The sequence below is a fragment of the Microbacterium sp. p3-SID336 genome (assembly GCF_025143365.1).
Classification (GTDB): domain Bacteria; phylum Actinomycetota; class Actinomycetes; order Actinomycetales; family Microbacteriaceae; genus Microbacterium.
Window position 1 is genome coordinate 1 of the sequence record NZ_JALXPE010000036.1, and the last position, 43,046, is coordinate 43,046.

General features: G+C 70.2%; 38 protein-coding genes and 2 pseudogenes. 9 read left to right on the plus strand and 31 right to left on the minus strand.

All coding sequences use genetic code 11. The features are described from left to right. The 27 genes from M3C17_RS11875 to M3C17_RS12005 all read right to left on the minus strand — a co-directional run. Window positions 1–1,306: conjugal transfer protein TrbL (locus tag M3C17_RS11875; protein WP_259977969.1), on the minus strand; the 1,306-nt coding region annotated here is incomplete at its 3' end. Window positions 1,307–1,340: 34 nt separating this feature from the next. Next, window positions 1,341–1,610 (minus strand): DUF6112 family protein, encoded by a 270-nt coding sequence (locus M3C17_RS11880; RefSeq protein ID WP_045249057.1) that lies wholly within the window; start codon window positions 1,608–1,610, stop codon window positions 1,341–1,343. A 71-nt stretch (window positions 1,611–1,681) separates the two neighbouring features. Further along, a complete protein-coding gene (locus M3C17_RS11885; protein ID WP_259977970.1) occupies window positions 1,682–1,948 on the minus strand; it encodes a DUF6112 family protein in 267 nt (88 codons plus the stop codon). Beyond that, window positions 1,948–3,120, minus strand: coding sequence for a M23 family metallopeptidase (locus M3C17_RS11890; protein ID WP_283284325.1), 1,173 nt, complete (start codon window positions 3,118–3,120; stop codon window positions 1,948–1,950). The genes M3C17_RS11885 and M3C17_RS11890 overlap by 1 nt, the downstream gene beginning before the upstream one ends. A gap of 4 nt (window positions 3,121–3,124) precedes the next feature. Continuing rightward, window positions 3,125–3,817 (minus strand): hypothetical protein, encoded by a 693-nt coding sequence (locus tag M3C17_RS11895; RefSeq protein ID WP_259977971.1) that lies wholly within the window; start codon window positions 3,815–3,817, stop codon window positions 3,125–3,127. A gap of 34 nt (window positions 3,818–3,851) precedes the next feature. Continuing rightward, window positions 3,852–4,931: a ParB N-terminal domain-containing protein gene (locus M3C17_RS11900; RefSeq protein WP_259977972.1), complete on the minus strand. Its 1,080-nt coding sequence runs from the start codon at window positions 4,929–4,931 to the stop codon at window positions 3,852–3,854. Further along, the gene (locus tag M3C17_RS11905; RefSeq protein WP_259977973.1) at window positions 4,928–5,764 is read right to left on the minus strand and encodes a hypothetical protein; all 837 of its coding nucleotides are present in this window, start codon (window positions 5,762–5,764) and stop codon (window positions 4,928–4,930) included. Before M3C17_RS11905 ends, M3C17_RS11900 begins: the two co-directional genes overlap by 4 nt. A 92-nt stretch (window positions 5,765–5,856) precedes the next feature. Continuing rightward, window positions 5,857–6,273: a hypothetical protein gene (locus tag M3C17_RS11910; RefSeq protein WP_259977974.1), complete on the minus strand. Its 417-nt coding sequence runs from the start codon at window positions 6,271–6,273 to the stop codon at window positions 5,857–5,859. Then, window positions 6,270–6,890, minus strand: coding sequence for a DUF2637 domain-containing protein (locus M3C17_RS11915; protein ID WP_259977975.1), 621 nt, complete (start codon window positions 6,888–6,890; stop codon window positions 6,270–6,272). Before M3C17_RS11915 ends, M3C17_RS11910 begins: the two co-directional genes overlap by 4 nt. A gap of 29 nt (window positions 6,891–6,919) precedes the next feature. After that, a complete protein-coding gene (locus M3C17_RS11920; RefSeq protein WP_259977976.1) occupies window positions 6,920–7,816 on the minus strand; it encodes a bifunctional DNA primase/polymerase in 897 nt (298 codons plus the stop codon). Between the two features lie 173 nt (window positions 7,817–7,989). Next, the gene (locus M3C17_RS11925) at window positions 7,990–9,120 is read right to left on the minus strand and encodes an AraC family transcriptional regulator (RefSeq protein WP_259977977.1); all 1,131 of its coding nucleotides are present in this window, start codon (window positions 9,118–9,120) and stop codon (window positions 7,990–7,992) included. Further along, window positions 9,117–10,640 carry a multicopper oxidase family protein gene (locus M3C17_RS11930; RefSeq protein ID WP_259977978.1) on the minus strand — a complete coding sequence of 508 codons (1,524 nt, stop codon included), beginning with the start codon at window positions 10,638–10,640 and terminating at the stop codon, window positions 9,117–9,119. The genes M3C17_RS11925 and M3C17_RS11930 overlap by 4 nt, the downstream gene beginning before the upstream one ends. Further along, the gene (locus M3C17_RS11935) at window positions 10,637–11,656 is read right to left on the minus strand and encodes a DMT family transporter (RefSeq protein WP_259977979.1); all 1,020 of its coding nucleotides are present in this window, start codon (window positions 11,654–11,656) and stop codon (window positions 10,637–10,639) included. Before M3C17_RS11935 ends, M3C17_RS11930 begins: the two co-directional genes overlap by 4 nt. After that, a complete protein-coding gene (locus tag M3C17_RS11940) occupies window positions 11,653–11,940 on the minus strand; it encodes a DUF2933 domain-containing protein (RefSeq protein ID WP_259977980.1) in 288 nt (95 codons plus the stop codon). The genes M3C17_RS11935 and M3C17_RS11940 overlap by 4 nt, the downstream gene beginning before the upstream one ends. Next, window positions 11,930–12,988 carry a type II glyceraldehyde-3-phosphate dehydrogenase gene (locus M3C17_RS11945; RefSeq protein WP_259977981.1) on the minus strand — a complete coding sequence of 353 codons (1,059 nt, stop codon included), beginning with the start codon at window positions 12,986–12,988 and terminating at the stop codon, window positions 11,930–11,932. The genes M3C17_RS11940 and M3C17_RS11945 overlap by 11 nt, the downstream gene beginning before the upstream one ends. A 38-nt stretch (window positions 12,989–13,026) precedes the next feature. Then, a complete protein-coding gene (locus M3C17_RS11950) occupies window positions 13,027–14,673 on the minus strand; it encodes an AarF/ABC1/UbiB kinase family protein (RefSeq protein WP_259977983.1) in 1,647 nt (548 codons plus the stop codon). Beyond that, window positions 14,673–17,879 (minus strand): HAD-IA family hydrolase, encoded by a 3,207-nt coding sequence (locus M3C17_RS11955; protein WP_259977984.1) that lies wholly within the window; start codon window positions 17,877–17,879, stop codon window positions 14,673–14,675. The genes M3C17_RS11950 and M3C17_RS11955 overlap by 1 nt, the downstream gene beginning before the upstream one ends. Before the next feature lie 19 nt (window positions 17,880–17,898). After that, complete coding sequence (locus tag M3C17_RS11960) at window positions 17,899–20,439, minus strand: cation-translocating P-type ATPase (protein WP_259977985.1); 2,541 nt, start codon at window positions 20,437–20,439, stop codon at window positions 17,899–17,901. Further along, a complete protein-coding gene (locus M3C17_RS11965; RefSeq protein ID WP_259977986.1) occupies window positions 20,436–22,889 on the minus strand; it encodes a phosphoketolase in 2,454 nt (817 codons plus the stop codon). The genes M3C17_RS11960 and M3C17_RS11965 overlap by 4 nt, the downstream gene beginning before the upstream one ends. A gap of 58 nt (window positions 22,890–22,947) precedes the next feature. Next, window positions 22,948–23,805, minus strand: a complete 858-nt coding sequence (locus tag M3C17_RS11970) for a F510_1955 family glycosylhydrolase (protein WP_259977987.1) — start codon at window positions 23,803–23,805, stop codon at window positions 22,948–22,950. Window positions 23,806–24,001: 196 nt separating this feature from the next. Continuing rightward, on the minus strand, window positions 24,002–24,628 hold the full coding sequence (locus M3C17_RS11975; RefSeq protein ID WP_259977989.1) for a DUF305 domain-containing protein: 627 nt from the start codon (window positions 24,626–24,628) through the stop codon (window positions 24,002–24,004). Window positions 24,629–24,733: 105 nt separating this feature from the next. After that, entirely contained in the window at window positions 24,734–25,225 is a 492-nt protein-coding gene (locus M3C17_RS11980) for a DUF6153 family protein (RefSeq protein ID WP_259977990.1), read from the minus strand. A 154-nt stretch (window positions 25,226–25,379) separates the two neighbouring features. Continuing rightward, on the minus strand, window positions 25,380–25,961 hold the full coding sequence (locus tag M3C17_RS11985) for a hypothetical protein (RefSeq protein ID WP_259977991.1): 582 nt from the start codon (window positions 25,959–25,961) through the stop codon (window positions 25,380–25,382). 29 nt (window positions 25,962–25,990) lie between these two features. Further along, a complete protein-coding gene (locus tag M3C17_RS11990) occupies window positions 25,991–26,257 on the minus strand; it encodes a hypothetical protein (protein ID WP_259977992.1) in 267 nt (88 codons plus the stop codon). Between the two features lie 20 nt (window positions 26,258–26,277). Next, complete coding sequence (locus M3C17_RS11995) at window positions 26,278–28,557, minus strand: cation-translocating P-type ATPase (protein WP_259977993.1); 2,280 nt, start codon at window positions 28,555–28,557, stop codon at window positions 26,278–26,280. Beyond that, complete coding sequence (locus M3C17_RS12000) at window positions 28,554–28,907, minus strand: heavy-metal-associated domain-containing protein (protein WP_259977994.1); 354 nt, start codon at window positions 28,905–28,907, stop codon at window positions 28,554–28,556. Before M3C17_RS12000 ends, M3C17_RS11995 begins: the two co-directional genes overlap by 4 nt. A 46-nt stretch (window positions 28,908–28,953) precedes the next feature. Further along, entirely contained in the window at window positions 28,954–29,238 is a 285-nt protein-coding gene (locus M3C17_RS12005) for a metal-sensitive transcriptional regulator (RefSeq protein WP_259977995.1), read from the minus strand. A gap of 95 nt (window positions 29,239–29,333) precedes the next feature. Between M3C17_RS12005 and M3C17_RS12010 the strand changes: the two genes are divergently transcribed. Continuing rightward, the gene (locus M3C17_RS12010) at window positions 29,334–29,855 is read left to right on the plus strand and encodes an ATP-binding protein (protein WP_259977996.1); all 522 of its coding nucleotides are present in this window, start codon (window positions 29,334–29,336) and stop codon (window positions 29,853–29,855) included. A 113-nt stretch (window positions 29,856–29,968) separates the two neighbouring features. Next, entirely contained in the window at window positions 29,969–30,457 is a 489-nt protein-coding gene (locus tag M3C17_RS12015) for a hypothetical protein (RefSeq protein ID WP_259977997.1), read from the plus strand. Here M3C17_RS12015 and M3C17_RS12020 read toward each other — a convergent pair. Beyond that, window positions 30,447–31,580, minus strand: coding sequence for an acetate/propionate family kinase (locus tag M3C17_RS12020; protein WP_396820112.1), 1,134 nt, complete (start codon window positions 31,578–31,580; stop codon window positions 30,447–30,449). The two genes, M3C17_RS12015 and M3C17_RS12020, sit on opposite strands and share 11 nt — an antisense overlap. 127 nt (window positions 31,581–31,707) lie before the next feature. Here M3C17_RS12020 and istA point away from each other — a divergent pair, with 127 nt between their 5' ends. Then, a complete protein-coding gene (gene istA, locus M3C17_RS12025; protein WP_259977998.1) occupies window positions 31,708–33,372 on the plus strand; it encodes an IS21 family transposase in 1,665 nt (554 codons plus the stop codon). After that, window positions 33,369–34,169: an IS21-like element helper ATPase IstB gene (gene istB, locus M3C17_RS12030; protein WP_259977999.1), complete on the plus strand. Its 801-nt coding sequence runs from the start codon at window positions 33,369–33,371 to the stop codon at window positions 34,167–34,169. Before istA ends, istB begins: the two co-directional genes overlap by 4 nt. Window positions 34,170–34,184: 15 nt before the next feature. On the opposite strand, the gene M3C17_RS12035 is transcribed toward istB, so the two are convergent. Beyond that, window positions 34,185–34,574: a heavy metal-responsive transcriptional regulator gene (locus M3C17_RS12035; protein ID WP_259978000.1), complete on the minus strand. Its 390-nt coding sequence runs from the start codon at window positions 34,572–34,574 to the stop codon at window positions 34,185–34,187. A gap of 101 nt (window positions 34,575–34,675) precedes the next feature. On the opposite strand from M3C17_RS12035, the gene merA reads away from it, so the two are divergent. Continuing rightward, complete coding sequence (gene merA, locus M3C17_RS12040) at window positions 34,676–36,052, plus strand: mercury(II) reductase (RefSeq protein ID WP_259978002.1); 1,377 nt, start codon at window positions 34,676–34,678, stop codon at window positions 36,050–36,052. 138 nt (window positions 36,053–36,190) lie between these two features. After that, window positions 36,191–36,619: pseudogene (locus M3C17_RS12045) on the plus strand (cytochrome c biogenesis CcdA family protein); the annotation flags it as partial. A gap of 588 nt (window positions 36,620–37,207) precedes the next feature. Here M3C17_RS12045 and M3C17_RS12050 read toward each other — a convergent pair. Further along, complete coding sequence (locus tag M3C17_RS12050) at window positions 37,208–37,711, minus strand: hypothetical protein (protein WP_259978009.1); 504 nt, start codon at window positions 37,709–37,711, stop codon at window positions 37,208–37,210. A gap of 40 nt (window positions 37,712–37,751) precedes the next feature. Further along, a pseudogene (locus M3C17_RS12055) lies at window positions 37,752–38,135 on the minus strand (DNA cytosine methyltransferase); the annotation flags it as partial. Window positions 38,136–38,406: 271 nt separating this feature from the next. On the opposite strand from M3C17_RS12055, the gene mobF reads away from it, so the two are divergent. The 3 genes from mobF to M3C17_RS12070 all read left to right on the plus strand — a co-directional run bounded on the left by mobF (window position 38,407) and on the right by M3C17_RS12070 (window position 42,897). Further along, window positions 38,407–41,970, plus strand: coding sequence for a MobF family relaxase (gene mobF, locus M3C17_RS12060; protein WP_259978003.1), 3,564 nt, complete (start codon window positions 38,407–38,409; stop codon window positions 41,968–41,970). A 213-nt stretch (window positions 41,971–42,183) separates the two neighbouring features. Next, window positions 42,184–42,465, plus strand: coding sequence for a sulfate permease (locus M3C17_RS12065; protein WP_311198445.1), 282 nt, complete (start codon window positions 42,184–42,186; stop codon window positions 42,463–42,465). Between the two features lie 111 nt (window positions 42,466–42,576). After that, on the plus strand, window positions 42,577–42,897 hold the full coding sequence (locus tag M3C17_RS12070; RefSeq protein WP_259978006.1) for a helix-turn-helix domain-containing protein: 321 nt from the start codon (window positions 42,577–42,579) through the stop codon (window positions 42,895–42,897). Window positions 42,898–43,046 lie beyond the last annotated feature (149 nt).

Consider the following 43,046-nt stretch of genomic DNA (forward strand, 5'->3'; position numbering starts at 1 on the left):
GGGGGGTGCTCGGCGGGGTCGTGGCCGGCTCGGCGGCGTCCGCGTGTCCTCCGGCTGCGGCGGCGACGGCGTTGCCGGCCTTGGGGCCTGCGGTCGCTGCGGCGCCGGCGACCTTGGCACCGACGACGACGGCCGCACCGACCGGCCCTGCGGCGGCGGCGCCGCCGGCTGCGGCTCCACCTCCCGCCGTGGCACCGGCCCCGGCGCCTGAGCTTGCGGCGGCACCGCCGCCCGCGGCGGGCGCCGCGCCTCCGGCCGCCGCTCCGGCTCCGCCTCCGGTCGACGGCTGCCCGGTGGGCGCAGGGGGCCGGCCGCCGCCGGAGGGGCCGTCGCCGCCGTCGAGGATCTTCTTCGGGGACGCCCCGTTACCACCTCCGGTCGGCACGGGCACGGGCCTGTTCATGGCCGATTTCGCCTCCTGCTCGGCCGACATCGCGTGGTACATGTCGAACCCGACGAAGGAGATGAACTTGTACGTCATGTACGGCGCGAACGCGGCCACCAGCATGAGGACGACGCCGGCGATCGGGTCGCTGATGGAGGCGAGGTCGAGGTCGATCGGCTGGGAGACCTGGGCGATGGCGACGAGGAACACGACGACCAGGACGAGCTTGGACAGGATCAGGGCGAGCACAAAGGTCGCCCACTTGCCGAACCAGCCACGGGTCGCATCCCACGATGCTCCGGCGAGGGCGACCGGGGCGAACACGATCGCGACCAGCAGGAGGGCTTTGCGCACGAGCAGGGAGAACCACACGATGGCGGCGGCGGAGATCGCCAGGCCCGCCAAGAAGATGGTGATGATCGCCCCGACACCGGGCGCGGCGATGTTGATGCCGGCGAGCGCGCCACCCAGAAGGGCGATCTTGTCGCCCATGTCCTGCATGGAGTTGCCGGTTGCCTGGACGATGCCGATGCACAGCTGATCGGTGATCTCCAGCAGCGTCCCGGTCAGGGTGAGGGCGACGAAGGAGCCGAGCACGGATTTCGCCAGCCCGAGGGCAGCGCGCGGGAGGGCGCCGGGGTCGCGGCGGATCAGGCCGGTGATGAGCTGGAGGCAGAAGAAGACGAGCATCACGAAGATCGCGACGCCGAACAGGAGGTTGTAGACGCCGACGTACTCGGCGCCGGTGACGTCGACGAGGGTGGTGGTGTCGAACACGCCCCACACGGCTTGGAATAGCCACCCGGCGGCGGCGCCCATCGCCTGGGCGAGCCAGTCGAATGGGGCCGCGACCAGGGAGGCGACGCCCTCGCCGACGGCATCGCAGACGCTGGAGATGACGGGGATGTCGCACACGCTCATGAGCGCCGCTCCCGGTGCGCGCTCGCGCGGCTCCTCATACGCTCTGGCCCACGTTCCAGAAGAAGTTGATGAGGGTGACGCTCGCGCCGCAGATGATCGCGGCACCGCAGCTGACCAGGACGCCGACCTTGCCGCGCGAGGCCAGGTGGGGGTTGCTGCTGTTCGCGCCGAAGCCCCAGATGATCGCGGAGACGATCAGGGCCAGGACGCTCAGGATGAGACCTACCGTCATGATCGCGCCGACGATGGTGCGCAGCTGCTCGATACCGGGCAGGCCGGTGCCGTTGGGGTCGATGTCGATCACGGTGGGACTCCTTGACGTTCGCGAGGGATGTGTTCTCGCGAGTCAGGTGCGCGGCACATCCCGCCGGGGCTTCAGAGCCCGGAGCCGAGGGTGATGAGCCAGTTCAGCCAGGCGACGCCGGCTCCGGCGAGCACGGCGGTGCCGATCGCGACGAGCAGCCCGGTTCGGGCGCGTGTGGCGGTTTGGTAGTTACCGTGCGAGGCGGCGAGCGCCCAGGTGATCGCGCAGACGACGAGCATCAGCACGGCGATGACGAGCACGAACATCAGCAGGGCGCCGATGACTTGGGGCAGGTCCGCCGCGCTGGCGGTGGCGCCGAAGTCGGGGAACACGTCCATCAGGCAGCCTCCGGGCTCGGCCTGCATGCGGAGGTGCTGGCGGCGTCCAGGTCGAGCGCGCCGCGCTCGGCCAGCCACGGCTCCGAGTCGACGGCGGTGCCGCCCCCGCCGCCTTCGCGGATCTCGAAGTGCAGGTGCGGGCCGGTGGACTGTCCGGAGGAGCCGACGTCGCCGATGTGCTGCCCGGCGCTGACCGTCTGCCCGTTGGCGACATAGATGCCGTTCTCCCACATGTGCGCATAGGCTGAGGCGACCCGCTGCCCGCCCACGGTGTGCTCGATGACGATGAGCCCGCCGTAACCACCGGAGTAGCCGGCGTGGGTGACAATGCCGTCGGCGATCGCGAATATCGGGGTGCCGTCGGCGGCGGCGAAGTCGGTGCCGGTGTGCATCGACCGCTCGCCGGTGATCGGGTGAACACGCATCCCGAATGGGTCGGTGCGCACCCATGTCCCGGTCGGAAGCGGGAACACGACCCTCGTGGTCTCGGGCACGATCGGCGTGGCCGAACCGCCTCCGCCTCCGCGCGGCAGCGCGGTCAGCACACGCAGGATCGTCTCGGCGACGGGTCGGTAGTTCTGATAGCGATCCGGGTAGGCGCTGACCTCGACTGCCTGCGCCGCCTCGCCGGGGTCCATCTGCTGCCAGCCGGGGATGTCGAGCAGACCCCTCGGGCTCGGGTAGTTGGGGCCGTCCGGCCCGCCGTAGAACGCGCGCGCCTGGTAGTCGGGGTCCATCAGCTCGGCGACGGTTCCCCACCCGGAGGCGGGCCGCATCTGGAACAGGCCGAGGCTGTCGTGGTCGGCCCCGTTGCCGTCGTTCGGGTAGTCGCCGGACTCGGGGTAGGCGCCGGTGTTGGCGAGCATCCGCAGCCGGGACTCGGTGAGCGCCGCCATCAGGGCGATGACGACGCCGGGCGCGCCCACGCCGCTGGTGCGCCCGCCGACCGTGATGATCGTGGCCGCATGGGTCAGTTGCGTGCGCGTCAGCGTGATCGAGGTGCCGTCGGCTGCGGTGGCAGTCAGCTCGTCGGGGATGGCCCCGACCGTCAGGGAGCCGGGCAGGCACGCTGCAGCCTGGGCGGCGGGGGTCATCAGCAGTCCGACCGCCAGCAGCGCCGGGGAGGGGCCGACGAAGATCAGCAGCGCGAGGGTGATGGCAAGCTTCTTCATGCCGTCACCGCAGCGGGTTGTCGAGCTGGGACAGGCGCAGCAGTCGGCACGGCCCGGTGGAGAACTCCGGCGCGGGCGGCGAACACACGATGAACGCGGTGAACGCGACCGGATGCTCGGAGGTGATCTGCTGCCCGTTCCAGATGCCGGTGCGGTGCCGGGTCGCGTCGATCGTGAACGCCGTGGTGCCCGGCAGCAGTTGGCCGGGGCGGGCCTGCGCGAGCGCGTCAGCCCAGCCGTCCGGGACGCCGATGCTGTCGATGGTGAGGCTCTGCCTCGTGGCGTAGCCGCGCAGCTGCGCCCACGCCGAAGTCGTCGGCAAGTAGCCGGCGATGTCGGAGGCGAGGCCGTTCTGCTCCCCGGTGGTCGTCTCGGCGGCCTCCAGCAGCACGTCGGCGATGTCCAGCGGTCCGTAGCTGGCGCCGGCGTCCCAGGTGAACAGGGTCGCCGCGACCGAGCGGGCGAACCGCTCGGGGTCGTGCGTGAGCCGCAGCGCGGCGGGCTCGTCCGCGGCGGGGAATGTCTCGACCGGGGCAGCCGTGGATGAGGTGCTCGGCGGCGGGTCGACTGGGGCGTCGCGGCGGGGACCGGCCAGCAGCCCGTACACGCCGACGCCGGCCAGGATCAGCAGCAGGCCGGCGGCGACCAGCGCAAGGATGACGCGTAGCCGGCGTCCGGGTCGAGGGGTCAGCTCCATGCTGTCCAGGTGCGCGGGGCGTCCCCGCGCACGGTCACAGCGCGATCAGGCGACGCGTGCGCGCCGAGCGCATCTGCTCGGCCAGCTCGTTCAGCGCGTCGAGGACGGCCTCGAACTCGGCCCACTGTTCGTCGTCGAGCGTGGCGGCGAGTTCAGCCGGATCGAAGTGCGACGTGAAGCCGGCCAAGTCATCGACCGTGGCGACGAACACCCGCACTGGATAACGCGCCGGCTCGTCCTGCCCCTGCCCTGGGACCGGGTGCGGCCGGCCCGGTCGGCGCTTGGTGGCGGCACGGACACGGGCCAGGGTGTCGGCAGCGACCCGCTCCAGCTCCGCTGCGCGCACGGTGGATTGCTGGCCGCGCAGCCGCGCCAGCGCACGGGCCGCCGCGTCACGCACGCCGCCGGGCTCGGTGTCGTCCTCGGCCAGGCGCTCCAGCTCGGCGAGGGACTGCTCGGCCTGCGCGCGCCGGTAGGCCGGGCTGACGGGTCCGCCCTGGCCGATCGCGTCCAAGCCGGCCTGGGCGCGCTCGCGCACGGACGCCGGCTGGGCGTCGTCGGCGGCCAGCTCCTCCAAGCGTCCGATCTGCTCCAGCTTCGTGTACCCCTTCTTGCCGGTGACCATCAGCGCCGCCCGCTCACGGACGTCCCCCGCCTCCCCGTGCGGTGCCGTCGATTCGACGGCACCGTCTGACCTGGGGTTTCTTCCTTCGGAGGTGAACCGGGTGGCCTCCTGGCGGCGTGCGGCGTCCGCGGCGAGCTCGGCGCGCAGCTCCCGGTACAGCGACGCTTTCTCCAGGTCGGTGTAGTCCAGGCGCAGCTGGTTCTCGTCCTGCTCGGCCAGCAGCAGAGAGAGCTTGTCGGAGATCCCGGTGCGCACCCACACGTTCACGGTCTTCAGCCCGAGGTACTGCGCTGCCAGGTAGCGGCGCCCGCCGCAAATCAGTAACCCGTCGGGGGTGATCGTCAGCGGGTGCAGGAACCCTTGCCGGCGGATCGACTCGGCCAGGCCGGGGATGTCGCCCTGCTCTTGCCGGTGCCGGTAGCCCATGCGGATCGCGTCGAGCGACCATTCCAGTTCGATGTGTCCCGCGGTCGGGTCGCTCGCGCTCATGTCAGCTCGCCACCGCGCACGGTGATCGGGTTGGCGAGGATGATCGTCAGCGCCAGGTCGTCGTCGGCGGCGATCTCGGCGACCGGATACCCGCGGGTCAGACGCAGCAGCACCCCGCGGCCGGTGTTCGTGGCCACCAGAGTCGGGTCAGGGCTACCAAGCACGACGCGTAGCAGCGTCGTCCACGACACCCGCGGCATATCCAGCAGCGCGCGGGCGTGCTTGTCCCGACGCAACGACTCGTAGGCAGCCCGCCGCGATCCGGTCTCGATGAGCCGTCCGCTGATGTACTCGATCGCCGCGCGGGTGACGTCCTCGGGCCAGTCCAACGCGACGAACAAGGCGATGGTCTCCTCGAGGGCGCGGCGGGCCTGCTCGGAGCGGTCGTCGCTCTCGTCGTCCGTGTCCTCGGGCGCCTCGACGCGGAACGCCGGGTGGTACTCGGTGATCGAGGTCTCCCGGTCGGAGAACCGCTCGGCCTCATGGAAGCCGGAGTATTCTGCGCGTCGCGCCTGATGGGTGGAGCACAGCATCCCGGCGGCCTGCTCGTCGGCCTTCAGGGTGATGTCCACGGCGCGGGTGACAACCGCCCAGGGGTCGTCGGCGCCGCGCACCGAGGACGTGCGCATCGCATCGAACGCGGCCGGGGCTGCGTCCTCGGGCTCCTGGCGGTGCTTGCGGGCCAGGCCCGCGTACTTGCGGATCGTGTACTGCATCAGCGCCGCCGCCTCCGGGTCGGTGCGCCAGGCGCCGGGGCCGGCGTCGTGCAGGCGGACGAGCAGGACGCGAAGTCCCTCGCTCGTGGCGAACGCGGGCTGAGTGGTTTGCAGCATGATCGGGCACCTCCTGTACGTCAGGCAGGTACACGGACGCTCCCCAGCGGCCGGCCGGACGCTGGGGAAGCGGTGCATGCTGGGGCTCCGGCCTACTTCAGCTCGAGGGGTTCGAGCGAGGTCTGTGCGGCCGGGGTGTTCACACCGAACGCGGTCACCGGGGCGAGCCGGTGCGAACGCCGCGCGATCCCGCGACGGGACACCGCGACTGCGTTCGACGGCAGCCGGCGGGTCCGGCGTGCCAACTCCGCCTGGAAGTCGATGCCCCGGCCCGAGGCGCGCCCGCTCAGGCTGACGAACAGATCGGTCGGCCGCACCCACGCGACCGTGCTGCGCCCCGTCGCCGCATCCGGAGCCGGTCCCGGAACGGCCTGACGGGATGGGTCGCCATGCACCGCGAACTCGGAGACGTCCGGCTCTGGCCGCTCGATGGGGGCGCGGGTCGGCTGCGAGCCGGCCTCACGCGATTTGTCGTGAGGCGGCTGCGCGTCTCGGATCGCGTCGCTCATGGTTGCGTTCCTTCCGTGTCGGCGGTCGCGGTGATGGCTATCGGAGAGGTACGCGCTCCGAGCCATCGTCCGACAGTCGAGGGATGCACGCCGATGTGCCGGGCGATCCGCTTGTTCGACCAGCCCTCATCCCGCAGCACCACCGCGAGCTCCCGCCCGGACGTCGGCGGGTCCGTCTCCGCGACCGGCTCGACCTCGACGGCGAGCGCGGGCTCGGCGACGCTCTGCTCGGACGGGCCGGCCGGGCGCGCGCGGGTGAGGACGACGGTGAGATGGGTGATCGCCAGCAGCACCAGCGGCGGCACGGCGGCCACGGAGGCGGCGAGCACCGCCGGCACGTCGGCATCGGCGGCGACAATCGCGTGGATCGCGTTCGCGGTGACCGACACGAGCGCCCCGGCCATCAGCAACAACCACGGATACCAGGCCGTTCGCTGCCCGGCCAGGGCGACGACCGCGACCGTGGCGACGACGATGATGCCGTCCACGATGAGCGGCCACGCCCACGCCTGCGCGTCGTCGATCCCGGAGCGGCGCGCCAGATCCGCCAGCGCCGTGAAGGACAGCCAGAACGCGCCGATCGCGATGAACACCGTGCCTGCGATGGCGGTGCCCACAACGAATCGCCGCACCTGGGGCTGACCGTTCACAAGGCCGCCCGGATCGAGGGCTGCACAGCGACCGGGGACATTCCGGCAGGCACGGGCCGGGCCGCGGCCTGCGGGTGTGCGATGCGATACGCGGAGCGGATCGTCGTAGTGATCTCGGGAACCGGCAAGCCGGCGCGTTCGGCGGCCGGCCCAAGGACGGCGTGGGCGTCGGCGGAGGGGACGCCGGCCTCGGCGGCGCGGCACGCGGCCCAGAACAGGGCACGGTTGCGTTCGCCCTCACCGCGCGCGGCAACCCAGCGTGCCAGCCGATCGGGGTCGAGGTCTCCGACGCGCTCCCGCGGCCCCGCCCACGGGACCGGCTCGGGGCGCGGGTCCAGCAGCTCCCGCAAGGCGCGCGCGTCGACCGGCGCGCCGTCGGAGGTCGCGGTGGCGACCACCGTATAGGAGCGCTTCCCAGCCCGCCCGATCACCGTTGAGGGCGGCACGACGATGTAGCCGCCGTCGCCACGGAAGTCGATGTGCGCGGCCGGCGCCTGCCAGGAACGGTGCGGATCGTCCGGGCTTGCCGGGTAGTAGGCGTGCAGCCCGCCGGACGGGGTGCGCACGAGCGCGGCCCATCCGTCGACCAGGCCCTCGCGCTGCGCTCGCCCGAACGCGACGTATCCGGTTCCGGCCGGGTGGACGTCGACGTCGACCACCTCGAAGCCCGAGACCGCGCCGGTCGGCACGCCGATGTTCGCGGTCGGCCAGCGCCGCCACCACGCGGCCACCTGTCGCAACTCGGCGCTCGCGTCATGGAACCCGTGCTCGGTGCGCGGCTCCTTCCCCAGACGCCGGCACGGGAAGACGGGGACGCCGGCCTGGGCGAACGACCTCGCCGCATCCGACAGCGGCATCGCCGCGGCGGCGCGTAGCACGACGCCGATGTCCATAGCCGGCCTCCTCCCTACGCCCCCGATACCAGGGCTCGCTTCATGGCTTGCGACCATGAGGTGCGCGAGGTTCACCACGCAGCAGGCAGACGGACGATCAGCGAGTACGCCCGTCAGGTGCAGCGGTGAACCTGACGTATCAACCCGGCCTACCGGGAGGGCGCAGAGATCGTCTAGGAAAGCCGCCGAATGTGCGCGTCGCGGCGCGAATCACGCGACACCGCACGAGTTACGGGCTCAAGGACCGGAGTGAGGGCGCACACACCACGGCACGACTCGCACGGCATGGCGCCGGTGCAAGAAGGGTGCGGATGCCGCCGGTACTGCGTGGGGGTGATTCCGAAGCGCTTGCGGAACCATACTGCCGCAACTCGCGCGTCGTTCCATCCGACTTGCCGGGATGCATCGGCGATCGGCAGGTCGGTTTCCTCGATCAGTCGCGTGAACTCCGTCAGGCGGGTCTCGATGAGGAACCGCATGGGGGCGACACCGACCTGCTGGGTGAAAACGCGTGTGAGATGGGCGCGGGAGACGGCCACCTCCGCGGCGAGCCTGCCGACCGTCCACGGCTCGGTCATGCGCGAGCGCAGCAGGACGACCGAGCGGCGCACGGGGCGAGCGATTGGCGGCTGCGCGAGCCGGCCGCGCACCGGGAGGACGAACCTCTCGGGCACGGCGCCGTCGTCGGCGAGCAGCGTCGGTAGGGCAATCTCGACGGCGCGGGAAAACAGAGAGATCAGTCGGGTGGTCGCGACCTCCGGTGGCGCGGTCTCGTTCACGAGGCTGATCTGGCGCCACAGCGGTTCGATGCGGTGCAGGATGTCCACGCCAGGCTGCAGCACGAGTGCCGAGCCGTCCCAGGCGTCAGGATGCACGCCCGGACGGACGCGCGTGGTGTCGGCGAGCACCCATCGCATGTGGGAGCGGAGGAAGGACTCGTCGAAGTAGAGCGTCCATAGCCGCACAGTCGGGTCTGGGCGCACTGAGCACCACATGCCGGCCCCGAGAGCCATCGCGTAGCCCGGTGTCAACTCGTGGATGCCTGTGGCTGTCTCAATATGTGCGGCGCCCTCGAGGACGTGGACGATCTTGGCGTGCCCAAACACGGCGCGGTGGATGCGTTCGGCGCGGACGCTCTCCACCGCCGACAACGGCGGACCGGCCGGCCGGCCAATAACGTAGCCGCGGCCGGTATCGTCACGATCCCGCAGGGGTGCGACCGCATCCCGTCCGATCAATGGCGCCGTCACGCGTTCATCGACACGACCAGTTCCGTGGCCTCCGGAAGGTTGCGCCGTGGTCACGCCCGATAGCCGATGACAGTGGTCATGCCGGTTTCGGCGTGGTAGATGTTGTGGCAGTGGGCGACCCAGAGACCTGGGTTGTCAGCGTCGAAGTCGACGGTGAGGGTCTGCTTGGGCAGGACGATCGAGGTGTCTTTCCGCGGGCCGCCACCTTCATGCTGGTAGGTGTGACCGTGTAGATGGAATGGGTGCCACATCTCGGTGTCATTAGTGATCGTGAACCGGACGCGTTCGCCTTCGCGGATCTCGTGCGCGCCGTCGAGGGGCTGATTCATATCGAACCGTCGCCCGTCGATGCCCCAGTCGTATTCGGCCATACCTCCGGTGAGAGTGATCGCCACGGTCCGATCGGGCTGCCGTGAGGACAGCGCAACGCTGCTATCTGACGTCAGCAGCTGTGCGGTCCCGATCCGGCTGCTAGTGAGCTCCGGGATGCTCACATCGGCCGTCGGTGCTGCCGCGGCGCTGCCGGTGCGGATGACGGCGAAACCGCGATCGCGTTTGCCCTCGGCCTGAGCGATGAGGGGGAACGCGCCGTCATCCAGGGTAATGATCGCGTCGTAGCGTTCGCCCATGCCGATGAGGATGCTGTCGACTTCGACCGGTTCCACGGGGAATCCGTCGGTATGGGTGATGGTGAGCGTGTGACCGCCGATGGCGATGCGGAACGCGGTGTCGCTGCCGGCGTTGATGATCCGCAGCCGCACCTTCTCGCCGGCCCGCCCGGTGAACTGGGTCGGGTCGGCGGGGGGCTTCCCGTTGACGAGGTAGAGGGGATAGTAGACGTCGCCGGCGTCGCCGCCGAGCAGGTCGGAGGTGGCGCCCATGAGGGTGTTGCCCATCCGCATGAACATGTCGCCCATCCCGCCCATGTCGCCCATCCCGGCGGACAGCTCGTCAAGGACGTCGTCGGGGGTGGCGGTGACGCCGTCGAGCCAGTCGTCGAGGATGATGACCCACTCGTCCTCGTACCCGCCGGGCTCGGCGGGGTCCTCGACGATCAGCGCCCCGTACAGGCCACGGTCCAGCTGCACCCCGACGTGGGGGTGAAACCAGTAGGTGCCGGGATCGGGCGCGATGAACTCGTAGTCGAAACTGGCCCCGGCCTTGATGGGCTGCTGGGTGACCGGCGGGACGCCGTCCATGTCGTTGCGCAGCGCGAGCCCGTGCCAGTGCACGGAGGTGTCCGCCTCGAGCTGGTTCCGGACGGTGGCCTTCAGAGTGTCTCCGGCGCCGAGACGGATCACGGGCGCCGGAACAGACCCGAACGCCCAGGTCGGCGCGGTCGCCCCGGCTAGGTCCAGCACGGTCGGGGCGGCGGTGAGGGTCGCGGTGGTGACCTTCCCGGTGCCGCCGCGGCGCCGCTCGGCGCCTTGGACCTGGGCGCCGTCGGGCTGCACCCAGTTCGCCGCCGGCGCGCAGGATGCCAGCGCGACCGTCGCGACGGCGCCAATGCTGACGCCGAGGAACCCTCGCCGAGTTAGGAGGAAGCGGGGGCGTGGGGCGGGCGACGGGTTCATCGTTGTTTCCTTTCCGGCCGGGAGCGCGGGCCGTGGTTTTCGTCAGGGAGGCCGTCCGGGTCGGACGTCGCATGATCGGCGGAGGCTCGTGGGGCACGATTGCCGGTTGCCGTGACGGCCGAGGGCTCTGAGCGCCTGGATCCGATGGCGAGCAACGCCATTGCGATAAGCACGATCACGGTCCCGATCCAGCCCCACAGGCCCGGGTCCTCGCGCAGGATCAGCAGCGACAGCAGGATCCCGAAGACCGGCACGAGCAGCGTCCACGCGGCGAGGAGGTCGAGCCGGGCACGTCCGATCTCGGTGAACCAGGCGACCGTGGTGGCGGCGGTGCCGACCAGTGATAGGAACAGCAGGGTGAGGATGAACCGGATGTTCCAGTCGATCGTGGGCGGCCCTTCTGTGACGGCTGCGGTGCCGGCGAGGATCGCACCTCCGATGAGCAGCTGAGCTGCCGCCACGATTCGGACGTCTGCGTGCACGATCCGGCCGATGAGGGTGCCTGCGGTGATCGCGGCGGCGGACGTCAGTGAGAGCCACGCTCCGGTGCCGAGCCCGGAGGGAAGGACGATGATGAGTAGGCCGGTGAAGCCCAGGCCGATCGCGGCGATCGCGGCCGGGGTGGGACGCTCGCGGTAGAGCCACCACGCGGGCAGCAGGATCAGGATCGGCTGCGCGTTGGCGAGCACCGTGGCGATCCCGGTCGACAGTCCGGTGGCGGCGACGAACATCGTCGCGAATGCCAGGGCGATGTTCACCAGTCCGAGGCAGCCGATCAGTGCCCATGTCTTCGGGTCGCGGGGAAGAGGTGCCCGCTGGATGCCGGCGACGGTTGCCAACGCGACCCCGGCGATGAGGGCTCTCAGTGCCGCGAGCCACAGCGGCGGGGCGTCTTGCAGGCCGACGGTGATCGCGACGAAGCACGACCCCCAGGCGAGCGTCACCCACAGCATCCGCAGCGGTCGGGGATGCCCGTGCCGGCTGGCGTGCGCGAGGGGGCGGACGACGGTGTTCACGACGAGTCTCGCGTGTCGATACCGCTGTCGCCCCCGTGGCGCCGATGATCCGAGTCGTGGCCGCCGGTGTGGTGGCGGTGGCCGAACAGGTGCATGGCGGCCATGCCGATGATCGCGACGTAGGGCAGCACTGCGACGACGTGGGGAAGGTGGTCGATGAACAGGTAGATCGCGATCCCGAGCACGGAGATCCCGATGATCAGCCACGCCGTCACAGGCATCCGTCGCCGCGGGCCGCCTTCGCCGGGATGGTCGGCGGAGTGCGGTTGGTGATCACCGGTCATGGCCTGGCTCCGCCGCCGCTGTGAGGAAGTCCTGGCGCATGCCGAGGCTCTCGTCGGTGAGGCGGATCGAGGTCGCGGCGTCGGGGACGGTGCCCGTCAGCGCGCGGATCGCGTCGATCGTCTCGGGCACGACGATGGCCTCGTTGTAGACCTGGTAGGCGAGGTAGGCCTCGCTGCCGTTCACGGTGACCAGGTCCTCCCACACCGCGACCTCCCACATGTCTCCCCGGGGGCGGCCGAGATCGCGCATCAGCTCGACGGTGGAGTTGAGGGCGACCAGGCCGTCGGACATCCGGATGAACGCGATGCGGGGCGCGGCGCGCAGAGCGTCCAGCACCTCGTCGCGGGTCGCCTCCCGGGTCAGCTGCAGCGTCCAGTAGTGGCTGTGGGTCTGCGTGTGGGCGCCTTTGGCGGCGATGGTGACGACATCGAGTCCGGGGAGCACGGTCTGTGCGTCGGGGCCCTGATGAGAGGGGATGGTCGGTTCCGGGACCATCGTGTTCATGACCCCGCCCAGGTGCGACTCCCACGGATCGGTGGCGCGGCGGATGAGCACCCCACGGGCGCGCAGCAGGAGTCCGGCCGCATCCAGCGCGCCGAGGATCCGCACGATGCTGGTGGTGTTGCAGGAGACCACCCGGGTGCTGTCCCTGCCGATGGCGCTGGCGTAGTTGGCTTGGGCGACGAAGGAGTGGCCGGTGGTGGAGTGGGACTCGCCGCCTTGGAGGACCACCTTGACGCCGAGGGCGCGGTAGCGCTCCAGGTTCCCCGCTGCCACATGCTTGGGGGTGGTGTCGACGACCACGTCGCACTGCGCGAGAAGGTCGTCGAGCACTCCCCGTGCGGTCACGTCGGCGGCCCGCATGGCCTGCTGCGCCTCGATGGTGGAGGCGAACACGGGCAGGCGGTTCGCTGCGGACTTGATCCGCCAATCGGTGGCGATGTCCGCGACGCCGACCAGGTCCATGTCCGACTGCAGCAGGACCGCGTCGGCGACGCGCTTGCCGATGACGCCGTAGCCGTTGACACCGACTCGAATGGTGTTCATGTGCGTGCCTTTCTGATGAGGGATGGGAACCGCGGCGGTCATCGCCGTCGCCGCGTGGTCCAGAGCAGGTAGCCGCCGAGTGCGGTGACCACGCTCGCGCCGGCGCCGATCATGACGCCTTCCCGCGAGCGCCATCTCGTGTTCCCGCTGACGAGTTCGCCGATGCCGTTGATCAGGGCGGCGGTGATCATGCCGGCGATCAGGCGATTGCCGATCCGTTCAGCCCGTCCCACGAGCGGTTCCAGTTCGGCCGCGCGCAGGTGCACCTCGAGGCCGCCGTTCTCCAGCACCCGCCGGAGCTGCTTGAGCGTTCCGGGCAGCTCGAGCAGCAGTGCTCCGGCATCCGCGGATGCCTGTGCCCAGCGTTTCGCCAGGGCGGGGAGGGAGAACTGTCGCTGCACGATCCGCTCCGAGAAGGGGGTGAGCGCCTGCAGCATCTCGAACTCGGGGTCGAGCCGTGCCGCCAGTGCCTCGCCCATCATCAGGACCTTGAACAGCAGAGCGGTCTGCTGCGGCAGCTGGAGGTGGTGGTGTCGCAGCAGGGCGAGCAGCTCTCCGAGCAGGTGGCTGAGGTGGATCTCGGACAGGGGACGTCCGAGATACCGCGACACGAAGACGTCCAGGGAGCGGCCTAGCTCGCCGCGGTCGGAGGTGTTCTTGGTGATCGAGAGCGCGAGCAGGGCGGTGGCGAGCGCGTTGGAGTCTCCGCGGGTGAAGGCGAGCAGCACGTCGGAGAGCTGCTCGGTGACCTCTTCGTCGAGTTGGCCGACCATGCCGAAGTCGATGAGGGCGATGGATCCGTCGGTTTGGATGAACAGGTTGCCCGGGTGCGGGTCGGCGTGGAAGAAGCGGTTCTCGAAAACCATGGTGAGGATGAGGTCTGCGCCTCGCCTGGCCAGCTGGTTCCGGTCGATGCCGGCCGCGTCCAGGGCGGGCAGGTCGTCGACTCGGATGCCGTGCATCCGTTCCAGGGTCAGCACGCGTGACGTGGTCGTCTCCCAGAACACCTGGGGGACGGCGACGTCGGGTGAGTCGGCGAAGTCGGCGGCGAACCGCTCCGCGTTCCGGCCCTCCTGCAGATAGTCGAGCTCGGCGCGCAGCGTGCGGGAGAACTCCTCGACGATGCCCGGCAGGTTGTACTGGCGGGCGGCATCCCACCGCTTGTCGGCGCGCTCGGCGAGGTTCTGCAGGATCTCCAGGTCTTCGTGGATCTGGGCGACCGCGCCGGGTCGGCGGACCTTCACGACGACCTGGGTGCCGTCGTGAAGGGTCGCAGCGTATGCCTGCCCGATCGACGCGGCGGCCAGCGGTTGCGGGTCGAACTGTGCGAAGAGCTGTTCGGGGTCCGCGCCGAGCTCCTCGCGGATCACCGCCTTCATCGGCTCCCAGGCCTCGGGCGGCGCGGCGTCCTGAAGCTTGACCAACTCGGCGAGGTAAGCGGCGGGCAGCAGGTCGTTGCGGGTGGACAGCAGCTGGCCGAGTTTGATGAAGGTCGGTCCGAGCTCCTCGAGGGCGAGTCGGAGGTGTTCCGGACTGGTGTAGGGCTCGTCCCGGCGCGCATGCCCGAGAACGCCTTTGTTGAAGGGAATCCACTTCTCCAGCCCGAGCAGCCCGAGGCCGAGCCCGAGTCCGTGGTGCTCGAGGATGGTGGCGATGCGCCGATACCGGCTCCGATGCGTGCTCATCAGTCGAGGCCTCCTTCGCGGTTGGTCGCGTCGCGGGCCGAGGTGCCCGGGCCGATCGCGAACGTCTTGGTCTGTCCGGCCGAGAGCGGCACGGCGACCGCGCCGACGCGCACGTGGATCGCGGGTGCTGAGCCGGCGTGCACGCGAAGCTCCAGGCTGCGGTCACGGAGCATCACGTCGACGAGGTGGCCGCGGTATCGGATCTGGAACCCGACCCGGGTGAGGTTCGGCGGCAGTCGGGGGGCGAAGACGAGCTCGTCGTCACCGAGGGCCATGCCGGCGAAGGAGCGGACGGGCAGGTCGATGGTGCCGGCCATCGCGCCGAGGTGGATCCCTTCGCGGGTGGTGCCGCCCTGGGAGTCGTCGAGATCGGCGATCAGCGCCTCGCGGAACGCGATCCAGGAGCGGGACGGGTCGATGCCGGCCAGGACGGAGGCGTTCACGACTCGGCTGAGCGTCGACCCGTTGGCGGTGCGCGCGAGGTAGTACTCGACCGTGCGGGTCAGGTCCTGCTCGGAGAACGGGTAGCCGAGCGTGGCGAGTTGCGCCCGGAGCCCGTCGTGACCGAGCAGGTAGACCAGCATGACGACGTCGGGCTGCTTGGCGAGCTTGTACCGGTTGGTGCTGTCGTTCTCGGACTCGAGGATGAGATCGAGCCGGCCGATGTTCCCGTACTCCTCGCGGTAGTGGTCCCAGTCCAGCTCCTGCAGGCTCTCGTAGCCGTCGAACTGGGTGAGGATGCCGTCGCGGTGGAACCCCACCGCCAGTCGTGTGCTGAGCCGGGCCCATCCCGCGATCTCCTCGTCGGTGACGCGGAGCCGGTCGCGGAGGCCCTCGCCGCGGTGCCCGTGGAGCAGGGCGAGTGTCCGGGCCGCTCGCGTGGCGACCCACGAGGCGAGGACGTTGGTGTACGTGTTGTCGCGCAGGCCGCTGCCGGGAGCGTCCGGGGCGCCGTCGTGGAACTCGTCGGGTCCCATCACCCCGGCGATGTGGAAGCGGTCGGTGGCAGTGTCGTGCTCGGCGAGCGAGGCGAACAGGCGGGCGACCTCGATGATGAGCTCGCCGCCGCGTTCGGCGAGCCACTCGAGGTCGCCGGTGGCCTGGTAGTGCTGCCAGGCGTTGTAGGCGATGGCGAGGCCGACGTGGCGTTGACGGTGGGAGTTGTCCGGCATCCACCGACCGGAGCGCGGGTTGTAGAGCGCCTCGGGCGTCTCCTCGCGACCGTCGCTGCCGCTCTGCCAGGGGAAGAGAGCTCCGCGGAGTCCGGCGGCGGTCGCCGCGGCGCGGGCGGCGTCCAGTCGCCGCCAGCGGTAGTCGATCAGCGCCCGGCTGATCTCGGGCGTGCGCAGAGCGATCACGGGCAGGACGAACACCTCGTCCCAGAAGACGTGCCCCCGATACCCCTCGCCATGCAGGCCGCGGGCGGGCACCCCGGCGTCGAGCTCGACGGTGTGCGGCGAGAGGGTCTGGAGCAGGTGGAAGACGTGCAGGTTCAGGATGAGTCGGCTGTGCGTGTCGGCGTCCAGGGTGACCGCGAAGCGTTCCCAGAGTCGCCGCCACGCCGCCGCGTGGCGTTCCCGCAGCGCCTCGACGTCGCCACCGCGCTCGGTGAGCAGGGTCAGGGCGGCACCACCCGGCTCGCTGATCGCCCGATCGTGGGAGGTGTAGATCGCGGCCGTCTTGGTGAGGGTGACCGGTCGACCCTGCTCCAGAGGGATGCGGAACTCCCGGGTGGGCTGCGATGGCGTGTCGATGCGGTGATCGGTCGCGCTGTCGGTTCCGGTGAGGGTCGTGCGGACGGCGGTGGCGATGTGGACCCGGCTCTGTCGGGTCCGCACCTCGCAGAGGGTGGTGTCGCCGACGTGGCGGAACGTCGGCTGCGTGAGGTGGGTGGCGTCCGATCCGAGGTACGCGGCCACGTTGCTGTTGCGCACCCCGGCGTCGATCCCGGCGCGGAGGGTGACCGTGCCGCTCCAGTCGGGGGCGGTGAGCGTGGTCTCCAGCACGGCCAGGTGAGGTTCGTCCAGGGAGGTGAACGTCGTCTGCACGAAGTCGAGTCGATCCCCGTTCCCAGCGGTGAGGACCGCGCGGCGGACGACCAGGCCGCGGCGCAGGTCGAGCTCGCGTTGTTCGCTGTGCGTCACGACCTGGCCGGTGGACAGCCACGGCCCGTCTCCGATGCGGAGGTCCACCGGAAGCCAGTTGGGCGTGTTGACGAGATGCTCCTCCTCGAGCTCGCGCCCGTGGATGGTGCTCGCCAGTCGGTTGTACACGGCGGCGAGGTAGGTGCCGGGATAGTGGATGCCGTCGTCGTGGTGCTCGGGCCGGGCGCCACGGGTGGCCAGGTAGCCGTTGCCCAGCGCGGTGAGCGCCTCCCGGTGCCCTTCGTGCGCGGGGTCGAAGCCGTCGTAGACCAGCTGCCACGGATCCGTGGTGGAGACGCCCAGGTCGAGCTCGGCGACATCGGCCAGGACGAGGTCGGCGCCCGCGGCCTCGAGCTGCTCCCGCGCTCCGGCGCGGTCGATGCCGACGACGAAGCCGAAGCCTCCGCGCCTCGCGGCCGCTACGCCGGCGACCGAGTCCTCGACGACCGCGGTGCGGGCCGCGGCGACACCCAGTCGCCGGGCCGCCTCCACGAACATGGCGGGATCCGGCTTGCCTTTCAGGTGGTGCGTGAGCGCGATCCGGCCGTCCACCACGGTGTCGAAGCAGCCGGCCAGTCCTGCGGCGGCGAGCATCTGCTGCGCGTTCCGGCTCGCGGTGACCAGCCCGACCGGCACGGCCGCGTCCCGCAGGCGATGCAGCAGCGCCGCCGTGCCCGGATAGACCCGCAGCCCACGGGTGTCCAGCTCCGCCAGGAACAGCTCGTTCTTGCGCGCCGCGAGCCCCGCGATCGTCCACGCCGTTGGTGGGTCGTCGGGATCTCCGGCGTCCAGGGCGATCCCACGGGCCGTCAGGTACGCCGATACCCCGTCCTCGCGGGTTCGCCCGTCCACATAGCGGCGGTAGTCGGCGACCGGGTCGAAGGTCGTCTCGGGGTCGTCCACCTGCACACGCGGGTCTCGCAGCACCTCGTCGAACAGCTGCTTCCACGCGGCGGCATGGATCGCGGCGGTGTTCGTGACCACCCCGTCCATGTCGAACAGCACCGCGTCGTAGACGGCATCGAGGTGGTGAGTCCCGTGCTCTGCGGGCCGCGGAGTCATCGCGGCGCCTCGCGTCCGGTCATGAGGCGCCGCCGGGCGTCGACGCCGGGGCGAGGCTGCTCGCCTCTGCCGGGGCCGCGGGGGCCTGCTGGGCGGGCAGCCGGAGCCGCTTGAGCAGGAGCGCGTTGACGGCGACGATCACGCTGGAGCCGGACATGCTGATGGCGGCGATCTCCGGGGAGAGCATGATCCCGAACGCGGGGTAGAACACGCCGGCGGCGATGGGCAGCGCGATCGCGTTGTAGCCGATGGCCCAGCCGAGGTTCTGCCGCATCTTCCGCAGCGTGCCCTTCCCGATCTTCAGCGCGATCGCGACATCGAGCGGGTCGGAGCGCATCAGGACGACGTCTGCGGTCTCGATGGCGACGTCGGTGCCGGCGCCGATCGCGATGCCGAGGTCCGCCTGGGCGAGGGCGGGGGCGTCGTTGACGCCGTCGCCGACCATCGCGACCTTCTTGCCGGATGCCTGGAGTTCGGCGATCTTGGCGGACTTGTCCTCGGGCAGCACGTCGGCGATCACGGTGTCGATGCCCAGCAGCGAGGCGATGCGCTCGGCGGTGGGCTTGTTGTCGCCGGTGAGCATCGCCACCTCGATGCCCTGCTCGTGGAGTGCGTCGATCGCGGCTTTCGCGGTGTCGCGGGGGGCGTCGGCGAGGGCGATCACGCCGGCGATCTGCCCGTCGACGGCGAACATGATCGCGGTGCGGCCGCCGTCTGCGAGGGCCTGCTGCTGCGAGACGACCGGGCCGGTGTCGATGCCCTGCGCGGCCATCAGCCGGGCGTTGCCGAGCACCACCTGCTTTCCGTCGACGGTGGCGATCGCGCCCTGCCCGGTGACGTTGCGGAACGCGGACGCGGTGCGGCGCGGGATGTTCCGGCTGTCGGCGTAGGTGACGATCGCCTTGGCCAGCGGGTGCTCCGACTCCCGCTCGAGCGCGGCGGCGAGGGCGAGCAGCTCGAGGTCGTCCATGCCGATGGGGATGTAGTCGGTGACCTCCGGCTCGCCCTTGGTGAGCGTGCCGGTCTTGTCCAGCACGACGGTGTCGATGTGCGCGGCGGTCTCGATGCCGGTCGCGTTCTTGAACAGCACGCCGCGCTTGGCGCCCAGGCCCGTGCCGACCATGATCGCGGTCGGCGTGGCGAGCCCGAGGGCGTCGGGGCAGGTGATGACGACGACGGTGATCGCGAACAGGATCGCCATCGGCACATCCGCCCCGGCGAGGAACCACACCAGGAAGGTCAGAGTGCCTCCGACGAGGGCGAGCAGGACGAGCCAGAACGCGGCCCGGTCGGCGAGACGCTGCCCAGGGGCCTTGGAGTTCTGCGCCTCCTGCACCAGCTTCACGATCTGCGCCAGCGCGGTGTCGGCGCCAACCTTCGTGGCGCGCACACGGAGTGTGCCGACGGTATTCACGGTCGCCCCGATCACCTCCGAGCCGGGCGCCTTCTCGACCGGCATGGACTCGCCGGTGACCATCGACTCGTCGATCTCGGACTCGCCGTCCTCCACCACGCCGTCGGTGGGGACCTTCGCGCCGGGGCGGATGAGCATGAGGTCACCGGGGACGACCTCGGAGGTGGGAATCTCGACCTCCTCGCCGTCGCGGAGGACGACCGCGCGGGCGGGCGCGAGCTCCAGCAGCCGACGGATGGCGTCGTTCGCGCCGCCCCGGGCGCGCATCTCGACCCAGTGCCCGAGCAGCACGAAGGTGGCCAGCACGGTCGCCGCCTCGTAGAAGACCTCGCCGCCGCCGGTGAGGGTGATGATCAGGCTGTAGATCCAGCCGGCGCCGACACCGACCGCGACCAGCACCATCATGTCCAGGGTGCGGGCCCGCAGAGCCCGGTAGGCGCCGTCGAAAAAGATCCAGGCCGAGTAGAAGATCACCGGCAGCGACACGATCAGCATGAACACGTCGTCGCGCAGCCCGAACGGGGCCGGCACTTCGAAGCCGAGCACCTCCCGGCCGATCGGGGACCACAGGGTGATCGGGATCGACAGGATCAACGCGACCAGGAACCGGTTGCGCATGTCCCGGATCATCGCCGCCATCGACATGCCGCCGTGATGCCCGCCGTGGCCCATCACATCCTGCGCGCTGCGGCCGGCCGGCTGAGCCCCGTGATCGTGCCCACCCTCGGTGGCCGGAGCGTGACCGGCATGCTCACCGGCGTCCATGGCGGAGTGGTCCGCGTGGTCCGCTGCCGGGTGCGGGTGCTCGTGCCCCGCCGGGGTGTCATGACCGGTGGAGACCGCGCGTCCCTCGTGCTCGGCGTGGTCGTGGTGGTCGGCGTGCTCGTGAGGTTCGTGGGCGGGGTCGCAGATGTGGTCCGGGACGGACTGCCCGGCGCAGTGGTAGCCACATTCGATCACCCACTTCTGCAGGTGCGCGACCGAGGTGGCCTGCGGGTCGTAGGTGACGGTCGCGGTCTGGGAGACCGGGTTCGCGTCGACGGACAGGACGCCCGGCTGGCGGGCGAGGTGGGCTTCGGTGACGTTCTTGGAGGTCGCGCGGATCATGCCGCTGACCTGCAGGGTCACGGTCTTGGTGTCGGTCATCGGATTTCCTTCGCGGTGGAGGGGCGGTTCAGGTCGGTGTCGGGGTGGGGCCAGCGCCAGTCGGCGACGGCGGGGATGTCGGTGCCGTGCTCGCGGGTGTGGGCGCGGGCGCACAGCCGGGCGTCGACGAGTTCCTGCCGCAGCTGCGCGTGGGTCGCAGCAAGGCCCGGGACGTGGTCGAGGACGTCGATCGCGAGCCGGTAGCGGTCGAGGTCGTTGAGCATGACCATGTCGAACGGCGTCGTGGTGGTGCCCTTCTCCACGAAGCCGCGCACGTGCAGGTTCTGGTGCCCGGCGCGCTTGTAGGTGAGCCGGTGGATCAGCCACGGGTAGCCGTGGTACGCGAAGATCACCGGCTTGTCGGGGGTGAAGATCGCGTCGAACTCCCCGTCCGGCAGCCCGTGCGGATGCTGGTCCTCGGACTGCAGCCGGGTCAGGTCGACCACGTTCACGACCCGCACCGACAGGCCCGGGATGTGCTCGCGCAGCAGCGCGGCCGCGGCGAGGACCTCCAGGGTGGGCACGTCGCCAGCGGCGGCGAGCACCACGTCCGGCTCGCTCCCCTCCGTCTCGGTGCCCGCCCACGGCAGGATGCCCAGGCCCCGGGTGCAGTGCTCGATCGCCTCATCCATCGTCAGCCACTGCGGGGCGGGCTGCTTCCCGGCGACGACGACGTTGATGTAGCCGGTGGAACGCAGGCAGTGATCGTACGTGGACAGCAGCGTGTTCGCGTCGAACGGGAGGTAGACCCGCACGACGTCGGGGCTCTTGTTCAGAGCGAGGTCGATGAACCCGGGATCCTGATGGCTGAACCCGTTGTGGTCCTGCCGCCAGACGTGGCTGGAGAGCAGGTAGTTGAAGCTCGGCACCGGTTCCCGCCAGGGCACCTCGCGGGCCGCTTCGAGCCATTTGGCGTGCTGGTTGAACATCGAGTCGACGATGTGCGTGAACGCCTCGTAGCAGTTGAACAGACCGTGCCGGCCGGTCAGGACGTACCCTTCCAGCCACCCCTGGCACTGGTGCTCGCTGAGCACCTCCATCACCCGCCCGGTCGGGGCCAGATGCTCGTCCACCGGCAGCACGGTCGCGTTCCACTGCTTGCCGGTGGCCTCGAACACGGGCGGGGCGAGCCGGTTGGAGGCGGTCTCGTCGGGGCCGAAGATGCGGAAGTTGTCCGGGTTGTGCCGGATCACGTCGGCGAGCCACTCGCCGAGCACCCGGGTCGCCTCCCCGGTTTCCGCGCCTCGCGCCTCGGGGTCGACCGGGTGGGCGTGGTCGCGGAAGTCGCCCAGGCGCAGCGGGACGGTCAGCTGCCCGCCGTTCGCGACCGGGTTCGCGCTCATCCGCCGCACTCCCGCCGGGGCGGCGGCGACCGTGGCGGGGAACGGGGCGCCGTCGGCGTCGAAGAGCTCGTCGGGCCGGTAGGAGGCCAGCCAGTCCTGGAGGATCTGCAGGTGCTCGGGGGTGTCGCGGACCTCGGCGAGCGGCACCTGGTGGGACCGCCAGGTGCCCTCCACGGGGAGCCCGTCGATCACCGGCGGGCAGGTCCAGCCCTTCGGGCTGCGCAGCACGATCGCTGGCCACGCAGGCCGGCCCTCCAGGGTGCCGGCCGCCGCGGCGGCCTTGATGTCCGCGATCCGGTCCAGCACCTCGTCCAGCACGCCGGCGAACCGGGCGTGGGACTCCCGCGGGTCCTCGCCGTCGAAGCCGACGGTGACCACAAACGGCTCGTGCCCGTAGCCGCGCAGCAGCGCGACCAGCTCGTCCTCGGGGATGCGGGACAGCACCGTCGGGTTGGCGATCTTGTACCCGTTCAGGTGCAGGATCGGCAGCACCACCCCGTCCGCGGCGGGGTTGAGGAACTTGTTGCCGTGCCACGCGGTCGCCAGCGGCCCGGTCTCGGCCTCCCCGTCGCCGATCACGCAGGCGACCAGCAGGTCCGGGTTGTCGAACGCGGCGCCGTAGGCGTGGACGAGGGAGTAGCCGAGCTCGCCGCCCTCGTTGATCGACCCGGGCGTGTCCGGGGAGGCGTGCGAGGGGATGCCGCCGGGGAAGGAGAACTGCCGGAACAGCGCCCGCAGCCCCTCCTCGGTGCGGTCGATCCGCGGGTACAGCTCCGTGTAGGTACCGTCCAGGTAGGCGTTGGCGACCATGCCCGGCCCGCCGTGCCCCGGACCGGTCACGTACAGCGTGTTCAGATCCCGGTCGGTGATCGCCCGGTTGAGGTGGGCGTACAGGAAGTTCAGGCCCGGGGTGGTGCCCCAGTGCCCCAGCAGCCGGGGCTTGATGTGCTCCGCGATGAGCGGGTCGCGCAGCAGCGGGTTGTCCAGCAGGTAGATCTGCCCGATGCTCAGGTAGTTCGCCGCCCGCCACCACGCATCCACCCCCTCCAATCGTTCCGGGGTGACGGCGGTGGTGCGGTGGGCCCAGCGGGCCGGTGCGGTGCTCATGGTCGGTCTCCTCGCGGTTCGCGGCCGGGGCCGCCGAATGTGGTCATGGTGATGGTGGTCATTGTGCGGTCCCTGTCGGGAGGACGACGGTGGTCTCGGTGCCGTGGATCCAGACGATGCCGCGGTCGTCGACGAGCACGACCGCCCCATCTGCGTTCCCGAGCGCCTGGACGGTGCCCGTGGCGGCGCCGACGCTGTCCCAGGATCCGGTGCCGGTGAGCCGCCAGAGGGTGCCGTCGGTGTCGACGCCGACCAGCCCGCCCGTGGAGTCCGCCTCCACCAGGTAGAGCGGGGGCGCATCCGCGACGAGGTCGAAGGTGGCGCCTGCATCCCGGCTCTCCTGCAGGCCCTGCCGCGTCGCGGCGTAGAGGGTGCCGTCGGTGGTGACGGTCAGGTCGGCGGCGGGGAGCTCGGCGCCGTCGATCCAGGTGGTCCCGCCGTCGGGGCTGGTGCGGATGGTGATCGAGCTGGACCCGATCCCGTGGATCGCACCGTCTCCGGCGGTGAGGACGTGGAAGTCCTCCTGCCCGGTGAACGCGACCGGCTCCCAGGTGGTCCCGGCGTCGGTGCTTCGGATGAGTCCCAGGTTGTGCTCGCCGAGCTCCGCCGGGGTGTTCGGTCCGGGGTGCCCGGAGGCGTAGAGGACGTCGCCGTCGGCGGTCAGGCCCATCGCGTCGAAGTCCGCGCCTCCCAGGGGGCCGGAGACGTCGCCGGTGTCGGTGAGGGTGTAGAGGCCGGTGTGGGTGCCCAGCAGCACGGTGCTCCCGCCGAGGTCGACGATGCCGTGCACATGACCGAGACCCGTGTCCGGGGCGGGTGCCGAGATGGCGGTCGGCGTGGGGGTGCAGCCGGTCAGCAGCAGGCCCGCGGCAGCGGCGACGGCAGCGGCCGTGATCGTGGTGGCGTTGCTGCTCATGCGATCGCCTGGATGAAGAGGATGGTCGCCGCGGAGAGGATGATCAGGGCGAGGATGATGCCCACGAAGCACGCGGCCAGAGTCCGGGAAGTCATGATGGGCCTTTCGACGGGCCGGCGCTGTCGGTCAGGACGGATGCGCCGGGCCTCGGGCGGGGCCAGGTCAGGGGTGGTCGGCCCCGCCCGAGGGGTTCGGGTCAGAGGGTGGCGAGGATGTCCTGCATGGTGGTGATCTCGGCGGTCTGTCCGTCGATGATCTGCTGGGCGAGCGCGGCCACGTCCGGGTTCTCGCCGTTGTTCAGCACCATCTGGGCCATGGTGACGGCGCCCTGGTGGTGGCCGACCATGCCCTCGAGGAACAGCCGGGTCGCCTCGACCCCGGTGGCGGCGTCCAGGGCGGCCATGTCGTCGTCGGACATCATCCCGTCGCCGTGGTCCATGCCGCCCATCCCGCCCATGTCGGACATGGAGTCGTCGTAGGGGATTCCCCAGTCCTCGAGCCAGCCCTTCATGGTCTGGATCTCGGGGCCTTGGGCGGCTTTGATCTGCTCGGCGAGGGTCACGACCCGCTCGTCGATGCCGTCCTTGGCCAGGATCTGATCGGCCATCTCGATGGCCTGTTCGTGGTGCGGGATCATCATCGTGACGAACATCTCGTCAGCGGAGTTGAACGATGCCTGCTCGGAGGGGGCGGGGGTGCTGCTGGTCATGCCGCCGGGGCCGTGGTCCATGCCGGGCATGGATCCGTCGGTGGGGGCGCAGCCGGCGAGCACGAGCGCAGCGGCGAGCGCGCCGGTGCTCAGCGCGAGAATGCGGAAACGCATGGGTGGGTGTCCTTGTCTAGTCGGTCGAATGGTGAGTTGATTCCCGTGCCGTATGCGGGCACGGCGCAGCATCTCCCGGCACAGCGGTGACGGGAGGGCGGGGAATCAGGTTCGACTGATCGACAGGACGATGAGGGAAGGTGGTCGGGGGTGCGGTAACGCGGTGAGCACATTCCGCCCGTGCAGGCGCAGCAGGGCGAGGGCGGTGCCCAGGCGGGCCAGCAGCGCCGGGGCGAGCAGCACGATAGTGGCGGCCAGCAGCGCCAGCACGCACGCCATCATCAGCATCGAATGGTCCGGCATTCCGCCCGAGCTGTCGCAGTCGCCCTCGCAGTGCCCGCCCGAAGCCTCGGGGCCTGTCCCGATGGTGTTCTCGAGCATGCTCCCGGTCGCGACGGTGCCGCCCAGGTCAGAGTCGGGCGCGGCATGGGCGGCTTCGGAGGCCGCTGCGGGGGTGTCGGCGTGCCCGCTGGTGAGCGTGCCGGTGAGGGTGTGCATGGCCAGCAGGCCGGCGATCAGCAGGAGCGCGGTCGCGAAGGTCAGCAGCAGCCGGTGCAGCCCGGATGGGGCGTGCACCAGGGTTCGGATGTGGTTCACCGCCGACCTCCTTCCCGCGTCCAGCGTACCCCGGTGTGCCTGGATCCCCGCCGGCGCCGATCGGGCGCACGGCGGTCCTGCCCAGCCTGGTCGCCCGACCGATGCCTGGCCAGGGGCGATGGTCCCGGATGGGGACCGGTGCGCGGCAGCCGGCTCATCGGCGGCCCGTTCCGGCGCGGTGGGCCTTCTCCATCAGAGCCAGCAGCCCGAGGGCGTCGTCCTTGATCTGGGTGCGGCCGACGACGGCCCAGTTGCGGGCGAGGTGATCGCGGAGATAGTCGAGGATGTGCTCGAGGGGGACGGTGTGCCAGGAGCCGGACCGATGGGGGCGGGCGGTGTTGCCGAACGCGACCGTGCGGATCAGGTGGCCCTCCGGGGCGAGGACCTGCCCGGTCGTCAGCAGCTCCTGGACGAGGGCGGGCGCGTCGGCGGGGGTGCAGCAGCCGAACCGGGCGAACGCGGCCTCCAGCACCGCGGGGTCGCGCATCGCGGGGTTCAGCTTCGGGGCGCCCTCCTTGACCTCGCCGACGATCATGTCCGGCGCCCCGGGGCGGGCGCCGAGGGCCGGGTCGGGGTCGTCGCCGGGGATGTGGTGCAGTCGGATCGCGAGGATGTCCAGGTCGGTGACGGTGCGCGGCCCGTCCGGACCGGTCGCGTCCAGCACTGGGTACTCGGCGACGGTGAAGTACCCGTTCACCCGCAGGTAGGCCTGCACCAGCCCGACCGCTGTATCCATCCCGCGCCCCCTTTCCCTGCCGTCGTGGGTCAGGCGGCGTTGGCGTAGCGGGCGGGGTCGGCGTCGAACAGCGGCCCGCACTCGGGGCAGCAGAACCAGTACCGCGCGCTCTCGTAGTCGCGGAACAGGCCGCGCTTCTCGGCCCATGCCGGGTCGACCTGGTTGCCGGGCATGACCGGGCAGGTGACGAGGTCGGTCGCCCCGGCCGGGGGCTCGTGGTGATGGTGCTCGTGGGACCCGTGATCGTGCGCGACGTGCTCGTGGTCGTGGTGCTCGTGGTCGTGGTCGTGTGTCATAGCTGTCTCCTTGCGGGGTGTCAGGCGTGGACGGGGGTGATGTCGCGGCTGGGCGTCGGGACGGTGGGCACTGGGGCGGGCAGGGGGCGGAAGCGGCGCAGTCGGAGGCTGTTGGTGACCACGAAGACGCTGCTGAACGCCATCGCGGCGGCGGCGAGGATGGGGTTGAGCAGGGCGAGCATCGCGACCGGGATCGCGGCGACGTTGTAGGCGAACGCCCAGAACAGGTTGCCCTTGATGGTGCCCAGGGTGCGGCGGGCGAGCCGGATCGCGTCCGGGACCAGGAGCAGGTCGCCGGAGACGATGGTCAGGTCCGCGGCGGTGATGGCCGCGTCGGTGCCGGTGCCCATCGCGATGCCGAGGTCCGCTTGGGCGAGGGCGGCGGCGTCGTTCACGCCGTCGCCGACCATCGCGACCACCCGGCCGGCGGCTTGCAGCTCCCGGATGGTGTCGAGCTTGCCCTGCGGGGTGACTCCGGCGCGGACGTCCTCGATTCCGGCGTCGTCGGCGATGGTGCGGGCGGCGCCCGGGTTGTCGCCGGTGAGCAGGATCGGGGTCAGCCCGAGCCCGCGCAGCCGGGCGATGGCCTCACGGCTGGTGGGCTTGATGGTGTCGGCGACGCTGATCGCGCCGCGCGCCCGCCCGTCCCACGCCACGACGGTCACGGTGGCGCCCGCGGCCTCATCGGCCGTGATCGTCGCGGCGAGCTCGCCGGGGATCGCGATCGCCCATTGCCCGGTGATCCAGGTGGCGCGGCCGGCGGCAACCATGCGGCCGTCGACGATGCCCTGCACGCCCTGCCCTGACTCGGCGGCGAACGACTCCACCGCATCCACCGGGCCATCCGCGGCGGCGGTGATCGCGCGGCCGATGGGGTGCTCGGAGCCGTGCTCGAGCGCCGCGGCGACCCGGATCAGCTCCGCCTCATCGGTGCCGGGGGCTGGGTGGATGCCGGTGACGGTCATGGTGCCGGCGGTGATGGTGCCGGTCTTGTCGAGGACGACGGTGTCGATGCGGCGGGTCTGCTCGAGCACCTGGGGTCCGCGGATGAGGATGCCCAGCTGGGCGCCGCGGCCGGTGCCGACCAGCAGAGCGGTCGGCGTCGCCAGCCCCAGCGCGCACGGGCAGGCGATGATCAGGGTGGTCACCGCGGCGGTGAACGCGACCTCCAGCGGCGCTCCCGCGATCAGCCACCCGGCGAACGCGGCCAGGGCGAGGACGATGACGATGGGGACGAAGACTGCCGACACCCGGTCGGCGAGGCGCTGCACCTGTGCCTTGCCGGTCTGCGCCTCCTCGACCAGCCGCGCCATCCGGGCCAGCTCCGTGTCGGCGCCGACCCGCGTGATCTGCACGAGCAGGCGCCCGCCGGTGTTCACGGTCGCTCCGACCACGCGGGATCCGGGGGCGACCTCGACCGGCACGGACTCGCCGGTCAGCATCGACTCGTCCACCGCGGAGACGCCCTCGGTGACCAGGCCGTCGGCGGGGATCTTCTCACCCGGCCGCACCACCACGACATCACCCGGAACGAGCTGTGCGACGGGGACGCGCTGCTCAGTGCCTTCGCGAAGGATCACTGCGTCTTTGGCGCCGAGTTCCAGCAGGGCGCGCAGGGCCTCGCCGGACTGCCGCTTGGCACGGACCTCGAGGTAGCGGCCGAGGAGGATGAACACGGTCACCAGTGCGGCGACCTCCAGGTACACCTCATGACCGCCGGACTGCGGGGTGCCGACGAAGGTGACGCTCATCCGCATTCCCGGCATCCCCGCGCCGCCGAAGAACAGCGCGTACAGCGACCAGCCGAACGCGGCCAGCACGCCGACGCTGATCAAGGTGTCCATCGTCGCCGCCCCATGCCGGGCATTGATCGCCGCGGCGCGGTGGAACGGCCACGCCCCCCACACCACCACCGGGGCGGCCAGGGTGAGCGTGAGCCACTGCCAGTAGGTGAACTGCAGGGCGGGGATCATCGACAGCACCGCCACCGGCACCGCCAGCACCGCCGAGACGATCAGCCGCTGGCGCAGTGACGCCAGCTCCTCGTCCCGCGGGGTGGTCTGCTCATCTGTGTCGGGGGCGGGTGGGGTGGGGACGCTCGCCCCGTACCCGGCCTGCTCGACCGCCGCGATCAGCTCCTCGACCGGCACCGGGGCCTCCGAGTGCACGCGGGCCTTCTCGGTGGCGAAGTTGACCGTCGCCGCCACGCCGGGCAGTTTGTTCAGCTTCCGCTCGACCCGCGTCGCGCACGACGCGCAGGTCATTCCGGTGATGTCGAGATCGACGTCCAGCGTGCTCATGATGTTGCGGCGAGGCTGTATCCGGCCTCCTCGACCGCCTCCCGCACCCGCTCCGCGTCCACCGGGGCGGTGCTGGACACGGTCACCGTGGACACGCCGCCGGGGTGCAGGTCGACCTCGACGCCGGAGACCCCGTCGATCGCGGAGACCTCCTCGGTGACGCTGCGTACGCAGTGCGAGCACGTCATCCCCTCCACCAGGAACTGCGCCGACAGATCGCCCGACGCTGGTTGCGCCGTCGCCGGAGCGGTAGTGCTCGCCGTGGTCGCGTGCGAGGCGGGGCCGCAGCAGGCGCAGCCCCCGCCGTTCGTCGCCTGCAGGCCGAGGTCCTGGAATCTCTGTCCGGTCATGTTGTGCTCCTTTCGCGAGCGTGTCGATGCGTGTGGTGTGAACGTTCTAGGAGCGGACCAGCCGCGCGATCGCGGCGTTCGCTTCGCGGAGCTTCTCCTCCGCGACCGGGCCGCCCTGCGCGGTCGCCTGCGCGACGCAATGCCCGAGATGGTCCTCCAGCAGCGTCAGCGCGACCGACTCCAGCGCCTTCGTCGCCGCCGAGACCTGGGTCAGGATGTCGATGCAGTACACGTCCTCGTCGACCATCCGCGCGATCCCGCGCACCTGCCCCTCCGCCCGATGCAACCGCGCCAGCAGTGCCTGCTTGTCATCCACGTATCCGTGTGCCATCTCAGCCACCTCCGACGTCAATCCTATACCCTCTAGGGGTATAAGGTACTTCGTGAAGAGGATATTCCCGGTGCGGGCAGAGCGAAAGGGCGAACGTGACCAACTGGTACGTCATCACCGGCGGGCCCAGCTCGGGCAAGACCACCACCGTGAACCTGCTGCGGGACCGCGGCTACACCACCACCATCGAGCATGCCCGGCACTATCTCGACCTGCAGCGCATCGCCGGCCGCACCGTCGAGGAGGTCCGCGCGAAGCAGCGGCAGTTCCAGCGCGGCGTCCTGAACATGCAGCTCGCGGAGGAAGCTGCCCTCGACCCGGACGCCACCGTGTTCCTCGACCGGGCCGTCCCCGACTCCCTCGCCTACTACCGCTTCCTCGACCTCGAGCCCGACCCCGCCCTGCTCACCGCGCTCGAGCACGTCGATTACCGCAAGACGTTCATCCTCGACCTGCTGCCCCTGGCCGCCGACTACGCCCGCACCGAGGACACCGCCGCCCAGCAGCGCATCCACGAACTGCTGACCCAGGTGTACGAAGCGCTGCCCTTCCCGGTCGTGCGGGTTCCGGTCCTCAGCGCCGAGGAGCGGGTGCAGTTCATCCTGGACCGGCTCTGACCGCTCTCGCCCGATCGGGGTGTCCTGTGCAACGCTTGGCACCCAGGGCATATCTCACCGGCACAGGTCCAGGCGGGAACGCGCCCCACGGTCGAACAGGACGGATGTCTCGGATGCCCACTCAGGAACGTCTCCGGAAGGACCTGCTAGGCGGCGCTGTCACGACCGCGCTCGGCGTCTTCACCCTCGGGATCGGGGTCTACTTCCTGTTCCTTCGACCCTCCCTCCTGCCCGAAGACATCCGGCATACGGGTATCGACGCCGCCACGCTGCCAGTGGCATTCGTGGACTGGCTCGGGATCGTCTTCTCGACCTGGGGCGGCTTCATCGCGGGGTTCGGGATCGTGCTGCTGGGCATTGGCGCGTCCCTGCTGTCCCGCCGCACGCTGTGGCTCTACCTCGGCACGGCGGCCGGGGTGCTCGTCGCCTTCGGCCGCTTCGTCATCAGCAACATCCTGATCGGCTCGGACTTCCTGTGGTTCATCGCGACCATGTTCGTGCTGGCACTGGTGCTCGCAACCGTCCTCGTCTTGAACGTCATCCGACGGCATCGGACGAACGAGACCGCCTCCTCCGACGTCGACCGAACCGCTAGACGCTGACCGCTGCGAGCGACTGCCGGGCGATCTCGAGCTCCTCGTCCGTGAGAACGATCAGCACGGCGACCGGTGAGCTCGGGTCCGAGATCGCTCGCGCCCCGTCGGCCCTCGCCTCGTTGCGTGCCGGGTCGATCAGGATGCCCAGGCCCGCCATGCCGGAGACCACCGCCGCGCGCGGCGCGGCGGCGTTCTCGCCGACGCCGCCGGTGAAGACGATCGCGTCCGCTCCGCCGAGCTGGGCGAGGTAGGCGCCGAGATAGTGGCGCAGCCGGTGATGGTAAACGTCGAGCGCAGCGGCGGCTCTCGCATCCCCAGCGGCGGCCGCGGCGTGGATGTCGCGCATGTCCTCGGTGCCGGCCAGCGCCCGCAGGCCGCTCTCGCGCGTGAGCAGCGCCTCCAGCCGATCCCATGCTACGCCGGCGCGGCCGAGCGCGAGGAGCACCCCCGGATCCAGGTCCCCGGCGCGAGTGCCCATCACGAGCCCCTCCAGGGGCGTCATGCCCATCGAGGTTTCCACCGAGCGGCCGCCGGCCATTGCGCAAGCGGATGCCCCGTTGCCCAGGTGGAAGATGATCAGCCGAAGCTCCGACAGCGGACGCCCGAGCAGTTCGGCGGTGCGGGCGGAGACGTGCTGGTAGGAGATGCCGTGGAAGCCGTATCGGCGGATCTGATGTCGCTGGACGAGGTCTGCGGGAAGCGCATACGATGCCGACGCAGCCGGCAGGGTGCGGTGGAACGCGGTGTCGAACACCGCGACGTTCGGGATGTCCGGGAAGGCGGCGCGCGCAGCGCGGATGCCGGTCAGGTTGACCGAGTTGTGCAACGGAGCCAGGGTGGCGAGCTCGTCGATCTGATGTTCAACCTCGTCAGTAATCAGCGCAGCCGCTGCGAATCGGTCGCCGCCGTGCACGACGTGGTGGCCGATGACCGCGATGCGCTCGTGCTCCAGTCCGGCCAGCAGCGTGCTGATCACGGCGCCGTGCTCACGCCCATCCGCACCGGCGTGGCCGAGCCGCTCCACGACGCCGCCCCGGATCGTCGTGCCCGTTTCCCCGTCGACCAGTCTCCACTTGACCGAGGATGAGCCCGCATTGAGGACGAAAATGACTATGGCAGGTTGATTCAGGACCGGGATGACGGCTTGATTCAGGACCACCTTGCTGGATCCCGGTGTGTTGTGACGGTTTGATTCAGGACCACCTTCGACGGTTGATTCGCGGCCTCGCTGTTGAGGCGCGGATCGGGGTGGTCAGATGGGAAGTCGCGTGGACCTGTTCGCTCGCATCCGGCGTGATGCCCGCGTGGAAGGGCTCGGCATCCGGGCGCTCGCACGGAAGCACCAGGTTGGGCGCGACACCGTCCGGACAGCACTATCTCGGGCCGATCCACCACCGCGGAAGACCCCGGTCCGCTCGGCACCGAGGTTGGCTCCGTTCAAGGCAGCGATTGACGAGATGCTGCGCCAGGACCTGGACGCGCCGCGGAAGCAGCGCCATACCGCGACGCGGGTCCTGGCCCGGCTCGCGGACGAGCATGGGGCGACGGAGCTGTCGTACTCGACGGTCCGGGACTACGTGCGGGTCAGGCGGGCGCAGATCGATGTTGAGGGCGGCCGGCGGGTCGAGGTGTTCGTCCCGCAGGAGCACGCCCCCGCTGAAGAAGCCGAGGTCGACTTCGGTGAAGTCTGGGTGATCCTGGCCGGGGTGAAGACGAAGTGCCACATGTTCACCTTCCGACTCTCCCACTCCGGCAAAGCGGTGCACCGGGTGTACTCGACGCAGTCGCAGGAAGCGTTCCTGGAAGGCCACATCGACGCGTTCGAGGAGATCGGCGGTGTCCCCACGAAGCACATCCGCTACGACAACCTCACCGCTGCGGTGCAGGCCGTGCTGTACGGGAAGGGTCGGAACCGGGTTGAGAACGATCGGTGGGTGCTGTTCCGCTCGCATTATGGGTTCGACTCGTTCTACTGCCAGCCAGGGATCGACGGCGCTCACGAGAAGGGCGGCGTGGAAGGCGAGGTCGGCCGGTTCCGCCGTACCTGGCTGTCGCCGATGCCAGTAGTTGACACCCTCGCCGAGCTGAACGCGAGGATCCGTGAGCACGACGCCCGCGACAACGACCGGCGGATCGACACCCGGATCCGCACCGTCGGACAGGACTTCGCCGAGGAGCTGCCACTGCTTCGGCCGCTGCCGTTCGAACGATTCGACCCCGGCCTTCTCCTGCACCCGCGCGTGGACCGGTCGAGCCTGATCACTGTGCGGATGGCGAAGTACTCCGTCCCGACGCGGTTGATCGGCCGACAGGTCCGCGTTTCGCTGCGCGCGTCAGAGGTCGTCGTTTTCGACGGCCGGGACCAGGTCGCTCGGCACGAACGGGTCGTCGCCCGTGGTGGGGAGTCGGTCAACCTCGACCACTACCTCGAGGTCCTCCGTCACAAGCCCGGCGCACTCCCGGGCTCGACCGCGCTGGCACAGGCCCGCGACAGTGGGGTGTTCACCGCGGCCCATGAGGCGTTCTGGCAGGAAGCGCGCAAGGTCGACGGGGACAGCGCCGGCACCCGCGCCCTGATCGACGTGCTCCTCCTGCACCGGAGCATGCGCGACACCGACGTGATTGCCGGGATCCGTGCCGCACTCACCGTCGGCGCGGTTTCCGCGGATGTTGTGGCGGTCGAAGCCCGTCTGCACGCGACCGGGTCCGTGTCAGACCGTCATCCTGCTGAACATCGTCGCGGTAACGGGCAGCGAGTTGTCAGCCTCACCCAACGCCGACTCGCCGACCCGGCTGCGGTGATCGCGGGCCTCCCGCCCGACCGGCGACCACTGCCTTCCATGGCGCAGTACGACGAGCTCCTCACCTGGCGCAGCCCCACCGTGACCACCGATGCGAGAGAAGGAACGACCGGATCATGAGCACACCGACGAAGGTCACGACCACCCTCCGCCGGCAGCGCGGGATGACCGAGGAAGCCGCCCAGACCGCAGTCGACCAGGCCTGCCGCAGGCTCCGGCTGCCGACGATGCGGGCAGTCATCGATGAAGCCGTGAAGGCCGCTGAACGCGAGCAGCTGTCCTACCAAGGGTTCCTCGCCGAGCTCCTCCTCGCTGAGTGCGATGATCGCGACCGCCGCTCCGTCGTACGGCGTGTGGCAGCGGCGGGGTTCCCGCGGCAGAAGTGGCTCGGGGACTTCGACTTCGAAGCGAACCCGAACATTAGCGCCGCGACCATCCACACGCTCGCGACCGGGGACTGGATCCGCCGCGGCGACCCGCTCTGCCTGATCGGCGACTCCGGCACAGGCAAGTCCCACCTCTTGATCGGGCTCGGCACCGCGGCCGCCGAAGAGGGGTACCGGGTGAAGTTCACCCTGGCGACCAAGCTCGTGAACGAGCTCGTCGAAGCCGCCGACGAGAGACAGCTCGCCCGGACCATCGCCCGCTACGGCCGCGTCGATCTGCTCTGCATCGACGAGCTCGGGTACATGGAACTCGACCGCCGCGGCGCCGAGCTCCTCTTTCAAGTCCTCACCGAACGCGAAGAGAAAGCCTCCGTCGCGATCGCGTCCAACGAGTCGTTCAGCGGGTGGACGAAGACATTCACCGACCCGCGCCTATGCGCCGCGATCGTGGACCGGCTCACCTTCAACGGCACCATCATCGAAACCGGCACCACTTCCTACAGGCTCAACCACATGCGTCAACAGCAGTAGCGGGTCCAAGATGCGTCAGAGGTAGCGGCAGACGGACTCGGGTGTGCACGCCTCATCGGCTGTGGCATCCGCCTGCGCCCGAAGCTCGTCGATGCTCGACCGCAAGAGCTGCAGCTGCTCGAGCTGCTCGTCGATTTCCAGGAGCCGCCGGTCAAGAAGATCCCGGACATGACCGCATGGCGAACGGCCAGCGTCACGAACATCGAGGATCTGTGCGGTCTGAGCGAGGGTGAGGCCGGCTGCGCGGGCCCGGTCGATGAACTCCAGCCGTCGGACTGACTCTTCGCCATAGCTGCGGTAACCGGCCGGGGTTCGTTCCGGTTGCCGAAGCAGGCCCCGCTCCTCGTAGTACCGCAACGTCGACGGTCTCGTCTTCGCCTTCTCCGCGAGCTCACCAATCCGCATATCGCTACCTCCACTACCCGGCTTGACCTTCAAGCATGCTTGAAGGTCCATTCTGTCGTACGAGGCCGTGCGAGCGGCCCGGTTCACCCCGAGGAGGCATCATGACCCAGCACGCAGAGTTCGATCTTGCGGTGATTGGCACGGGCGGCGCGGCGATGTCCGCGGCGATCCATGCCCGACTCGAGGGGGCCAGCGTGGTCGCCATTGAGTCAGGGACCCTCGGCGGCACCTGCGTGAACGTCGGCTGTGTTCCTTCGAAGACGCTGCTCGCGGCCGCGCACACCCGGCACGCCGCGCTCTCGAACCCGTTCCACGGCGCCCCCACAGCCGCTGACACTGTTGACCTCAGTGCGCTCGTCCAACAGAAGGACGACATGGTCGGCATGCTCCGGCAGACCAAGTACGCCGACATCGCCGCCGCCTACGGGTTCGACATCCTTCCCGGCACCGCCACGTTCGCCGACTCCTCCACCTTGCTCGTGGATGGGCGCCCGGTCCGCGCCAGGTCATATCTCGTCGCGACCGGCGCTGAACCGACCATCCCGGCGATCCCTGGGCTCGAGCAGATCGATTACCTCACGTCGACCACTGCAATGGAACTCACCGAGTTGCCGGCTTCGCTCGTGGTGATCGGCGGCGGCTTCGTCGGCCTCGAACAAGCCCAATTGTTCGCGCGGCTCGGGGTCGAGGTCGCAATCATCGGTCGGCTCGCCCCGCACGCCGAACCCGAACTCTCCTCCGAGCTCCGCAAAGCCTTCCTGGCCGACGGAATCACCGTCATCGGCGACCGCGCCGTCACGATCACTCCGTACGACGGCCTGGTCCGAGTGACCACCCGCACCGGGAAGGAGGCCACCGGTGAACGCGTCCTCGTAGCCACCGGACGCACCCCGCGCACCGACGGGCTCGACCTTCCTGCGGCGGGTATCGCGACCGACGAGCGCGGCTTCATCATGGTCGACGAACAACAGCGGACCACGAATCCGGCCGTGTTCGCCGCCGGCGACGTCACCGATGTGCCACAGTACGTGTACGTCGCCGCGATGGCCGGGAAGATCGCCGCACGCAACGCCCTCGGCCAGCACGAAGAGGTCAACTACACCGGGATGCCCTCCGTGCTGTTCACGTCCCCCCAACTCGGCTCCGCCGGGATCACCGAAGCCGAAGCCATCGCCGCCGGGTATCGCTGCGCGTGCCGCTACCTGCGACTTTCCGACGTGCCCAGAGCCATAACCAACCACAACACCCGCGGCGGCATCAAGATCGTCGCCGACGCCGACACTGGCAAAGTCCTCGGCGTCCACGCCCTGGCCGAAGCAGCAGGCGAGATGATGCTCGCCGCGACCTACGCCATCACCGCCGGATTCACCGTCACCCAACTCGCCGACACCTGGGCCCCCTACCTCACCATGGCCGAAGGCATCCGCCTCACCGCGAACCTCTTCCGCAACGAACTCCCCACCTCCTGCTGCGCCTGACAACCGACAGGGGTGTGCCGCGATCCAGCAAGGTGGTCCTGAATCAGGCCGTCACGTGGTCCTGAATCAAGTTGACAAAGCCACGAAAACGACCGTCATCCGCGACCTCCCGAAGGCTCCACCACCGTAGTCGTCGGATTCTATGGTCTCCACCGCACCGACTTCCGGCCTGCAGCACAGCGCACCGCGAAACTCGGCATCAGACCCTCAACCGGCCTGGCCGGCGCACCCATGCTGGGCATCGCCTTCGGCCTCGGTTGGACGCCCTGTCTCGGCCCCACGCTCGCTGCGATCTCCGCACTCAGCCTCAGCGCCGCATCGGCACCACGGGGCGCACTGCTCGCCACCGTGTACTGTGTCGGCCTCGGCCTGCCGTTCCTGGCCCTCGCCACCGGGCTGGGATGGGCGACCACAGCGACCGCGTTCCTGCGCCGGCACATCCGCGCGATCAACATCGCCGGCGGCGTCGCAATGATCGGAATCGGCATCTTCATGATCAGCGGGCTGTGGACAATGCTCGTCTACTCGCTCCAAGGACTCATCAGCGGGACGGTCTTGCCGATCTAGCTCATCACTAACTCGAGCCCTGTAGGCCGTCGCCGAACCAGAAGCTGGGTCAGGCGCCGTCGGACGGAAGAGGACGGCGTATCCAGGCCGAGTAAAATGCCGCTGGGTTGACGAGCTGGAATCGCCAGTGCGCCTTTTCCTCGCGGTCGAATCCTGGGGCACTCATCCCAACCGCTCCCCGCGGTTCCGCATGAACGAGATCGGGTCGACGACTCAATTTTCTGGCCGAGCAGATGGTGATTGATCGCCCGGGCGCGCGACTCTGCGACGACATCGGCGAGCAGCACAAGCAGCAAGGGCAAGGGCAAGGGCAAGGGCAAGAAAGAGCTAGGCCTTGAAGGCCTCAAGATCCGCTGCGATGGAAAGCCGTGAAGCGTATGGGATGAGCAAGAGGCGCCAACTACATGGTGATACCCCGACGTAAGGCGTCGAGGGCTCGGATCGCTTGGCGTGGTAGGACGCCGTTGCCGAGTGCGGTGAGCTGCTCGCTGCCAGTCAACTCGTGATCGGGGTCTGTGACCCAACCGTCAGGCAAACCCATGAGCCATTCCACGAATCGCGGCGCAGGGCGAGGCTGACCGCCGTCATTCAGGAGGGCCGGCGAGGGGGCAGTCCGTCCGGTGAAGTATTCCCACCGTCGGATGGCTCCGGCGTAGTGTCCCCACCGTCGAACAGCTGCTCGATCAGCGGCCACAGCCCGGCCGGCTCCTTGCCCTGCCAGGATCGGGGTCCGTTCTGCGCCAGGTCGATGATCTGATGCGAGAGGGCGATCGTGCCGCGTCGGGCTCGGACCTGTTCCAGGGTCTCCGCGCCACGGGCGACGTCCGAGGCGAGCGGGGTGCGGAAGAGTGCGCCGGGCGAGGATGAAGATCCGAAATCGGGTGTGGGGTGCGCCGACGTGGGAAGCGGGTAGGCCAAGCCAGCGAGCGTCGTACCGGAGGTCGGCCAGATCGCCGAGTACGGCTCCAAGTGCCCGTAGAGGTCGGGCTGGTGTGTCTCCCAGATTCCACGGGTCGGGTTCCATTGCGCGAAGGGCAGAGCGTTCGGCGGGGGTTGCGAACTCGAGGGCTGCGGAGAGGGGGTTGCTTTCATCGGGGTCGTCCTTTGGTTCGGGGCGTCGAGCGGTGGCCGAGAGCAGGCCACGGACGTTCTCGGCGACGACCCACTCGGGTTGCAGCACGTCGATCGCAGTCGCCATCTGCGCCCAGAGGCCAGAGCGGGTGCCGGGGGCGAGGCCGGCGCGCTTGCCGACCGTGGAGACGTCCTGGCAAGGGAAACCTCCGCACAGCACGTCGACCGGCTCGGTCTGTCGCCAGTCGATCTGGGTGATGTCGCCGAGGTTGGGGACGCCGGGCCAGTGATGCGCGAAGACGCGGGCCGGGGCAGAGTTGAGCTCGGAGAACCACACCGTGCGCCCGCCGAAGACGTGCTCGACGGCGAGGTCGAGGCCGCCGTAGCCGGAGAACAGCGATCCGATCCGCAGCGGGGCGGCCGGGGCGGTGGCTGTGTCGAGCATCGCGGTTCCATGACGGTCGGCGCGTCCCGGTCGAGACGTCGCCGGGCTGGTCACCTTCCAGGTGCGCGCGCCATCCACGCGTCCCGGCGCTCCGCCCGTGATCGCGACACCGATCGCTCAGCGCGTCGGCCCCGGATCGCGTCCGCGAGAGCGTCGTCCCGGTGCGGCCGGTCAGCCGGCCTTCGGTCGGTCCACGCCTCTTGCAGACGAGGTTCGGACCTGGCGCGAGCGCCGGGTCCGAAGCCGGTGATCTCGTTCGCACCTGACGGGCATGACGGTCTCGATGCGGGTGATGAGCGCGGGCGAGGGTTACAAGTACCTGCTCAAGACGGTCGCCTCGGGCGACGGGAACCGTGCCTTGTCGACCCCGCTGACGAGGTACTACCTCGAGGAAGGAACTCCCCCCGGTCGCTGGATGGGCAGCAGCGTGCCGGCCCTCGGCGGCGGGAGGATCGTGTCCGGCGATCCGGTCTCGGAGGCCCAACTCCAGCTGCTTGTCGGCATGGGCCGCGATCCGATCACGGGCGATCCGCTCGGCCGCGCCTACCAGGACTTCTCCACCGCTACCGCTCGTGTGGAGAAGCGGATCGCGTCGCTGGACCCGAGCCTGGGCGTGGTCGCGCGGGCCGAGGCCATCGCGCAGATCGAGGCTGAGGAAGCCGCGCGCGGGACGCGGCGTGCCGTCGCCGGGTTCGACTTCACGTTCTCGATCCCGAAGGCTGCATCGGTCGTGTGGGCGGTTGCGGACGCCGGCACGCAGGCGATCATCGCCGACGCTCACCATGCAGCGGTTGCGGAGGTGGTTGCGTTCATGGAGCGGGAGATTGCGGCTACGCGCGTCGGCGCAACCGGACGCGACGGGGCCGTTGCACAGGTCGGCGTCGGCGGGCTCATTGCAACCGCGTTCGATCACTACGACAGCAGGGCGGGCGATCCCCACTTGCACACCCATGTTGTGCTCTCCAACAAGGTGCAGACGTTGCTGGACGGCAAGTGGCGGTCGCTGGACGGCCGGCCCCTGCACGCGGCGGTCGTCGCCCTGTCGGAGCTGCACGAGGCGGTGTTCGCCGATCACCTCACGCGGACACTAGGCGTCGAGTGGGAGGCGCGGGCTCGTGGCCGGGACCGGAACCCGGCGTGGGCGATCACGACCGTCCCGGAGTCGCTGATCGCGTTGTTCTCCTCCCGGTCGCGGGACATCGACCAGGAGACCGACCGGCTCATCGAGCGATACATCGGCGAGCACGGCCGGCGCCCGTCACCGGCGACGATCGTGAAGCTGCGCGCTCAGGCGACGCTGACGACGAGACCCGACAAGCAGGTGCAATCCCTCGCCGCGCTGACGGCGCAATGGCGTGAGCGTGCGAGTGCGAGCTTGGGCGAGAACGCGACCGAGTGGGCGCGGCGGATCACCGCCGCCCCGTCGCCGCCGATGCTGCGCGCCGATGACGTCCCGCTCGACGTGATCCGCGAACTCGGCCAGACGGTGATCGAGGTCGTCGGCGAGAAGCGGGCGACGTGGCGACGCTGGAACCTCTACGCCGAGGCCGCGCGGCAGACGATGGGGTGGCGATTCGCCAGCACGATGGATCGGGAGGCGATCGTGGGCATGATCGCCGATGCCGCCGAGGCGGGGTCGCTGCGGCTCACGCCGCCTGAGCTGGCGAGCAGCCCGGCGATCTTCCGACGCTCGGACGGCACGAGCGCGTTCCGGCCGAGGCACGCCACGGTCTATTCCTCCGAGCAGCTGCTGGCCGCGGAGGATCGCCTGCTCGAACGGTCCCGGATGCTGACCGCTGCGACGCTCGACCTCGCCCAGCTCGAGCGCGTCACCCGCCGGCCCGACCGTCGCGGTCTCGTGCTCGGCGCCGACCAGGCCGCCGCATTGGCGACGGTCGCCGTCTCCGGCCGCGTCCTCGATGTGCTGGTCGGACCTGCCGGCGCGGGGAAGACGACGGCGATGAGCGCGCTGCGTCGGGCCTGGGAGATGCAGCATGGCGAAGGGTCGGTCATCGGGCTTGCCCCGTCTGCCGCTGCGGCGCAGGTGCTCGGCGACGACCTCGGGATCGTCACGGAGAACACGGCGAAGTGGTGGCAGGATCACCTCGTTCACGGCACGACGTTCCACGCCGGCCAGCTGGTCATCATCGACGAGGCGTCCCTCGCCGGGACGCTGACCCTGGATCGGCTTTCCGCGCTCGTGGCGCAGGCCGGTGCGAAGGCGCTGCTGGTCGGCGATTGGGCGCAGTTGCAGTCGGTCGATGCGGGCGGTGCATTCTCGATGCTCGTCCACGACCGGGACGACGCGCCCGAACTGGTCGACATCCACCGCTTCACGCACCGCTGGGAGAAGGCGGCGTCACTCGGGCTGCGCCACGGCGATGCCGCCGTGATCGACGAGTACGACGCCCACGGTCGGGTTCACGACGGCGACACCGACACGATGGCGGACGCCGCCTACACAGGATGGCGGAGCGACATGCTCGCCGGACGTCAGTCGGTGCTGATCGCGGAGACCCACGATTCCGTCTCCGCTCTGAACCAGCGGGCGCGCGCCGACCTGATCCTCGACGGCGCCGTGACCCCGCGGCACGGCTCCGTGGTACTGCACGACGGCACGGTCGCCTCACCAGGCGATGCCGTGATCTCCCGCCATAACGACCGGCGCCTGCGCGCCGCAGGGCGCGGCTGGGTCCGCAACGGCGACCGCTGGACGATGACCGCCGTGCGCAGCGACGGCTCGGTCACCGTCCGCCGAGCCGGCCGACGACGCGGCGCGTCCGTGGTGCTGCCTGCCGGCTACGTCCGCGAACACCTGGATCTCGGCTACGCGGTCACCGCGCACCGCGCGCAGGGGCTCACGACTGACACCGCGCATGCGCTGATCGAGGCGACGACGACCAAGGAGAACTTGTACGTCGCGATGACCCGCGGGCGCGAGGCGAACCACGCCTACGTCGCGACCGACCGGCCCGACGGTGTGCATGCCGGCCCGCATCCCAGCGACAACACGGCCGCGACCGCCCGCACGGTGCTGTTCGGCGTCGTCCAGCATTCCGGCGCCGAGCTGTCCGCGCACGAGACGACCACCTCCGAGCAGGAGGCATGGTCGTCCATCCGGCAGATCGCGGCCGAATACGAAACGATCGCCGCCGCCGCGCAGCAAGACCGCTGGGTCGAGCTGATCCGCGCCAGCGGCCTCACCGAGCAGGAGGCCGAGGATGCGATCGCCTCTGACGCCTTCGGCGCGCTCGCCGCCGAGCTGCGCCACGCCGAGGCCAACCACCACGACGTCGCCGTGCTGCTGCCCCGCCTGGTCGCCTCCCGCAGTCTCCACGACGCGGAGGACGTCGCGGCCGTGCTGCACGCGCGCCTGGCCGCCGTCACAGCCAGACCCGCAGGCGCGGGCCGCGCCCGTCGCGCGCCCCGCCTGATCGCCGGGCTCATCCCCGAAGCCGGCGGCCCGATGGACGCACAGATGCGGCGCGCCCTTCAGGAGCGCCGACAGCTCATCGAGGACCGCGCAGACGCGCTCGCTCATGCCGCAGTCGCCGAGCATCTCGCATGGGCCGGCCACCTCGGAGCGCCGCCGACGCGCGAGGCCGCCCGAGCCCGATGGTGGCAGGCTGCCGCGACCATCGCCGCGTACCGAGACCGCTACGGGATCGCAGCGGACATCCCGCTCGGCGCTGCCCCCGATTCGACCGCGCAACGCCTCGACGCCGCCCGCGCCCGCGCAGCGCTCGACCGCGCTCGTGCCCTGACCGACACGGCCGAGGGCGACGCATGGACACCACGCGATCCGCGCGCCGAGCGGAGCGGTCCCAGCCTGTGATCGGCGATGCGCTTCCGATGTCGCACCTGTCGGCGTATTCTGTGTGCAGGCAGTTCCTTTCGGCGCCGTCGCTTGTTGCGAAGGCATGACCGCACCGCTGGCCGGGTTGGTCCTTCTAGTTACTCGCTGCCGAGTCACTAGGAGAGGACCGCCCTCATGATCCGGCTGCTCTGGACTCTCAGCGTCCGTACCCGCGCATTCCTGCGCCGCTATATGCCGACTAACATTCTGCTCGACACGATCCGCACCCGCCGCGGCCTCAAGTGGGGTGTCCCCGCGATGCTCATCGCCGTCCCCTATCTGCTCGCTGCCGCCGCCTTGGCGGCCGTGGTCGCCGACGGCGGCCCTGGTTGGCTGAACGTCCTGGTCGTGCTGTTCATCTGGAACGCCGCGAAGTTCGCGTTCATCGGCCCGGTGAGCCTCATCCTGCTGGCCCGGACCCGCCTGCACGAAGCTCGCGCCCGCCGCGCACGGAGCCGCTACGCCGTCGTCTGACACGACCGCTCTCTACCCCGGTCAAACGGGCAGCCTCTCGCCTAGTGGATAACGGTATTATCCCCTTGTGGGCGAGGCGAGACGACGAGGCGACTCCGGCAGAATGGAGGGGTGCCTGAACACGTTCGCCCCGACCTGCCTCCGGGGGTCGGTGACGCCGTGAGCGCGTTCGGCTACGGGGTCCGGGTCGCGATCATTGGCTACATCCACGAGCACGGACCAGCCACTCGCGGACAGCTCGCGACCGCCCTGGGCCTGGTGCCCAAGACCGTGCAGTTCCACCTCACCGGCTTGACCGCGCTCGGCGTCGTCGTCCCTGACCCAGCTCCCGAGCTCGCCCGTCGCGGACAGCGCACCCGATATAGCATCGATGCCGCGCGGGTGCTCGATCTGTACGCCGAGCTCGGCAAGCACCTGGGCATCGGCGACTGAACCCTCCCGGCCCTGACTACCCCGGAGAGCGTCGCGATCCGCTGCGAGTCAATCGTGCCGCCGGCCCAGGGCTGTGCTTCTGGTGGCGGCGCTGCGTTCTACGCGATCACGCTCCAGGTGTTCGAGGCGTTCGGTCGCTGCTCTGACTG

Coding starts and splice junctions, on each gene's coding strand:
- M3C17_RS11885 (WP_259977970.1), bottom strand. CDS start 1,948: ATGGACGTGTTCCCCGACTTCGGCGCCACCGCCAGCGCGGCGGACCTG.
- M3C17_RS11890 (WP_283284325.1), bottom strand. CDS start 3,120: ATGAAGAAGCTTGCCATCACCCTCGCGCTGCTGATCTTCGTCGGCCCC.
- M3C17_RS11895 (WP_259977971.1), bottom strand. CDS start 3,817: ATGGAGCTGACCCCTCGACCCGGACGCCGGCTACGCGTCATCCTTGCG.
- M3C17_RS11900 (WP_259977972.1), bottom strand. CDS start 4,931: ATGAGCGCGAGCGACCCGACCGCGGGACACATCGAACTGGAATGGTCG.
- M3C17_RS11905 (WP_259977973.1), bottom strand. CDS start 5,764: ATGCTGCAAACCACTCAGCCCGCGTTCGCCACGAGCGAGGGACTTCGC.
- M3C17_RS11910 (WP_259977974.1), bottom strand. CDS start 6,273: ATGAGCGACGCGATCCGAGACGCGCAGCCGCCTCACGACAAATCGCGT.
- M3C17_RS11920 (WP_259977976.1), bottom strand. CDS start 7,816: ATGGACATCGGCGTCGTGCTACGCGCCGCCGCGGCGATGCCGCTGTCG.
- M3C17_RS11930 (WP_259977978.1), bottom strand. CDS start 10,640: ATGAACCCGTCGCCCGCCCCACGCCCCCGCTTCCTCCTAACTCGGCGA.
- M3C17_RS11940 (WP_259977980.1), bottom strand. CDS start 11,940: ATGACCGGTGATCACCAACCGCACTCCGCCGACCATCCCGGCGAAGGC.
- M3C17_RS11945 (WP_259977981.1), bottom strand. CDS start 12,988: ATGAACACCATTCGAGTCGGTGTCAACGGCTACGGCGTCATCGGCAAG.
- M3C17_RS11950 (WP_259977983.1), bottom strand. CDS start 14,673: ATGAGCACGCATCGGAGCCGGTATCGGCGCATCGCCACCATCCTCGAG.
- M3C17_RS11955 (WP_259977984.1), bottom strand. CDS start 17,879: ATGACTCCGCGGCCCGCAGAGCACGGGACTCACCACCTCGATGCCGTC.
- M3C17_RS11960 (WP_259977985.1), bottom strand. CDS start 20,439: ATGACCGACACCAAGACCGTGACCCTGCAGGTCAGCGGCATGATCCGC.
- M3C17_RS11965 (WP_259977986.1), bottom strand. CDS start 22,889: ATGAGCACCGCACCGGCCCGCTGGGCCCACCGCACCACCGCCGTCACC.
- M3C17_RS11970 (WP_259977987.1), bottom strand. CDS start 23,805: ATGAGCAGCAACGCCACCACGATCACGGCCGCTGCCGTCGCCGCTGCC.
- M3C17_RS11975 (WP_259977989.1), bottom strand. CDS start 24,628: ATGCGTTTCCGCATTCTCGCGCTGAGCACCGGCGCGCTCGCCGCTGCG.
- M3C17_RS11985 (WP_259977991.1), bottom strand. CDS start 25,961: ATGGATACAGCGGTCGGGCTGGTGCAGGCCTACCTGCGGGTGAACGGG.
- M3C17_RS11990 (WP_259977992.1), bottom strand. CDS start 26,257: ATGACACACGACCACGACCACGAGCACCACGACCACGAGCACGTCGCG.
- M3C17_RS11995 (WP_259977993.1), bottom strand. CDS start 28,557: ATGAGCACGCTGGACGTCGATCTCGACATCACCGGAATGACCTGCGCG.
- M3C17_RS12000 (WP_259977994.1), bottom strand. CDS start 28,907: ATGACCGGACAGAGATTCCAGGACCTCGGCCTGCAGGCGACGAACGGC.
- M3C17_RS12005 (WP_259977995.1), bottom strand. CDS start 29,238: ATGGCACACGGATACGTGGATGACAAGCAGGCACTGCTGGCGCGGTTG.
- M3C17_RS12015 (WP_259977997.1), top strand. CDS start 29,969: ATGCCCACTCAGGAACGTCTCCGGAAGGACCTGCTAGGCGGCGCTGTC.
- istA (WP_259977998.1), top strand. CDS start 31,708: ATGGGAAGTCGCGTGGACCTGTTCGCTCGCATCCGGCGTGATGCCCGC.
- istB (WP_259977999.1), top strand. CDS start 33,369: ATGAGCACACCGACGAAGGTCACGACCACCCTCCGCCGGCAGCGCGGG.
- M3C17_RS12035 (WP_259978000.1), bottom strand. CDS start 34,574: ATGCGGATTGGTGAGCTCGCGGAGAAGGCGAAGACGAGACCGTCGACG.
- merA (WP_259978002.1), top strand. CDS start 34,676: ATGACCCAGCACGCAGAGTTCGATCTTGCGGTGATTGGCACGGGCGGC.
- M3C17_RS12050 (WP_259978009.1), bottom strand. CDS start 37,711: ATGAAAGCAACCCCCTCTCCGCAGCCCTCGAGTTCGCAACCCCCGCCG.
- mobF (WP_259978003.1), top strand. CDS start 38,407: ATGACGGTCTCGATGCGGGTGATGAGCGCGGGCGAGGGTTACAAGTAC.
- M3C17_RS12065 (WP_311198445.1), top strand. CDS start 42,184: ATGCCGACTAACATTCTGCTCGACACGATCCGCACCCGCCGCGGCCTC.